The organism is Williamsia sp. DF01-3 (assembly GCF_023051145.1).
Lineage (GTDB): Bacteria > Actinomycetota > Actinomycetes > Mycobacteriales > Mycobacteriaceae > Williamsia.
In genome coordinates this window covers 4,537,985-4,595,655 of the sequence record NZ_JALKFS010000005.1, presented here as the reverse complement: position 1 = coordinate 4,595,655, position 57,671 = coordinate 4,537,985, and the positions used below count along the sequence as shown (strand labels likewise).

Below are 57,671 nucleotides of genomic sequence, written 5' to 3'. Positions count from 1 at the left end.
CCGCCCATCATCGACACGGCGCTGAATACTTCGGGCCGTAACGCGATCGCGGGCATTTCGTCGTCCGGCACTTCGGTGCTGAACCTCGCCATCGAACATCCGGAGCTCTATCAGGCCGTCGGTTCCTACAGCGGCTGTGCCACCACGGCGAGCCGACTGGGCCAGCTGTACATCCGCATCACTGTGGAGGCCCGCGGCGGCGGTGACCCGGTGAACATGTGGGGCCCGTACGACGGCCCAGGGTGGCGTGCCAACGACCCGATCCTCAACGCTGAGGGTCTGCGTGGGCATTCGCTCTACATCTCGAATGCGACGGGTATTCCGGGACCGTACGAAAGCCTGGCATATGTGAACGACCCGACAAAGCTCGCCGATCAGGTGGTCATCGGTGGCGGAATCGAAGCCGCAACCGGGATCTGCACGGCGTTGCTAGCCGACCGCCTCAATACGCTCCGGATTCCCGCGACATTTGATGTTCCGCCGGTGGGCACCCATTCGTGGGGTTACTGGCAGGACCAGCTGCATCGTTCGTGGCCGCAGCTCGGCGGCGCGATCGGCGCCTGAGCGGGCTATATAACCACAAAAACACGCCCCCAGCATTGCTGGGGGCGTGTTTTTTATGACGGTGTGTCTAGCCCATCAAGCCGATGAAGAAGGCGATGATTTCCAAGAAGTCGATGTCCATTGTGGAGGTCATGTAGATCCCTTTCGTTGATGCGGCGGAGCTGACCGATGCCCTGAGGCCACTTCGTTACTCGAAGCTTTATTCTCGTCAACCTGGTTTCAACAGTTGCATTGTCGAGTCAGCTTTGTGTGTCGAATTGGCGGATCGATACAAAAGTCATCTGTTTGGAGGTCACCAAACTGGGGGCCGGATCGGCACAAATCGCCGAATATTAAAAGGACTGATTTGTCACCAACGCCGACGTATCCACAGCGCTCGGAGCGCGATGATGAGGCCTGCCAACGACAACAGGTCCGACTCGGTCAGCCCGTTTTGGTATGTGTACGACAGCAACACATGACCTTCAATTGGTCCGTTGAACAACACCCACAGGACCGAGACGAAGATCAAGACCACAGCGGCCGCACGGCTGGGGCGAGCCGAGCACCACGCGCCGGTGACAAAAAGGAGGTTCAGCAGCACCAGGCCGTAGAACAGAGCTGGTGGAATCATCAGACCAGTATGTGGTTGTCACCGCGCTCGGGTTCGCCCCAGAGCGGGTGACAATCACCACGCCCGTTTCAGTAGTAGAACGGGAACTCTTCCCACTCCGGTGAACGTTTCTCCAAGAACGCATCCCGGCCCTCGACGGCTTCGTCGGTCATATAGGCCAATCGGGTTGCTTCGCCGGCGAACACCTGTTGGCCCATCAGACCATCGTCCGTCAGATTGAACGCGAATTTGAGCATCCGTTGAGCCGTAGGCGATTTCCCGTTGATGGTCTTGGCCCATTCGATCGCGGTGCTTTCCAACTCAGCGTGATCGGCGACTTCGTTGACCGCCCCCATGCGCTGCATGGCTTCTGCGTCGTAGGCGCGACCCAGGAAGAAGATCTCTCGAGCGTTTTTCTGTCCGACCTGTTTCGCAAGGTATGCGCTGCCGTACCCGGCGTCAAACGAACCCACGTCGGCGTCGGTCTGTTTGAAGCGGGCGTGTTCGCGCGACGCCAGGGTGAGGTCGCACACCACATGCAGCGAGTGACCGCCGCCGGCCGCCCACCCGTTGACAACGGCGATCACCACCTTGGGCATGGTGCGGATCAGTCGCTGCACTTCCAGGATGTGCAGGCGACCGCCCTCAGCCTTGACCCGGGCGGAATCGACAGTGTCAGCGGTGTCCCCACCGGCGTACTGGTAGCCGGACCGTCCGCGGATTCGCTGATCGCCGCCGCTGCAGAAGGCCCAGCCGCCGTCTTTTTCGCTGGGGCCGTTGCCCGTCAGCAGGATGACTCCCACATCTGGGCTGCGCCGGGCGTGATCGAGGGCACGGTAGAGCTCGTCCACCGTGTGTGGGCGAAAAGCGTTGCGCACCTCAGGACGATCAAACGCGATCCGGACAATGCCGTGGACCCGGCCTTCACCGGCATGCCGGTGATAGGTGATGTCGGTCAGATCGTCGAAACCGTCGACGACGCGCCACTGCGTTGGATCGAAAGGCTGATCAGATGGTGTGCTCATGGTGATCGAGCCTACGTCCTGAGATGTGCGCGATCGATGGACGGGGAGGTGCCCGCCGCATGACTCGCTCGGCGCGACTACCCAGGCTGATACATGGTCGCTATGAGAAGAACCGCCGCGATAAGTATGACCAGAATGATGCCGACGGCTAGTTGAATCCGCTGTCGGCGTTTATAGATTCCCCGAGATCCCATCGCGATAGCGTAGACGGTCACAGAAAAGACTGAGTGTTTCTGTTTAGGAATGCATTTCCCTTAATTCACGATTATCTAGACGCGATCGAAGGGCTCGCGGGGGATATAAGAACTGCACATTTCGAAATGCAGATTGCGTGCAGTTTGCGGTCAGCGCTTTCAGCGCGGGGCTTCCGTTGTCGTCGGTGATGCCGGCTGCGTCGTGGCGACTGGTACAGCCGGCTCTACATAAGGTGTCTTGACCCAGGCGCCGGATTCTCTGCTGATGGTCCAAGTGCCGGTCGGTCCGGTAACACGCAGATCGTCCGCACCGGCCAGCCATTGAAGGCTGTCGCTTGCCGTCGCGGTGGTGCGGTATGCCTCGGTGCCACCTGCATCGCGGATGACGACCACCACCGGACCTGAGGCGGTCTGTGTCAACGTAGCGGAGTAGTTACCAGAGGGGGATGTTGTCGCCGGTGAGATCGGTTGATCCGCTGCACTCGTCGGTTGCGTGGTCGTCGACGCCGGAGGCTGGTCTGGCGCGGTGGTCATGCCTTGAGTGGGTGACGCGCTTGGCGCGGTGCTGGTTGGTGTGGTGGAGGCTGCGGCGCTCGAGGTGCTCGAGACTGCTGTCGATGTGGGTGCGCTGAGCCGGGCGGCAGGCGCGGGGGCCACGCAAGCCACGCCGTTCGCGGAACTCGCAGTGATTTGCTGCGTGACGAACTCCGTCGACTGTGTGGGCGCGAATTCCCTGGTTTTCGTTCGAATCTCGACGTTGGCTGCAGTGCCGGTCAGAATTCCTGGTGTGAGATTCGAGAAGGAGATTGCACTCGTAATTGCTTGCCCTGCGGGGGTAGTCAACGCCGGGTCGACATCAACTGTGTACGCAATGTTGCGCGTGGTCGGGTCTCGGACAATCAACCGGTAGTTGTAGCCGGAGAGGTGGGGCCACGAGACGGACGCTGTCTTCTGAGTTGTATTCGTGGCGCAGGTGACTGAGGCGGGCGGGGGGATATAGGCGGTGGAGTTTCCTGACACTTCACCGATTCCGCTGCACGTGAGGTTGTTGTGCAGCAGCGTCGTCGAATCTTGATAAACGCGATGGCCGCGCCAATCCGGCGAGACCGCGCCTCCGGGGAGCATCGTGTGGATCTCCGCATTGTATTCCCAGGGAACAGCGCGAACGGGAAATCCGGTCGCCCCGAATGTGGTCGACACTGTTGCGCCGGCTGCGGTGGTGGATGTGGGGCTGACGTCGATGGTGCGCCAGATGTTTCCCTCGAGGTCGCGAAGAAGAATGCGGTACTGGTACGGGGGACCGATGTGTTTCCAGTTGAGGGTGACCACCCGCGCCGAACCCGGGCCGCTGGTGGAGCAGGTGACGTAGCTCAGGACTGTCACCTGGCTGTCGATTCGAGGAACAAACGAGCTGCTGGATGCAAAAGAACCGGTCCGCGCTGTGGCCGGGTCGGTGTACGCCGCAGCCGTGTTCGCGATGTTGCCGAAGGACGCCAACAGTACTGCTGTTAGTCCAATAGCAAGAATCGGTGGCGCCAGTGCGGCGGCGTGTCTGCCCCTGTGGGCAGAAGAGGTCTCGCTCTGACTTCCAGACCGCTTGCGTCCGTGTGGAAATACTGTGATCCACAGGAGTCCTGCAACCGTCAGCCCGCCCAGGATCTTGGCGGCAGGCGTGTCCAGCCAGGCGGCTGCGTAGCCGAGACCATCGACATGGAACACGACTCGCTCAGCGGACGAGATGACGTAGGGCTGACTGTCTGGCACGCGGTTGGCGTCACCCTTCAGGGTCAACGCCGCGGCGTCCGAGGCCGTCGAATCCACAGAGACCACCCGGTGGGTCACCCGGATGCCTTGCTCGTTGATCACGCTGATGACGTCGTCGGCCTTGATGTTCCCTGCGGGAACGTGTTTCGCTATGGCCAGCGCGCCGGTGGGGATGGCAGGTTCCATCGAACCGGACCGAATGATCAACGGCTTGATTCCGAACAACATTGCTGCAGTCGCCATCAAGATGCACGTCAGGCCTGCGATTGCCGCTGCCGTCAGCGCGACCTCGCGCAGACGGTGCGACTTCGTTTGTGTTGCAGCGACGTCGCCACTTGCGTGGCTCATGTCGACGTCGCGCTGAAGGTCATGGTGATGGCGGGTTGGGTCTGATTTTGCACGCTGAGGGGAGCTTCAGAGACAAGCGCCACGATGACGCACAACGATTGGCTGCTGGGCTTGTCGGGAGTACCACCTGCCGCCCCCAGAGGTTGCGGTGTCGTGACAATGGGAACAGAGATGCCGGTGCGCAATACGGCGCTGCCGAGCTGGGTCCCTGGGCAAGAGCCGGTGGCCAAACCGTTGGACGTGCCGTTCGTCGGGGTGGCGCCGGGGTGAACAGTCATCCGGAGATAGTTTGCGAGTGTGGGACTTCCTGTCGCGGTGCTGGCAGCTGCGGTATAGGTGACAGGCAGCGTCGACAGAGAGTTTTGCACTTGCAGTGTTGCCGCTCTGCTTTCGCCTGGGCGCATTCCAGCCATCGAAAAGGTGGTCCCGGTGAATGTGTAGTCCTCGACGCCATTGACGCGGAGGTCCACAACACCGGTCTTGAAATCGCCCGATGTTGCGACCGCCGAATCGCTCCACAGAGCCATTGTCCCGACTGTGCCCAAACCCAGCACTATTCCGAGTGCGAGGATCGCGCGGATTCGCACACCCAGCGACCCTGTTAGCGACTTTTGTATCCGCGTTCGATCAATACGGCGAAGCATGGCTCGGGGCCCCTCTGAGTTCTTCCTGCTCGCGCCGAGCGCGGCGGCTGTCACGAAATCCACCGACAGCCATCACAAGCGCGTAAGAAAAGAGTCCGGCGACCACGGCGCCGATCACCCAGGCGCGGTGCTGCCCGGTAAGCCAATTGTTCACGTATCCGAGGTAGGGGATGCTATACCACACCTTGCCGCGAACCTGTTCCGCGATAACAGGTTTGGCGTCAGGCGCATCGTTTGCGTCACCTTGCGTGGTGTAGCTGCGCTCACCCATCGCGTTCTGTGAGGCCGCGACGATTCGGTGTGTCACCACCGTTGTCTCGCCAGTTTTCAGCTGGTACGTGATTGCGTCGCCAACCCGCAGTTGGTCTTCCTCTGCGGGTTTGACAACGATGAGCGTGCCCGGCGGGTAGGTGGGTTCCATCGATCCTGTCAGGACGGTGAACCGCTCGGCACCAGCGACTGCCGGTACCAGAATCACCACCGTCCCAACCGCAAGCACGGCCAAGAGCAAAGCCCAGCTCAACGCGGTGCGTATGAACCAAACGGGCCCGGTGTGCTCGTCAGTCGAGGGTGTGTCCGTCATGGTTGTTGATCCGCCCGGAAAGTGAGTGCAACGGTTGTGGTCTTGTTCTGCGGTGCACCATTGCCTACGGTAGCGCGCAGGCACCAGACCTCCGACGAATTGGCCAGGATCGTTCGGGCGGTGGACGGGGCGGGGAAAGCGTTCCACGGCCCCGCCACGACCCCCGATGGATTGCCGGTTGTCGGGCAGCCACTGACGGAACTCACGATCGATGCCGAGAAAGTCAGGGGAACGTCCGCGGATGACGTGATCACCGACTGCAGCCGGTAGGCGACTCGGGTGTCGCCGACGACTGAGATGGTGAGTGGACGCTGCACCACCGAACCCGGGCTGAGGTTGATGCCGCCGAAATCCGTCCACGAGTAGTCCTTTGACTGACCCGCCAGAATCCTCAGCTGCCCCGAGGTCAGAGTTGCATTGCCACCCTGAGCCTGATCACGCCAGGACGCCCTGGTTTGTTGTGTCGACAACAGCACCAGCGCGGTGATCGCCGCAGCGGCAGCTGCCCACAACCAACGCTTTCTCACGTATCAGGGAGTGACGGCTGGATTGTCGTTCTGCTCCAGGGTGAGAGTGGTGGCGGCCAGGTTGACTGACTGATTCTGCGCGATCAGATCCTGGGTCGCAGGATCGAACGTCATGGTCACGGTGACAACGATGGACTGTGTGGTGGTGGTGGTGGGAGCGATCTGCACAGCGCCGCCGACCGACGGCAGCGCCTCGCCGTTCACCGTCGCAGTCACTACTGGGTCCAGCGCATCGCGCAGAGCGGTGTCGCCCGTAACCTCGCCGACGTTGGCTGTGAGGGTGGCCGTCAGGTTGTCGCCGGTTGCGTTGATGTTGGTGGCGCAGTTGTACGAAACGGAATCGCCCGGTACTACGCGAAAGTTCGTGATGTTGATGATCTCGTTGTTGTTCTCGTCAGTCCAGGTGCCGCCGCCAGCGCAATCGCTGAGTGAAAGCTGGCCCGATCGGATTGTTCCGCCGGGGGCTGAGCCACTGTCGTTCCAGTAGGCCAGACTGCCCGCACCGCCAAGTAGGAGGATTGCGCCTGCGCCGGCGGCCGCTGCAGCTTTGGTTTGCTTTTTCACTCGGACTCGTTTCGTTTCGGTTTGTTGATTGACAGTTGCTACCCATATCTTCCGCGCACTCAAACTTGTTACATCTTGATTAAATCACCTTAGTAACGGACATGGGGAGCGTTCTCGGAGGTGCGTGACCTGGGTGGCCGTGTTCTGATGGCGCGATTCGATTCCCGCGTTCGCGATCCATGTGCCGGCAATATATGCGCGGTGGAGCGTTGCGCCCGAGCGACCCGGTCATCGTCGTAAGGTGACGAAAACTTGCTCCACCCGTGGCTATAGTGTCGAAGCCATGACTCAGGACAGCCCGCTCGAACGATCTGCCGCGAAGTTCGAAAGCGCCCAGGCGGATGAAGTGCACCACGAGGGTGGATTCCGGCCGACATTCGACATCGACCTCACACGCGGCGGTCCGCGGTACGGCGAGTTCATCGAAGAGGTCCGCACCTTCATGGACCGGGTGAAGGCGGCCTGCCCCAGCGAAGAACTCACTACCGAGGTGATCGACGCACTGCAGGTTTTGAACAAGAAGCTCGATGAGGTCGCGATTGATGAGTGGCGTGCACCGTCCGGCGGGCGGATCGATCTGCCGGCGCGAGGCAACATCACACTGCCTCCGTATGAACTGGACGAGGCGAGTGCCGAAAACGTCAGCGCACGTATGACATTCCGCCGCTACCATCTCGGCGGCAACAACGCTGCCCACGGTGGTCAGGTGGCGGTGGCGTTCGACGACTTGATGGGTATGGCCGGTGCACTCGGTTCGGGTGGTGTCACCAGGACCGCATATCTGACTGTCAACTACCGCGCGATCACCCCGCTCAACACCGAGCTCGCGATCCGGTCGTGGGTAGACCGGATTGAAGGACGCAAGGTGTTCATCAAGGCCACTCTGCACAACGGGGACGTGCTGTGCGCCGAAGCCGATGGGCTGTTCATCAAGCTCAAACCGGGCCAACCCTGATCGCTCGCCGCGCCTGTCGGGTGTGCGGCGGCCAGCAACGCGATGTGCGCTGGTGCCCTGGACTGCCAATACTAGGATATGCAACTATGTGAGACGCCCGACAGTCGATCAATGGAGAGTCATGTCAGACGAGAGCAGCGTCCTTGTTCGTACCGAGGGTCGGATCGGCCGCATCACCCTGAACCGGCCGAAGGCGATCAATGCGCTGACGCACGAGATGGTGACCGCCATCCACGCGGCGCTGCAAGCGTGGGCCGATGACGACGCGGTCGAGGCCGTGTTGCTCGATGGCGCCGGCGAACGTGGACTGTGTGCCGGCGGAGATATTGTCGCCATCCACCGAGATGCTTCGGCTGCAACCACTTTGGACGATGCAGTCAACACCCCCTCTGGGCACTTCTGGCGAGACGAGTACATCCTCAACGCGTACATCTCCCACTGTCCAAAGCCGTACGTAGCCCTGATGGACGGGATCGTGATGGGCGGGGGAGTAGGGGTGTCTGCCCACGCAAACACCCGCATTGTCACCGACCGGACGAGGATGGCGATGCCCGAGGTGGGGATCGGATTCTCCCCGGACGTGGGTGGCACCTACCTCCTTGCGCGTGCGCCGGGCGAGCTGGGCACCTACCTGGCCCTGACTGCGGCACAGATCGGGGGCGCCGATGCCATCGCCATCGGATTTGCGGACCATTTCCTGCCGTCAGAGAGCATCGAGAAGTTCGTGTCCGCTCTCACGTCGAAGCCTGTTGATGACGCGATCGCCGGATTCTGTGTTGCTCCTCCCGAATCCGATCTGCTCACCAAGCGTCACTGGATCGACGATGCCTTTGCGGCCGACACCGGCGTCGGCATCGTCGAACGCCTGCGCGGACACGACGAAACCGATGCTCACGACACTGCGAACGTGGTGGGAGCCAAATCGCCCACGTCGGTGGAGGTGACCATGCGGTCGTTACGACAGATATCGGCCGATACGACGCTCGAAGAAGCTCTGGAGAGCGAATTCCGGGTGTCAATCCACTTCCTGACCCATCCCGACCTCGCGGAGGGTATTCGGGCCCAGGTGATCGACAAGGACCGCTCGCCGAAGTGGTCGCCGCGGGGACTGACCGAGGTGGATCCCGCGGTGGTTGCCGACTTCTTCGCCCCAGTGCCCAACGATCTTGTACTGACGAATGGAGCGTTCTGATGAGTAGCTTTGAGACCATCACCACCGAGCAGCGGGGCCGAGTCGGCATCATCACGCTCAACCGGCCAAAAGCGCTCAACGCGTTGAACTCTCAGCTGATGACCGAGGTGGTTGGAGCCGCGCAGGCGTATGACGCCGACGCGTCTGTGGGTGCCATCGTGATCGCAGGCTCCGAACGTGCCTTTGCTGCGGGCGCTGACATCAAAGAGATGGCCGACAAGTCGTACGTCGACATGCTCTCCGAAGACTTCTTCAGCGCATGGGGACACCTCACCGAGGTCCGCACTCCAGTGGTTGCGGCGGTGGCCGGATTTGCCCTCGGTGGCGGATGTGAGCTGGCCATGATGTGCGACATCATCATCGCCGCAGAGAACGCCGTATTCGGTCAGCCTGAGATCAACTTGGGCGTGATCCCGGGAATCGGTGGTTCACAACGACTTACGCGCGCAATTGGCAAGGCCAAGGCCATGGACATGGTGTTGACCGGCCGGCGCATGAAGGTCGACGAAGCCGAGCGTGCCGGCCTCGTCTCGAGGGTGGTGCCCACCGAGTCGTACCTGGAGGATGCGATCGAGGTGGCGAACACCATCGCAGAGTTGTCGCTGCCGATCACCATATTGGCTAAGCAGGCAGTGAACCGGTCGCAGGAAGTGGGCCTGACCGAAGGCGTTCTGTTCGAACGGCGTGTCTTCCACTCCACATTTGCGACCGAAGATCAATCAGAGGGCATGGCTGCGTTCGTGGAGAAGCGTGAGGCGCGGTTCACGAACAAGTAGGACCTCGGCGGCATCTGCGTAGGTCATGTTCCTTCGTCTGGAGCGCTGTCAGATAGTCAGAGCCGGTCGGCGCCTGTGCATCGCAGACCGAAGCGCCTAGTCAGACCATTTCAGGGCTCGTCGCCCGCCGCCGGGGATCGACGGACGCACGTGGACGCACGAGAAACCGCCCAGGTTGCGCTCGGTTTACACTCGGCCGCCACCTTCGCGCGAGCCAACACTAACTTCGCCGGGCTGCGGGGTCTAGGTAGCCGTTCTGGCATAACTAGCGCCCGTCTGCAGTTACCGAATGTTACGGGCATGTTAATTCTTGACCTTGACGATCACCCGGAATTGTCTGAGACCGCTGTCACAAAGCTGTGCCGCCGATTTGCGGCCCCTAAGACGCTCGGGCCCGACGTATGACATCCGGTGACAGGGCGCGGTTCCGGCCGGTCCATTGGAAGTGGCTGTTATGTGGTGGCCGACATCGTGTTTCGTGAATCTCGACGGATCGCCAGGGGGGCCCGGCCGACTGGACCGGCGGATATAGACGGCGGGTCCGTTTATCGCAATTTTCGAACGATAGATCATTCTTCGTTTCTGGGAGGAAGAAAACTGAGCTCAGCCACGTGGTCCTGACACTGTCATCACCGGGCGAGCAACGACTATGTGCAGTAACGTCCGTACTACGCAATGCAGGCGCGACGGATGTAATTGACGCGAAAACACTGCGGCGTCGTCCGTGATTTAGAAGCCGTTAACAACTCACTGCTGAGATCAGCGGTGTTTTTGGCGATGCATAGGGAGGGATAGTGTCCAGACGTCAGGGGTCAGTCTCGGCCGTCGTCTGGCCTGGCGACGCGCGCGATCTACCTCGATCGCCCCAGGTCAAACCCCGTACTGACAGCTGGGCAAGTCGTTATGTCACCCGGGTCAGGTGGACAGACGCGCTGATCGTGACGGTGGCAGTCCTTCTTGCACAGCAGATTCGGTTCGGAGTTCCCGAAGATATATCGCGGGCGGCTTCGATGACCACGTTTATTGTGACACCGTGTCTAATAGTTGCCTGGGTATTGACTCTTCGAGCAACCCAAAGTAGCGATCGTCGCATCGTTGGTGATGGGCCGAATGAATACAGCCGCGTCTTGAACGCATGCTTCATTGTCTTCGGTCTGTTGGCGATTGTGGACCTCGCGTTTCGGCTAAATCTTGCCCGCGGCTTTATCGCGATCGCGCTGCCATTGGGTACCTTGGGCCTTCTCGTGTCGCGATGGGCGTGGCGCAAATCCCTGCACCGCAGCCGTCTCCGCCGGCGAAATCTGAGTCAAGTGCTGGTCGTCGGTGGCCCCAGCTCAGCCGTTCCGCTGATCGAGCACCTGGACAAGAACCCCGGCCTGGGCTTCGAGGTTGTCGGGCTTTGCGTTCCGCCAGGTAGTGAGCATCGTCCGGTCACAGTTAACGGCCACGACGTACAGATATATGGATCTTTCAGCGAAGCGCGTGACGCGGTCGCGCTGTGCGGGGCAACCACCGTGGCGGTGACGTCTGCGGAGGCCTTAGGACATTCTGCGATGCGCGAACTGTCGTGGGATCTCGAGGGCATGAATGTCGACATGTTGGTGTCTCCTGGGGTGACCGACGTAGCCGGACCCCGCATGATGGTGCGGCCGGTGGCTGGCTTGCCGCTTCTGCACATCGACAAGCCGCGGTATGACGGCGCCAACCGGTTCCTCAAGGCAGCGTTCGACCGCCTGGGTGCCGTAGTCCTTCTGTTGGTGCTTGCTCCAGTGCTGGTCGCTTGCGCCATAGCAGTGAAGATCAATTCCAGCGGGCCAATCTTCTACCGCGCTGAACGTATCGGCGTGGGCAATGTGCCCTTCGACATGTGGAAGTTCCGCACCATGGTCGACGGGGCGGACAAGCAGAAGGCTGCGCTCGCTCAGAAGAACGAGGGTGCCGGCGTACTCTTCAAACTCCGCGATGACCCCCGTGTGACAACAGTCGGGAAGAAGCTGCGCCGCTACAGCCTCGATGAGCTTCCCCAGCTGTTCAACGTGGTGGGCGGCTCGATGAGCCTCGTGGGGCCGCGGCCGCCGCTGCGCGATGAGGTCGAGCAATACAGCGGCTTGGTGACCCGGCGAATGCTGGTTCGACCGGGGATCACAGGGTTGTGGCAAGTCTCAGGCCGATCTGACCTGTCGTGGGAAGAGTCTGTGCGACTCGACCTTTCGTACGTCGAGAACTGGTCGATCATGCAGGACGCGATGATCTTGTGGCGGACCGTGCGTGCAGTGGTACGAAGCGACGGCGCGTATTGAGGATGAAGGTTCTCTTTGTTTGCACCGGAAACATCTGTCGCTCGCCAATCGCGGAGCGGGTCCTACGACACCTCGGCGAGGCAGAGGGGGTCGATTTGGATGTGTCGAGCGCTGGCACGCGAGCTATAAACGGGCTGGAGATGCACCCGGAAAGCGTGCGGGTGCTTCGTTCGAAGGGCCTCGACTATCACGGCTTTCGTTCGCGAATGCTGACGCCTGAGCTTGCAGCTCAATCGGACGTCGTCCTCGGAATGACGCGCGAACACCGCGCAGTCGCTCGGCAACTCGCACCCGCAAGATGGAAACGTATGTACGCCCTACGCGAGATCGCGGATATCGGCACCGATGGCCGCGTCGGCAAGGTGACACACGAGCGCCGGATAGCCGGACCAACGGACTCGACACTCGACATCGAAGACCCGATGGGCAAGCCTGGCGCTGTGTTCGACCAGGTAGGAGAACTCATCCAGCAATCCATGTACGGCGTCATCGAGTGGATTACTCGACGTCAAGCAGAGCCGTCGATTATGTCGGGCACGGAGGAGCGGCAATGAGGATAACTGTTTTAGGAACGGGCTATCTCGGCGCAACACACGCCGCGTGCATGGCCGACTTGGGCCATCACGTCCTCGGAGTGGATGTCGACCCGTCGAAAATTGCGAAACTTCAGGCAGGTGAGGTCCCCTTCTATGAACCGGGCCTCGAGGACGTACTCAAACGCAACCTCAAGGCAGGTCGCCTGGCTTTCACGGATTCATACGAGGAGGCGGCAGAGTTCGCTGACGTCCACTTTCTGGCTGTCGGTACGCCTCAGCGAAAAGGTGAGTTCGCAGCTGATGTGAGCTACGTCGACGGCGTAGTAGAGCGTTTGGCCCCTCTGATCCGATCAGATGCGACTATTTTCGGTAAGTCGACAGTGCCCGTGGGAACCGCCGAGCGCCTTGCAGACCTGGCCAATTCTGCTTGTACCGGCGACGTCAGCATCGAAGTAGCTTGGAATCCCGAATTCCTGCGCGAGGGCCACGCAGTTGAGGACACGCTACGGCCAGACCGGCTGGTAGTCGGCATCGGCAGTGATACGAGCCGGGCAGAAGCCCTCGCACGAGAAATCTATGCAGATGCGCTGGCGAACGGCACGCCGCTGGTGATCACCGACCTCGCGACAGCGGAACTAGTAAAAGTGTCTGCGAACGCATTTCTGGCAACAAAAATATCGTTCATCAATGCAATTTCAGAAGTGTGTGAAGCAGCCGGCGCAGATGTTACGGAATTGGCTGACGCCATCGGTTACGACGAGCGGATCGGGCGAAAATTCCTCAACGCGGGAATAGGTTTCGGTGGAGGGTGCCTACCAAAAGACATAAGGGCATTCATGGCGCGCGCAGGAGAGCTAGGCGCTGACCAGGCACTGACATTCTTGCGCGAAGTTGACAACATCAATATGCGTCGACGAACCCGCATGGTCGAGTTGACCAAAGAGGTTTGCGGAGGAGTGCTATTAGGAGCACGAGTCGCGGTCTTGGGCGCCGCGTTCAAGCCGGAGTCAGACGACGTGCGGGATTCTCCCGCACTCAACGTAGCTGGCCAGATCCACCTTCAAGGCGCTGCAGTGAGTGTCTTCGATCCCAAGGCGATGGAAAACTCGCAACGGCTTTTCCCCACGTTGACCTACGCAGAGTCCGTCGAGGAAGCGTGCAACGGGGCAGACGTGGTTCTCGTACTGACCGAGTGGGAGCAATTCAGGGCCATGAGGCCCCGGGACTTACAGGCTCACGTTAGGAAAAAGAGGTTGATAGATGGCCGGAACTGCCTGGATAAGAACCTATGGCTTGCCGAAGGGTGGACCTACCGGGGCCTAGGGATTCGCAGCGAATCCGTCAAGTAACGAGAGCAAAGATGATGACGCTCGGGCTGAGTATGAGAAACAGGTTGCGGCCGCGAGACCAGCGGTTGGGATGCGCTCCAACTGCGAGTCGAGATGGCCGGTTCGTTCTTTTTCTGGCGGTAATACCGTGGTACAGGCAGGAATGTGTTGACCTACTGAAAGACCGGCTCGGAACCGACCTATCTATATACGGGTCAGCGTATGGGTTAGACGGAACCGTACGCACAGGTATTCATAGCGAGAGCTATCGCAAAGTGCGTCGGTACGGAGTGCTCCGCGACCGGGTACTCATACAAGCAATCCCAATCGAGGCAATTCGGGCAGACGCTTGCATTGTTGATCTGAACCCACGAAGCATGTCAGCTTGGGTCGTCTTGCTGGCAAGGCGGATCGTGGGCAAAAGAGTTCTAGTGTGGGGGCACCTCCATCCTCGTGAAGGTAAAGACTCCAAAACAGCGACAGTTCGGCGCGCAATGCGCAGGATGGCGCACGGGTCCGTGCTATATGGGTACGACAGCGTGCCGGATGCTTTAGCAGAGGTTCCGAAGCAACCAGTTTGGGTCGCCGCCAACGCGATATATCGAGCTGGGGATATGACGGTCGCTCGAAATGCTCTAAGTGGTCGTTCGTTCGTTTACGTCGGGCGACTCGAGGCGGCCAAAGAGGTTGGGCAGCTCGTACCGGCCTTTCACGAGTCAGAACTGTGGAAGCACGGAATTACACTCGACATAATCGGCAGTGGCAGCGAGCGAGGGACGATCGAGGATCAGGTAGAGGAACTCGGATTGACTCCCCACGTCAAACTCCATGGCCAGATCAACAGTCAAGAAGAGCTCCGGACGCTGTACTCGAAGGCCATTTGCTCCCTGTCGCCTGGGTACGTCGGTCTCAGCGCCACTCAAAGTTTGGGATTTGGGGTGCCGATGATCTACGCGGAAATTGCGCCACACGCACCTGAGATCGAACTTCGCAGGTTGGGACATATGCGCGGCTACAGCCCGTCCTCCGCCTCTGCCCTGGCAACTGCGATGCGCACCGCCTACTCCGAATATGGCGGACCCGATGTTGATCACGAGGAGATTGCTCGTTCGACCAGGAGGTTCTACTCGGCCGAAATTATGGCCGATGGAATTATCTCTTCCCTGACTGACGTGCCGATTCACTATTCCGCTGGCGGATGGCCAGAAGGGGCTGCAAAATGAGTAGTAAGTCTAGGTCGAGGTTGCCTTTGGGATTGCGCAATTCTCTCGCAGGTGTGCTAAACCGCCTGGCGATAGGTGGGAATAATGTGGAAGTGGGAGAGGGTTTCCGAGCGGGCCGGGGCGCGATAATCAGTGCCCCCCATAAACTGACCTTCGGCGATTCTGTGAGTGTGGGTCCCCGTTCGGTAATTCAGGTCGACGGGACTATTGGCGACTATGCGATGATCGGCATGGATGTTCATGTCGTGGGTAGAGAAGACCACGCAATCGACGAGGTCGGTACACCTATGCTCTTCTCAACCTGGGCGGGTGATCGCGAACCGCTGCCGTCGGACGCGGTCACAATAGGTGTCGACGTCTGGATTGGCGCTTCAGCTCTGGTGCTCAGCGGTGTGAAAATCGGAGACGGCGCAGTCATCGGCGCCGGGGCCGTCGTAACCAAAGACGTACCCAGCTTTTCGATCGTAGTGGGAGTGCCTGCGCGGGTGGTCGGGCAACGATTCGAGACAGATAGCGAAAGAGAGCAACATCTCGATCTTGTGTCTCGTCGTAAAGAGACGGATCGAGCCAAAAGCAACCCGAACGGATCCCAGCATGGTTGATGTTTCGTTGATATCGATCAACTATCAACCGGAGCCCACGGGAATCGCCCCGTATGTTACCGGCTTGGCCGCGGGTCTCAGGGCCCGTGGACTGACCGTTCAAGTTACAACAGGATACCCTCATTACCCCGCGTGGCGACGTGACCCAGAGTTTTCTGGATTTTCATCATGCGCCGTGGAAGACGATTCTGACGATCACCGTGTACGGCATTACATTCCGAAGAATCCCAATACGCCAAAAAGGCTTCTGATGGAGGCGACGTTTGCAATTCGGGCTTTGGGGCACCGGCATACAGCTGGGAAAGATGCAACTGTCATCTGTACTAGTCCGACGCTCATAAGCGCATTCGCGGCGGTTCTGAGGAAGAAAATAACTCGTCGCAACGGGGCAGTCATCGTGTGGGTCCAAGACTTCTATGGGCTCGGAGCAGCCGAAACGGGCCAGGCCGGTGGGTCTTCTCTCGTAAGGCTTGTGGAGGTACTCGAAGGATGGACGCTCCGAAACGCTGACGCGGTCGTCGCAATTCATAGTTCCTTCAAGAGTCACATCGTGACGCATTTCGGCCTGCCAGACGACAGCGTCACGATTATCAAGAACTGGACGCATATCGACGTCTCGACTGAAGGTTCACCGAGTGCGGACGCCACGGGCACCTTCGGCGATTGGCCCTTCGTTGTCCTGCATGCCGGAAACATGGGTCGCAAACAGGGCCTTGAGAACGTCCTGGACACGGCCGAACTGGCTGCACAGCGTGAGTCCACCAAAGACATATTATTTGTACTTTTAGGTGACGGGAATCAACGTCCTCTCTTGGAACGCCGAGCAGAGGGAATGCGGAACGTAAAATTCGTCGATCCGTTGGGTGACAAAGAATTCTCGAACGCAATAATGTCAGCAGATGTTCTGCTCGTAAATGAATCCGGAAGTGTCAAAGGTATGGCGGTTCCGTCAAAATTGACGTCATATTTTGCCGCCGGTAGACCGGTAGTTGCTTCCGCGCACCCAGAAAGCGGATCGGCTCATGAGCTCGCCGCCGCGGGGGCCGGTATACGAGTCGACCCCGAGCGTCCGGAAGAATTGCTTGACGCCGTTTCGCAGTTGCGCATGGACGCAGATCGCGCCCAGATGTTCGGTCAAAAGGGCGTTAGATACGTGGAAAGCGCACTTACCGAGTCAGCCGCTATCGGCAAGTTCTTTGACTTGTGTGTCGCACATCAACAGAATGCAAGCCCCGCCGGCCATCGATCGAGAGTCAGCTCATGACCAATCCGCAACTATCTCTTGAGGCCTTCACCGGAGCCGGATACGAAAAAGGTAGAGGTCGGCTGTGGCAGGTGCTTTGGCTAGCAGTCAGAAGCATCTTCCAGAAATGGTGGATGCCGGCGACTCTTCGTGTGCGCATACTCAGGGCATTCGGTGCCGAGATCGGCACCGGAGTTTTGATCAGGCACGACGTTACGATTCATTGGCCGTGGAAGCTGGCAATCGGTGACAACTCGTGGATTGGCGAAGGTGCTTGGATCTTGAATCTGGAGCCAGTGGTCATCGGCAGGAATTGCTGTATCTCGCAAAGTGTATTCTTGTGCACCGGCAGCCACGATCGAAACTCTCCTTCGTTCGAGTTCGACAATGCTCCGATCACCATAGAAGATGGTGCGTGGGTGGCAGCGCGTGCGACCGTGCTGCGGGGAGTCACAGTAGGGCGCCATGCGGTGGTGGGGGCTTGTGCTCTCGTATCGCGCGACATCTCTGATGGACTCGTAGTACGCGCGTCAGCTTCATCGGAAATGCGGACCACTTGATACAAACAATCGCGCTATTCAATTGCCTTCTAGGGCTGCTGCTGGTTGCTATTTCGACACGCGGCCGTGTCGGCTATCTCATCTCGCCATTCTCCGTATCTACGCTGATTCTTGTCGCCATCTTCGGAATCAGGCCGCTGCTGGTCGTCGGCGAACCAAATCATTTGTTCTACGGGCGCGATGTCTCCGAAGGGTATTGGACGTCGGTCGTTGTGGGAGCGCTGGCGATCTCGGCGTTGGGCGTTGGCTACTGGTTGTGGCCGTCACGCCGCAGCTCCAACGACAGTTTTCAAGAACACCCTCCTGCCTATCTAGGCGGGGCGAAGTTATCGAGTGGTCACGGAATGATGTCTGCCGTTAGCCGCGTGAGCATTGGCGCTTTGGCGACCGTGTGTATCGGTTTGGTTCTAGCTTGGACTCTGCTGATGGTGGCGCTTGGCGGAGGAGGAACTGGCGTTCTATCAACGATGGCAGGCGGCCGATCTGGTGAATCATCACTGGCAATTGAGAATCTGCCGATCATAGTGTACTCGCTACCAGCTGCAGCGGCTTATACTGCAGCGTTCTGGAGAATAGTAGTCGAGCGGAGTATTGGTTCGCTCGATCGTTCCAGTAAACTTGTATTCTGGGGGATAGTACTGCTGTCACTTGGTCCTCCTGCTTTGCTCGGCAATCGTAGATTTATCCTGCCTTGTGTCATAGCGGCAGTCATTGCTGCGAACTTCCCGGCCAAGCGATGGAACGCCCGTATAACTCCACTCAAAGTATTTGCGTCCCTTGCGGTCGTCACAATCCTGGCTTCAATTCCGTACGTACGCAGTGCTGGCTCGAGGCAATCAGGTGACAACCTGATTGACGCACTGGTGTCATATGTTCAGGCTGAAGGATTTACGGGAGTGTTTACTAACTTCTTCCGTTCCTACGACACCGAGATGTTCGACTACATCGCCCTGGTATCACCGGGACTTGGTTCCACCATTCCGTATGGGTGGGGCCGCGGTACCTTCGTGGATGTAGCGGTCTCTGCGTTGCCCGCGCAAGCTGTTGACACACCTGCCTGGTCCAACCAGATTTTGATTGATACTTTCGGCCAGACGTGTGCTGCCGGTGTATGTCCAGTGCCGAGTTATGCGGGCACCGCGTTTTTCGATTTTGGGTTTGTTGGCGTGGCGCTACTAAGTATCATTTGCGGCGTTCTCTTTCGCGCTTTCGAGAACTCTTTTCATCGCAGTGGCGGCGTGGCGCTGTTGGCGCTACTCATTGCTGGTTCGTTCCCGGCGACCGCGATCCGTGGCAACTACCCGTCACAGATGTGGATTGCGTTCAATATTTTCGTGCTGACAGCGATGTCATTGATAATTCTTCGGATACTCGCTAAACCCGATGCCGCGGGTGTGCATCACGTTCGTGGCCGAAAAACGCCTGTTGGCACGCTCAGCGACACGCGGCTACCGAAATGACGACACAGGAAAGGCCGGCGCACGGCACACCGGTAGACGAGGTGGGTCGTCGGCGACGGGTGCTCCGTCGCCGCAGGCGATTCGAAGGTGCGAAGCACCGGGCGCAAGACAACAACGTGAATGTGTTGGGCCAAGCGGGTTTCGTTGCGGGTGGCCGTCTTTGCGGCGCTTTGCTGCAGGCCGCGAGCCTGGCTGTGCTTGCGCGTCAGATCGGTCCGCCAGAATTCGGTGAGTTCGCCGTATGGTACGGCGCTGCAGTGGTGCTACAAGCGGTATTGAACTTTGGGCTGACTCCGCTGCTCGTGCGGATGAGGGCCGCAGGCGATCGCGAACCAGATGTCGCGGCGATACTACGGTTCTGCAGACGTGGCAGTGTCCTAGCCGGCCTAGTTGGATTGTTGGCTTGTCTCACGTTGGTCGCTGCTGCGGGTCTGCCCGCGTACGTGGTCTTGCTTGCGGGATGGGTTGTTGTCGACAATCTCGTCGAAACTTACCTAGCAATCCCCCTGGCAGACGGACGAGCTTGGGAGAACGCGTCTTCATTGATCTTTCGGCGGGCAATCCTGTTCGCGGTCTTGATATCGGGGGTGAGCCTCGGGCTCGACCCATCTGCATTTTATGGCGTTGGCCTTCTGCTTGGGTCGCTGGCGTCGCTACTGTTGGTAGCGCGTTCGCTCAAGCGAGGACCGCAGACGGCTGCGTCGGCCATGGGTGTCCGATCAATCGCCGCGGAGGCGAAGTACTTCTGGACGAACTCGGTGGTAACACAGGCTCGCAACCTGGACGTAGTCGTTGTCTCACTAGTTGCCACAGGCGGTGCGACCGTCGGATACTTCGCTGCGGCGAGCAGGCTGACCAGTCCGCTCCGTATAGTCCCGACGTCTTTCGCGGCCGTGTTGATGCCCGCAGCCGTTCGTGCACTGCGTTCCGGGCAATACAAGAGTGCCGTCCGCGCAACTGTTGCGGTATGCGCCGTTAGTTCTCTCGGATTTCTGTGCGTCGGTTTGGCCGTGCCCTATGTCCTTCCCCGTCTGTTGGGGGGCGACTACGAGGGCGCTGTGGGTGTGGTGCAGATTGTTTGCCTCGGCCTGGTCTTTGCGGCGATCGCGTCGCAATTGAATGCGGTTTTACAAGCCTTCGGCCACGTCCGGTTGGTATCGAACATCTCTTTGTCCACAACCGTCACCTGTTTGGTGCTTGTTGCTGTGCTGGTTCCGCCCTTTGGTGCGGCAGGTGGAGGGTGGGGTCTCACCGCCAGCTATGTATTGCAATCCGTTGTTCTGGTTCTCTTTACGTGGCGATCAATTAGGAGGGGCTCCTGATGCGGTCGGCTTTCATGAGTATTTCCGCGGCGGAAGGCAACTTGGGAGATATCGCGATCCGCCGAGAGGTCATTGATCAAATGAGGCAAATTGGACTTAGGCCGGTGATATACAGCGGCAGTATGGGCCGCGACTACGTCGACGCATTTGACTTTCTTCCTGGAGAGATAGTAACTCGTTCAGGTCCGGTGTTCATCCGCAAATTACTCACTGAAATCGCGTCGGTCCGCAGACCTGTAGTGGTGATGGCGCCCGGTCCCGTTCAAGTCGGGGTATCTCTTCAATCTGCCCTGAAACATATGTTCCTTTTTGTCCTGCTGCTATTGGTCCGCGTAATGGGAGGAAAGGTGGTGATTGTCGGCCGGTCGGTCGATGTAAAGCGCTCCTTTGCGCTACCAATCGAGCGCCTGTTGGCGGCGGCATCCAATTTGTACGTAGCCCGCGACTCACGTACGCGGGCGATTCTTGGAGCACGAACCCTTGTCTTCCCTGACTATGCTCTGAGGCAATACAGTCGATTCCCGGATTCTGCTGCAACGAGCTTCGGTCAACGGTCGCTCATGGTGGTGTCGTTAAGGCACGATAGGATTTTGGACGATGACATTAGTGTGCTGACCGCTTTGAAAACGCGTGCCGCCCAGTGTGGCTACAGGATAGTTTTCACTGCTCAGGTACGTGAGGACTCAGCGGCTAACCGACGGCTCGCGAAGTCGCTTTCGGTCGACTTCGTTGACTGGCCGGAACGTAGACCGCATTCCGATCAGGAAGCGAAAGTCCTCGAGCTGTACTCAGAAGCCACGGTTGTTGTCAGCGATCGACTACACGCTCTCCTGTTCGCTGTACGGGCTGGAGCTGTGCCAGTCATTCAATACCGGCCGGGCTTTACGAAGCTATCGGACGCTCTCGCGCACTTGTTTGATGTACAACACATTCAGACCCCAGAAGACGTAAGCAAGTTGCGGATTGACGCGACCGAGTCGATGCACGTCGCTACGCGCGCGACTGAGGCGTCGCGCCAACACCAGTTACTGGACGCGTTACTACGCGAAACGATAGGAGCTTCGTAATGAAGACTTTTGAAGGATGCTGCAATGAAGGGATCCGTTCTGATGGCTAGTGGTAAAAGAGCACTCATCACGGGGGTCACTGGTCAGGACGGGTCATACTTGGCTGAACTCCTACTTACGAAGGGCTACGAGGTACACGGTTTAATTCGCAGGTCGTCTTCGTTCAATACCTCGCGCATCGACCACCTGTACGTTGACCCGCATGAGCCTTCTGCGAGGCTGTTCTTGCACTACGGTGATCTGAGCGACGGCGCCAGGCTGGTGACTCTGTTGGCGCAAATCGAGCCAGACGAAGTTTACAATCTAGCCGCACAATCTCATGTTCGAGTCAGCTTCGATGAACCGGAGCACACGGGCGACACCACGGGGATTGGTTCCATCCGGTTGCTAGAAGCCGTTCGTCTAGCCGGGCTACAGTGCCGGTTCTACCAAGCATCGAGTTCGGAGATGTTTGGGGCATCGCCACCGCCCCAGGATGAAAATACGCTCTTCTATCCGAGGTCGCCGTACGGTGCTGCGAAGGTCTACTCGTACTGGGTGACACGCAATTATCGCGAGGCGTACGGGATCTTCGCCGTGAACGGAATCCTCTTCAATCACGAATCTCCCAGACGCGGTGAGACTTTCGTAACCAGAAAGATCACTCGGGCAGTCGCCCGAATCAAGGCCGGTAAGGAACGGTTCATCTACATGGGGAATCTGGATGCAGTCCGCGACTGGGGTTACGCCCCCGAATACGTCGAGGGTATGTGGCGGATGCTTCAGGCGGATGAGCCTGACGACTATGTTTTGGCCACTGGTGGCAACTACACCGTTCGCGACTTCTTGCAGACGGCGTTCGAGCACGCGGGCCTGGACTGGCAAGAGCACGTCCGATTCGATGAGCGATACCTTCGACCAACTGAAGTTGATGCTCTGATCGGCGACGCCAGTAAGGCCGAGGCGGAACTGGGTTGGAAGGCTACCGTGCACACCCCTGAGTTGGCTCGCATCATGGTTGACGCAGACATTCGTGCGTTCGAATGTGAAGGGCGGCCATGGATCGATACCCCGTCGGTGCCATCTTGGAAGGGTATTGACAATGAGCGGTAGCTTCAGGCCTGCGCCACTCGATCGCAACTCGAAAATCTACATCGCCGGCCATCGAGGTCTTGTGGGTTCTGCTCTGTGGCGTCATTTCACCAATAAGGGGTTCGTCAACCTGATTGGTCGCACCAGCGCTGAATTAGATCTCAAAGACCGCAGTGCGGTCACAGACTTCTTCGAGCAGGAGAGCCCGGACGTTGTGTTGCTTGCCGCCGCAAAGGTGGGTGGGATCTACGCGAACAGTACGTATCCGGTGGACTTCATCAGTGAGAACCTGCAGATTCAGGTGAACGTGCTCGATGCTGCTGTGATGCGTCGGGTAAACCGGTTATTGTTCTTGGGTTCAACCTGTATCTATCCGAAGTTCGCACCTCAGCCGATCAAAGAGGAAGCACTGCTCACGGGTCTTCTCGAACCGACCAATGATGCTTATGCGATTGCAAAGATTGCCGGCATCTTACAGGTGCAGGCAGTTCGCCGGCAATATGGTCTGCCGTGGATATCCGCGATGCCCACAAATCTCTACGGACCAGGTGACAACTTCTCAACAACGGGTTCCCACGTGTTGCCGGCGATGATTCGGAGATACGACGACGCGAAAAGACGCGGTGACCCTTTTGTCACGAACTGGGGCTCGGGCACTCCTCGACGAGAGTTCCTTCACGTCGATGACATGGCTTCAGCGTGTTTGCACCTTCTTGAGCGATACGACGGTCCGCAGCAAGTCAACGTCGGCACCGGAGAAGATCAGACCATTAGCGAGATCGCGTCAACTGTGGCGGAAGTCGTTGGTTATGAGGGTGAAACGCGCTGGGACACAGAGAAGCCGGACGGTACGCCCCGCAAACTGATCGATATCAGCACGCTACTCAGCAGCGGGTGGGCGCCCCAAATTTCACTCCGTGACGGACTGTCCGACACGGTCGCGTGGTACCGAAGCAACCTCGACTCGCTGCGCACCTAGTAGCAAAAAACAACAAGTTCAATCGGCAAGATATGAGCGTCTAGTGCATAATTTAAAACGAAAGCAACTTCGACACGAGCAATCGCATGCGTAGAACTCTGCTCGAGCGTGCGTGTCAGGTAGCGGGGTGTGTGTCGGCGCTAATAGCACTGTCTGGACTGACGCCCTGGCAGCAATCGACAAATCATGTCAGCGCGCGGAATTCTAGGAGACCTAGTCTATGAAAGAGACACCTCAACACCTGCCGGAACTGGGAAGGGACTCGCTGCGTTCAGCTGTGGGTGTGGTTAAACGCGGGTGGATAGTAATCTTGACGCTTGCCTTGCTCTGTGGCGCGGTGGCGCTGGTCTACAGCATGTTGCAGAAGCCCGTTTACAAGTCGACGGCGACGCTGTATGTCACTTCCGGCAATGAGGCGAGTGCCCAGACCGCCTACCAAGGCTCGTTGGCGTCTCAGCAGCGCGTGATGTCCTATGTGAAACTCGTTGACTCCGACGGCGTTGTGGCCCCTGTTATCGGGACCGGCGGAGTGCCGCTGTCACTTGGCGAAGCGAGGGCAGCTCTCAGCGCATCTACGACGCCTGAGACAGTCCTTCTCAACATTTCTGCCCAGAACACTGACAAATCGACTGCGGCCGACCTCGCGAATGCGGTGGCTGAGTCGATGACCACCTATGTTGAGCGGCTCGAAACACCCGCCGGCGGGCGGGTCCCGCTCGCAAAGCTGACGGTGATCACCCCCGCCTCCGAGAGCGATAGCCCGATCTCGCCGAAAACAGAACGGAACACCGCTCTAGGGCTCGTCATCGGGTTGCTCGCCGGCCTTGCGGTTGTGTTCGGGCGAGATCGTTACAACAACAAAGTGCGTAACGAGGAAGAGCTTGCAGAAGTGACGGACGCGCCAGTTCTCGCTGCTGTGCCCTCAGATGAATTGCTGAAGAAGCAAGGTCTGATCAACTTCGGCTCAGGTGCCACGCTTGCTGCTGAGGCCTATCGCAAGCTTCGGACCAATCTGTCGTTCACCAGTGTCGACAATCCGTCGAGGCGCATTGTCGTCACGAGCGCGCTGGCAGCGGAAGGGAAGACAACCACTGCGATGAACTTGGCCGCTGCCCTCGCCGAGACCGGTAAGCGTGTGGTTCTGGTCGACGCAGATCTTCGGCGTCCGCAGGTGTACCACCGCACAGGCGGCATGGGCGATATCGGCCTGACGAACTACCTCAAGGGCGACGGTTCCATGGCCGACTTGCTGCAGCCGAGTGAGGTTAGCGGACTGCAGATCCTCGCGAGTGGTCCTCAGCCTCCGAATCCAGCCGAGCTACTCGGTTCGAAAAAGGCCGGCCAGGGCATTGAGAACCTGTCGGCAATGTTCGACTACGTCATCATCGACTCGCCACCGCTTCTTCCCGTTACCGACGCAGCAGTGTTGGCTCAGTGGGCAGACGGCGTTGTCCTGGTTGCACGGGCGAACCAATCCCGTATCCCCGACGTCGCGGCTTGCATCGAACAGCTCGAAGCCGTGCAAGCCAAGCTGATCGGTGTCGTTCTCACCGATGTCCCGACTCGCGGTGGCGCGTACAAGTACGGCTACTACTACAGCTCCACCGACGTGATGAAGAAGCCCGGATTCTTCAGTCGATTCGGCAAGAAGGCTCCGAAGCATCAAGACATCGAGGCGGTTCTCGAGTCAGCGCCTTCACATAGGTGATTCGACGCCTCGATGACCGTGAGGAGGGGCCTTCTGTGGGGCAGGTGCTGCGGCAGCCACTGACGCGCGCACAGCGCGCCCTGTGGGCTGCGCAGCAGGCAACTCCTCTGTGTCCCATCAACATTGCGCTGTGTATCGAAATCACAGGCAACCTGGACGCCGAGCTGCTGCGGGCGGTCACGCTCGGAGTGGCACGGCAAACCGGGATAGCGTTCACCCACTTCGAACAGACCGAGCGTGGCATCGAGCAGGTCATCGACCGTGGCCTCAGCGACCACATCACGATGAAAGACCTGCGTACCGAACCCGATCCGGACGCGGCCGGCCACCAGTGGATGCGCGACGACTACACGCGCCCACTCGACGTCTTCCACGACAGACTGATGGCGTCGGCAATACTGCGCGTGGCAGACGACCGGTGGCTGTACTACATGCGCGGCCACCACCTGACGTTCGACGGGGCAGGCGCATTCCGTTCGCTGCAACTCATCGTCGCCGCCTACAACGAACGCTCGGAGGACGGTTCCCTCAACCTCCCACCGGAATCGGACCTGTCCGGGTTGGCGCAAACCGATGTCGACTATCGCGAATCGCCGCGGTTCGAGAAAGACCGGGCGTACTGGGCCGAGCAACTGGACGGCATCGGACCGCCGATCAGTCTTGCGCACCGCACCGGACAACCCGATCCATCACCACGTCGTCACTCCGCACTGCTTCCACCCGACACCGCGGCATTGCTCGCCCAGGCTGAGACGGAACTCCGCACAACGATGCCGGTCCTCATCGCCGTGGCGGTGTCTGGCTATCTCGCTGGGATCTCCGGGCAGGACGACGTAAGTCTCAGCCTGCCCGTTGCCGCGCGCACAACTGCGTTGCTGCGCAAGACCTTCAGCACGGTGTCCAACGTCGTCCCCGTTCGCACGGGTATCGGAAGCCGCACCACCATACGTGCGGCGATCACCTCCACCCAGGCAGCGATGATGGGTGCGTTGCGGCACCAACGCTTCCGGTTCGAGGACATGGCCCAGGCCATGCCACGCGACTCCGCAGTGCTGCCCAACCGGCAGTTCACCGGGCCGCTACTGAACCTCATGCTCACCGTCGACAAGATCAATTTCGGCGACGTGGCCGGATCCCTACACGTGTTGTCCACCAGCGCGGTCGATGACCTCGCCGTCAACCTCTACCGCACCGGAAATCCCTCAGCGCCCAGCGAACTGCGGTTCGACTTGGAGGCCAACCCGAATCGCTACTCCTCAGAAGAATTGGAAGGCCACCACCGTCGGCTGCTCCGATTCATCCGCGAGGTTGCGACTACCGCCATCGACGACCCCGCAAGATCTTTCGCGGACATCGCGCTGGAGTCAGATGACGATTTATCGCGCCTGACAATCACTTCGACGCCGGCGGTTGTCGGCCAGAAACTACCTGAACTGCTCGATGCTGCAGCGGCTCGGTACGGCGATCGCCCCGCGCTCCACGCGGGTTGGGCGCACTGGACCTACCGGGTGCTGGCCGAACGATCACGCAGGCTCGCAAACCGTCTGAAAGATGCTGGCGCCATCCCGGGTACAACCGTCGCGATCGCAACCGGCCGTGGACTCGACCAGGTGCTGGCCTTCTGGGCGGTGGCCCGCACCGGTGCCACTGTGCTGCAGATCGACCCGGCGCACCCGGCCTCCCGTATCGACAGGCAACTGGCTCAATCGAACCCGGTGAGAATCCTGACGTCGCGCGGGGGAGCCACACCGGGCGACACAGCCCAGTGGTGGGACCTGAGCGACGTCGACCTCACAGACACCCCAGACACTCCGATCGAGCTCGAGCGCCCATTGACGCTCGACGACATCGCCTACGTCGTCTACACATCTGGCTCCACCGGCGCACCGAAGGGCGTCGAGGTCACCCACCGGGGGCTCGCTGCTCTGATGGCGCATCAGCGAGCGCTCGGAATTGACGAGAACGCGCGGGTGTCCGGACTCGCTTCTCCGGCATTCGACGCGTCGATCTTCGAGATGCTGCTGGCCGCATCGGGTGGCGCCGCACTCTGTCCGGCACCGTCGAACGTGGTCGGTGGCCAGGAACTGGCCGAGTTCCTCACCGCCGCATCGATCACACATTCGGTGATCACGCCGAGCGTTCTTGCCACGGTCGACCCAGTGGGGCTCCCCGCCGACGTCTGCTCCACCCTCATGCTCGCCGGAGAGGCGTGCCCACCAGACCTCGTCCGACGGTGGTGGAGCGACCGGACGGTCCTGAACCTCTACGGTCCCGCAGAAGCAACCATCATGGCGACGGCGAGCGCACCATTGCGTCCCCTCGACGAACCGCCGGCAATCGGGACCGCGATCACCGACGCGACCTGCTACGTCCTCGACAACCAGCTGAGGCCCGTCCCGTCCGACGTGATCGGCGATCTCTACCTCGCAGGCCCGGGTCTCGCATCGGGGTACGCGGGCCAATCTGATGTCACCGCAACCGCTTTCGTCGCCAACCCCTGGGGAGTTGCCGGGCAGCGGATGTACCGCACCGGCGACCGCGTCCGACGGGACTCGACCTCAGGCCGGCTGCACTACGCGGGACGCAGCGACGACCAGGTGCAGATCCGGGGCGTCAGGATCGAACCGGGTGAAATCGCGATGGCTGCCGAGACGCATCCCGACGTGCACCAGGCGGTAGCCGTGGTCGTCGGTTCGGGTGACACCGAGGCGCTGGCGTTATACGTCTCCTCGCACCTAGACGATCGCCGTCTCGCCACCCGCATCCGCAAGCACCTGAGTAGGCGTCTGCCGACGTCGATGTGGCCGGCCCACGTTGTCGTGATGAGAGCGCTGCCGGTGACGCCCTCCGGCAAACTCGACCGAGAAGCGTTGCCCCACCCTTCGACTGCCAACCAGCGTCCCCACCGGGCTGCACAGACCCCGGCCGAGCAACTCGTTGCACAAGTGGTTTCGCAAACTGTCGGCATAGACGAACCGTCCATGTACGACGACCTGCTCGCACTGGGCGGCTCGTCGCTCGACGCCACCCGGATCTCGGCGCGCATCGGTGCGTCGACAGGAAACGCGATCGGCGTTCGCGAAGTTCTCGAGGCCGGCGACCTTGCCGAATTGGCGCTGTTGGTGGAGCAATTCACGAAGTCGGTTTCGCCCGCTGACGCACATCGACCACGTCCGCCACGGCCACCCGCATCGTCGGGACAGATTTCGATGGTCCTGGCTGACCGCCTCGACCCGGGTTCCACCGCGAACCACCTCGAAGCCGATGTCGAGTTGAAAGGGGCGCTGCATCGCGATGCGCTGATGGCTGCCATCGCAGACGTCATAGACCGTCACGAAGCGCTGCGCACCATCATCCGCCTCGAGCCCGACGGCACTGCCTGGCAGGACGTCGTCACCGTTCGAGAAGCTCTCGCCGACAACGGTTTCAAGACTGACGACGCCACGAGCGATGTGAGCGTCTCTGAGCAACTGATCGACACCACGTCACGGCCGCCGCTGCTGCTGGAGCTCTCTCGCATCAGCGCTGACCACCACCGTTTGACTGTCCGCTCCCACCACGCTGCGGTGGACGGGTGGTCACTGGGTGTCCTCGTCGATGATCTGGCAACGGCTTATCAATCGCGTGTCGACGGCCACGCTCCGTCGTGGGCACCGGTCACGCAGTACATCGATGCCACTGCCGCGGCCAGCGGTGACGAAACCAGGAGCGCGGCAGAGCAATTGGAACGGTGGAAACGCCGGCTGGGTGACCTACCGACTCGTCCTGAGTTGCCGATCGACCGGCCGGCCGTGCGGGATCGGCATGTTCCGGCACCTGCTGCGGTGGAGAGACGAACGCTCGGCACGCAGATCACCGCAGCGCTGCGCGATGCTGCCACCGAGCGGGGGATCAGCACCTTCGCCTGGCTCCACGCCACGCTTGCGGTGACGTTGGCGCGGTTCACCGGCTCCAACGACTTGGTGGTGGTGGTACCGCAGGCAGGTCGGAGTCGACCGGAACTCGACACCGCCGTCGGGATGTACGTGAACCCCGTGGCGATACGTTCCACCCTCGGCCCCACGACATCGTTCGAGCAGGTTCTGGAGCAGTCCGCCGACGGTTTGGCGTTCGCGCTCGGTAACGCCGACGTCCCGTTCGCCGATGTGGCCGCCGCGGTCGAACCGCAGCGCGACATCACCACGGCGCCGCTGTCCGACGTGTTGCTCACGTATCAAAACCAGCCGGTCGGCCGATGGGACGTCGACGGCCTCCAGATCGAGTTCCATCCTAAGGACCCCCGGCACGCCCGTATTCCGCTGCAGTGGATCGTGGACGACACCGCGGATGGCCTCCGGGTGGAGTTGACCTACCGCAGTGATCTTTTCAGTGGCGCCATCGCGGCGGCGATGTGCCACTCGTACGTCACCGCGCTTGCCCAATCACTCGCACGTCCCCAGTCGACCAGCGGGGAACTGGTTCCGGGGAGCATCACTCGCTCGAAGCGCCAATTCCTCGTAGCCACGCGTCGCTCGTCCAGCAGGTACGCGCCGCAGCGGATCGAGATCCGCTCGCTCCGGCATTGGTTTTCGGCGATCAGGTCGTGAACTACGACGAGTTGATCAGGCGTGCCGAGCAGCTGGCAGCCGGGCTCCGAACGGCCGGGGTCCGTCGCGGCGACCTGGTCGGCATCGCGCTACCGCGTCACCCAGATGCGCTCGTCGCCCAGCTGGCTGCCATGTTCGCCGGCGCTGCCTATGTGCCGATCGATCCGGAGTATCCGCAGCAGCGCATCGCGGCGATCATCGAGGACGCCAAACCGGCGACAGTGCTGGTTGATTCGCGAACCCGGTGCAGTGTTCCCGCCGACGCGAACATTTTCGACGTAGACCAAGACCGGGCAGCCGTTGACCACAACGTCGTTGCTCCCATAGTGGATGTCGCCGGCGACGACCTCGCCTACGTCATCTTCACCTCAGGATCCACCGGCCGTCCCAAAGGTGTGGCCGTCACCCACGCGAACGTGGCTGCCTTGCTCGACGCCGCCCGAACCAGCTACGACTTCGGCCCCGGCGACGTGTTCAGCTGTACGCACTCCACTGCGTTCGACGTCTCTGTATTCGAGATCTTCGCCGCATGGACAACCGGAGCCCGCGTTGTTCTGGCCGACCAGGAAACCGTGCGCGACCCCCAAGCGCTGTGGCCCTTCCTGCGCACACACGGGGTGACCATCCTGTCGCAGACGCCCTCGGCGTTCTATCCGCTTGCTGCAGTGGCAGTTCGAGACACCGACCCAGGTGCCCTTCGAGCTGTCGTCTTCGCCGGTGAGGCGTTGCACCCGTCCCGCCTGATGAGCTGGCACAGCGCATTCGGCCGCGACGTGCTGCTGTCCAACATGTACGGCATCACCGAGACCACGGTGCACCTGACAATCGGAGAGACCGACCCCACAGACCATCGATCATTGATTGGCGACCCGCTTCGTGGCACCACACTTCTGATTCTCGACCGCTGGCTGCAGCCGGTTCCGGTCGGAGTATGGGGCGAGTTGTACGCGTGCGGACCCCAGATCACTCGCGGTTACGTGGGGCGGCCCGGTTTGACTGCCGAACGGTTCGTCGCCTGCTCGGCACAGTCGGGTGGCGGAAGGATGTACCGCAGCGGTGACATCGTGCGACGCACCGTGGACGGCAAGCTCGAATACCGGGGTCGGTCGGATCGTCAGGTGCAGGTGCGTGGATTCCGCGTCGAGCCAGGCGATGTCGTCAACGCGCTCCAGACCTTGCCCGCCGTGGCCGAAGCGGAAGTGGTCATCCGCAACAGTGATACCGCGGTCGGCAGCGACATCGTCGGCTATGTTCGTCTTCGAACTGACCTCGCCGGCCAGGCGCCGAGCGAGAGTGAACTGCGTGACGCGGCGCTCACCGTCCTACCGGGATACCTCGTCCCATCGCGGATTGTCGTGGTGGACACCTGGCCGCTGAACGCCTCGGGGAAGAGGGATCTCCGCGCGCTGCCAACCCCCGATACGCGAGGTGCGGTCGCCGCCGAGGGCAATGCGGTGCTGCCTGTGGCAGAGGTGATCGCCGAGGTCCTGGGAGTGCCGCCGACCAGTCTGAGCCCGGAGGCCGGCCTCTTCGACGTCGGTGCGAACTCGTTGTCGGCCATGCATATCGCGCTCTTGCTGACCGAACGCACTGGCCGCGATGTCAGTGTGCGGATGGTGGCCGAGGCGCCGTCCATCGCAGACCTGCAAGTGTCCGTCGACGCAGCACGTCCGCGCGCTACACCCGCCGCCGAGGAGTCGCACGGGTCTGCCGCACCGCCCGCCACCGCTCAGCAGCGGGCGCTGTGGGCACTGAGCCGGATCGATGAAGGTAGCGCCGTCTACCACCTGCCCGCCGTCCTCGATCTGCCATCCGAGGCATCGCCGCGCACCGTCATCGACGCGTTGACCGATGTGGTTGCGCGACACGAAGTCCTGCGCACGGTGCTGGCCGACAACGATGGGTTCCCGCAGCCAGGTCTGGTGCCGCTCGATCAGGTTCGCACTCGACTTGCTGCCCTGGCTCACCCCCGCCCACTGCCAGAATCGCACGCGGCTGCCAACGTTCATGCCGAGGCGCTACGGCCGTTCGACCTCGCAACCGAATTGCCATGGCGCGCGGAACTGTTCGCGGCAGGCGGTGGCGGAAGTCTTCGGCTGTTGCTGGTCGCGCACCACGTGGCCGTCGACGGATGGTCGATGACCGTACTCGCCGAGGACTTCGCGACCGCTTTGCGGGCTCGCCTGGCAGGGGCTGCGCCGGAATGGCCGGCGCCGGCGGCCCAGTACCGTGATCACGCCTGGCGCATGGCCAAGGAGCTGGGTACGCCCCCACGCTCCACCGACCATCGGAGTCGGCATCTCGAGCATTGGTCGCACGTGCTCGACGGTGCCCCGATCCATCTGCAACTACCGTTCGAGTCGAAGACCGCAACCGTGCCTCCCGGTCCAGAACCCGCCGACTACCTGGACGTCCCGGTGCCGGCGGAGATTCGGGACGCGTTGCAGCGCATTGCTGCCGCGGAGAGTGCAAGCGTCTTCCACGTGTTGCACGCCGCCCTGGCCGCGACGATTGGTCTGTTCACCGGGACCGACGACATCGTGATCGGGACCCCCACGGCCGGGCGTACCCGGGAGATGATGACCGCGGTCGGCATGTTCGTCCAGACCGTGGTGCTACGTAGCCGAGTGGACCCGGGAATGACTGTCCGCGAGTCCATTTCACAGAGTCGCGAAGTGGTCACACAAGCTCTCGCGCACTCGGAGGTCTCGTTCGAAGAGGTCAAAGAACGCCTGGCGCCACCGCGAACCCTCGATTCGGACGCCTATCTCGACGTCATGGTCGCCTACCAGCCGGCGCCGGTCTCCGACAGCGACATCTCGTTGACGCCGATACGCGTCGGCCAGGCGCGAGTTCCACTCGAGTTCACCATCACCGACCACGGTGATGGCAACCCGATGCATCTCACGCTGAGTTACGGCCTGTGGCATGTGCGGCCCGCGATGGCAGCGCAGTTCGCTGACACTTTTCTCCAGACAGTGCAGGCCCTTTCCGAGACGGTGGAGCCGGGCGTCACCACGATGCATACGCTGACCCGCCCCACCGACCATCACATGCCCGTAGCATCACCGCGGCCATTGGTCGATGGTGCACACCAGTACGCCGATGTGGTGGAACGCATCATCGATCAAGCCCGCCAGGCGCCCGAATCGATTGCGCTGGTCGATGTCACAGGCAACCTCACCTATTCCGGTCTCATCACCCAGGCGGCTGCCATAGCGCATGAACTGAGGTCGCGTGGTGTGCAGCGCGGCGACCTCGTCGCCGTGATCGCCGACCGGCGGGCCGACACGGTGTCAGCCATGCTCGGCATCCTGATTGTCGGCGGGGGCTACGTACCCGTCGATCCGACGTACCCGGCCGAGCGGGTCAGGACCATCATCGCCGATGCCAGGCCGACAGCAATCATCGGTGCCGGCGGGGTACTGGATCAGGTCGACGCGGAGATGCCGGCCGTTCTCGACCTCGCAACGCTGGACTGGGCGGCACGTCGAAGCTTTGATGAGATAGACCGCGTCACAGCCACACCCGGTGATACCGCGTACGTGATCTACACATCTGGATCCACTGGGAAGCCCAAAGGCGTGATGGTCACCCGGTCGAACATGGCCACACTCCTGAGCACCGCCCAATCAGAGATCGGGGCGAGTGCCGACGACGTGTGGACCTGGTTCCACTCGGGCGCCTTCGACTTCTCTGTATGGGAGATCTTCGGTGCGTTGACTTCTGGCGGCAGACTGGTGGTGGTGGATCACGACACCGCTCGGGATCCCCATCACCTGGTGGGTCTGCTGGCACGCCACGAAGTCACCATCCTGAATCAGACACCGACGGCCTTCTCGCGACTCGTGCAGCTACCGGGCGACGACCTGCCTGAGTCATTGCGCCTGGTGTTGTTCGGTGGCGAAGCGCTTGACCCCAAGGCGTTGTCGCACTGGCATTCTCGGCATCCCGAGGTGCGCTTGGTCAACATGTACGGCATCACCGAGACCACGGTGCACCTGTCCGTCACGGACGTCGACACCTCCGATTCGCGCAGTCTCATCGGAGTGGCGCTGCCGAGCGCGGGCCTCGTGGTACTCGACCGATACCTCCGACCGCAGCCGATCGGTGCCACCGGAGAGCTGTATGCCACCGGGCCCCAGATCACCGCCGGCTACCTCGGCCGGCCAGACCTCACCGCCACCCGATTTGTTCCCTCACCGTGCGGGCCGCCCGGAAGCCGGATGTACCGAACCGGCGATCTGGCCCGGTGGGTCGACGGCGGTCGACTCGAATACCTCGGTCGCGGCGATCAGCAACTGAAGATTCGCGGGCACCGCATCGAACCGGGCGAGATCGCGGCAGTGCTGCGGGCCCAGCCCGGAGTCAGCGACGCCAAAGTGCTGCTGCGCGAGACCGATCGCCAGGGCGACGAGATGTTGATCGGATACGTCATCGCTGACGAGGCGATGCCGAGTCCGGACCCCACGTCGCTGCGGTCGGCCTGCGCCGCCGCCTTGCCGGCGCATCTGGTTCCCGCCCAAGTCCAGGTCGTCGCCGACTGGCCGCTCACATCCACCGGGAAACTCGACGCCGCAAGACTCCCGGCAATCTCCGCGCCGGTCGCATCACGGGCACTCGAGGGATCCGAGGTTGTGGTCGCCGCGGCAGTCGCCGATGTGCTCGGGTTGTCAGCCGACGAACTGGGCCCCGACACCAACTTCTTCGAACAGGGCGGCAATTCGCTGTCGGCGGCGCGACTCGCCTCGCACGTCGCAGCGCTCACAGGCGCTGACCTGGCCGTGCGATCGGTGTTCGATTGCCCCACCGTCGGATTGCTCGCGGAGTACATCGACAGCGGCGTCGACGTTTCCGGCCGCAACCGACTCCCGATGACCGCGCCGGCCGCGCATCCACGTCCATCACGACTGGAGCTCACGCCGCAGCAGCAGGCACTGTGGCTCCACTGGCAGGTGGACCCGGCACGTACCGATTACAACCTGAGCGCGCTCATCCCCGGCGGAGACATGCCCGTCAATGAGTTGTCCTCGCTCATGGAAACACTCGTTGACCGCCACGAGAGCTTGCGCACGAGCTTCCCCGCCGATGCCGGCGGCCCGTATCAAGAACTCCGGGACAGCGGCACGGTCGATATCGACGTGACCGGTCATGTGGTCGCCGATCCCGAATCTGCGCTCGAGATGCTCAACGGCCCGTTCGATCTGACCAGCGAACTCCCGTGGCGAGTAGCGTTGTTCGAATCGCCGACGCACGGTAGGCAACTCGCGGTGGTTGTCCACCACATCGCGGTGGACGGGGAGTCGGTCCGAGTCCTGCACAAGGAGCTCGCAGCGTTGACAGGCGGCGAGTCCCTACCCGATGGTGCGCTCGACTACGGGGACTACACGGCTTGGTCCTCCGACGTTCTGAGCCACAACGGCGAGATACTGCAACGGTTCTGGGAGCGCGTGTTCGCCGAACCAGTGGCCCGACCAGCACTACCCGGCCTGCGCCCGCCGGCCCACGAATCTCGACCGGGCCCGACGATCGAAGTCCAGCTCGACCCTGAGCAGCACCAGCGGCTTCGTGAGCAGGCGGCGGCACACAACACTTCGACGTTCATGACCGTGCATGCTGCATTGGCCGTCCTGCTGGCACGCCTGGGCGATGACCCCGATGTGATCATCGGAACCGTTGTCTCCGGACGGGACGCGACAGAGTTCGCGGATACCGTCGGGATGCTGGCTCGAACCGTGCTGCTGCGCAACAACATCGACATCAACAGGCCGTTCTCGGCGACCCTGCGCGAGGTCACACGGACAGATCTGGACAGCTTCGCGCACTCTGCATACCCCGCCGATCTGGTCGCCGGGCTCGCCGATCCAGATCATCGACGGGGCTCGCGACCGGTGGTCGACGTCTTCCTCGCCGACCTGGGTAGCGCGGTCACCGACGGGGCACTCACGGACGGGCCCCACCGAGACCCCGGCGGAGACCGCGCCCTGCAACTGCCGTCGCGGTTCGGCCTCGACCTGATGATGGAGGAACGTGGCGGTGCCCTCGTCGTGCGGCTCGCCTTCGACTCAGCGCGCATCGACCAGCCCGACGCCAAATTGTTCCTCACCCGACTGATCGCCTTGCTGCAAGACGTGGTCACCGACCCGGCGCGACCGCCTGCAGACCACCTAGGCGCAGCGCCCGGCGATCTCGATGTTGTACCCGCCTTCGACGTGTGGGAACCATTGCCGGATCTGCTACGCCGAGGGACGGTCTCGAGCCCGGCGGCGGTGGCGGTCGAGGACGGCCCGTGGATGCTGACCTACCGCGATCTCGACGTGGTGAGCACCCAGGTCGCACGAACGCTGATCGGCAGAGGCATCGGTCCGGGAGACGTGGTGGCGATCTGCGCGCACAGATCCGCGTGGTCGATCATCGCGACGTGGGCAACAGCCAAGACCGGCGCCGCGTTTGTCACCCTCGGTGTCGATGACCCGGATACCCGTCGGCGTCGCATGGTGGACCAATCCGGAGCAGTGGCAGGTCTCTACGCACCCGGCGATGGTCCCGACGTCCCCGGGGTCGACTGGCTGTCACTCGCCGACATCATCGCGGGCACGCCTGCCGATCATGCCCGCTTCACATCTGGCTTTGCCGCCGATGAGCGGACTCGACCCATCCGCCCGGATGATGTTGCGTACGTGATCTTCACGTCGGGATCAACCGGCGAACCCAAGGGCGTCAGCGTCACCCAGCAGGGGATCGCTCCGCTGGTGAACGCAGTGATCGAGCACGTGGGTCTGACCGCGACCGGCCGAGTGCTGCACAACTACTCCACGTCGTTTGATGCCCACCTCGTCGAGTTGCTGCCTGCGTTCACAGTGGGCGCCACGGTGGTCGTGTGCCCACCGACCGTGATCGGCGGACGGGAACTGACGGCGTTGCTCAACGACGCCGCGATCACCCACTTCTTCTCCACACCCGCCGTGATGGCAACGGTCGAACCTGCGATGGTCGACACGGTGCAGGTGGTTGCCACCGGCGGGGAATCGCTGCCGAATGCAATTGCGCAGCAGTGGGTGTCAGGGCGCAGAGTTGTCAACTTCTACGGTCCCACCGAGGCCACCATCGTGGCGACGGCGAATCCGGCAGTGGAACCGCGGGGACCGATTCCCATCGGCAGAGCCACGGGGCCGGCAGCCACCTACGTACTCGACCGCAGACTTCGTCCGGTGCCGCAGGGCGTGATCGGCGAGTTGTACCTGGCCGGAACCGGGTTGGCCCGCGGTTACACCCGAGCCGCCGGAATGACCGCGGGACGCTTCGTGGCAGACCCGTTCGGAGACCCCGGTACGCGCATGTATCGTACCGGTGACCTGGTGCACCGCACGGCATCCGGTGATCTGGTGGTCCACGGTCGCGCCGATGAGCAAATCAAGGTGCGTGGCATCCGGCTCGAACCGGCCGAGATCGACGCGGCACTGACGTCGCTGCGGGGTGTCGAGCGGGCTGCGACCGGTGTGTACCACCAAGGGCCAGAACCTGTTCTGGCGTCCTGGATCATCGCCGACCCCGATCAGCCATGCGATCCGGACCGAGTTCGAGATCAGCTGCGGAGCATTCTGCCGCCGACCCACATACCCACCCACATCACCGTTGTCGACCATTTCCCGGTGACTCCGAGTGGGAAACTGGACCGGCGGTCACTTCCCGCGCCGGCGCCGACACACCACCAGACCGAAGCTCCACGCACCGACACCGAGATCGCGGTGGCGGAGGGCTGGGCAACCGTCCTCGGACTGCCTCTGGAAAGAGTCGGTCGACACAGCGAGTTCTTCGACAGCGGAGGCACGTCCCTGTCCGCCAGCCGAATTGTCGGCCGGTTACGGCACCAGACCCATCGCGACGTCACCGTCCGCCACATACTCGACGCACGCACGTTGGCCGCCCTCGCGGCCGTCATCGATGGACTGCCTTCCTCCGTGCTGGGTGACGTGGCGCCGCGATCCTTGCCGGTACCGGCCGAGCTGGAGTTGGCGTATCCGCAGCAGCGGTTGTGGGTTCTCAACCGGATCGATCCGCTGTCGACGGCGTATCTGGTGCCCTTGGTATTGAGACTGGGTGGAGAAGTCGACGTCGATCGACTGTCAGATGCCATCGTCGAGGTGCAACGCCGACACGCCACCCTCCGCACGGTGTACCCGCAGACGCCGCGTGGACCACGGCAACAGATCGGTGGACTCGACTCGGCGAAGGCCCCCGCCGTCACCCGGGTGGATCACAACGACGTCAGCAGCCCGATCGCTGAACTGCTCACCGCCCCGTTTGATCTGAGCTCCGAACCCGGCTTCCGCAGCGCGGTGGTGGTCACCGGATCCGACACCTGGCTGGTGCTGGCGATGCATCACGTGGCCACCGATGGGTGGTCGATGCGGACCATCCTCGCCGATCTGGTCGGTGCCTATGCCGGAAGCCGCGCTCCGGCAGCAGAACTGACGTACTCCGACTTCACCCAGTGGCAGGCCCAGCGCCTAGGAGACCCGTCTGACCCCGGCAGCCGATACGCCCAGCAGCTCGCTTTCTGGCGGCAAACCCTCGCGGGTGTCGATGCGCCTTACCGCGTTCCAGGTCTCGTCGACAACGCGTCGGCCATCGGCGGCGCCGTCCACGCCACGCTCGGGCCTGATGCGCTCGAAGCGCTGAACGACCTCGGGCATGCCGAGTCCGCCACGCTCTTCCACCTCGCGCACGTCGCCTTGACCGCTGTACTGGCGCAGCACGGATTCACCCGCGACCTCGTCATCGGCACACCTGTACTGGGCCGAGACGACCCGGCCTGGGAGCGGGTGGTGGGAATGTTCGTGAACACCATCGCGCTTCGCACGCCGGTCGACGTGAGCCGCCCGATCCGGGCCGAGTTGCGAACCGTGCGCGACGCAGACCTGGCCGCCCAATCGAATGCCGATGTGCCGTACGACGCCGTGGTTCGGGCGGTGACTTCGGTGCGCGACGCCGGCAGTCGGGACGCCGGCAGGGATCCACTCATCTCGGTACTCCTCGTGCACCAGGAGGCTCTCGGTGAGGTGTCGTCCGACCACGTCGACCTGCCGGGCGTCGACATCGAGATCGTCTCGGACGCATCCGAATACGTCGCGGCGAAGTTCGACCTCGAGATGGTGCTCGCGTCGGCACCCGACGGCGGGCTCGCGCTGACGTTGGTGCACGGTGCCGCCGTTCCCGAACGCGTCGCTGAGGCACTGCTTGAGGACTATTTGGAACTGTTGCACGCCATGGTCTCGGCTCCGGACCGCCCGTTCCCGTCACTGAGTCGCCGCTTCGAACCCGCTGCGGCAGGTATGGCAGCGTTGACCTCCGAGCCGACGCTACTTCCGCCCACCTTCATCGAACAACCGTCGGAGCTCGAACCCGTCGTGGCTGCAGCCTTTTCCGAAGTCCTGGGCCTCGGCATCCACGAAGTGGGCCGCGACAACAGCTTCTTCGACCTCGGCGGCAGTTCACTGTCGGCCACTCAGGTGGTGGCCACCATCGCCGACGAGACCGGGACGGCGGTTCCGGTGCGGCACCTGTTCACCGCCCCGTCGGTGGCCGCGCTGGCCGCGCTGCTCAGTAGCTCCGGCGAACGTGCCGCCGCAGCACTGCCTCCATTGACGGGACCGGGTGCACCGCCAGATCTCGGGCCGGTGCCGTTGTCGCCGACGCAGCAGCGACTGTGGCTGGTACAGCGCATGATTCCCGAGCGGCCGCTGTATGCCGTCCCCGTTGTCGTCGCGGTCCCCGCAGGAGCGACCCACGACGATGTGGTCGACGCCTGGCAGCAGGTTGTCGGTCGGCATGCGCCCCTGCGAACGATCTATCCCGACAACGGCGGCGCCCCCGAACAGCGTGTTATTGATCAACCGGCCGATGTCGTCGATCTGGGGGAGCGCGACCTCGCGGAAGTCATCGGGGACCTTCTCGCCGAGCCCTTTGACCTCGAACGGGCCGTCCCGGTTCGTAGCGCAGTCGTAGGAACCAACGGGCACCGGTTCGCGGTGGTGGTTGCCCACCACATCGCGATGGACGGGCAGTCGGTACCCGTGCTGCGCCGCGATCTCGAAAGTGCGCTGGCCGGTAGCGAATTGCCGCCGCTACCGGTGTCATACCCCCAGGTGGCGCGCTGGCAGCACGTGGCGAACAACCTCATGCGCAGCGAGATGCTCGACTTCTGGGCCCAAGCGCTGCGCGGGTACCCGGGAGTCCTCGAACTCCCCGACTGCGGACCGCGCGACGCGCAGCGATCGCTGAGTACGTCGACCGTGGCAGTCCCGGTGCCGACGAGCACCGTGGATGCGGTGAGCCGCACGGCACAACGACTCGGTGTCAGTGACTTCCACGTGTATCACGCTGCTCTCGCGCTGACGTTGTCGATCGCGTGCGGCACCGACGATGTCGCCGTGGGCACCCCGGTGTCGCTCCGGCGCCACGCCGAGACGACCGACATGGTGGGAATGTTTGTGTCCACCGTCGCCTTGCGAACCGTGCTGCGGCCGGGGCTGACCACCGATGACCTCATCCATCTGGTCCGCGACACCGACCTGGCCGCCATGGACAACGCGCTGCTCCCGTTCGATGAGGTGGTGGCCCAACAGGATCCGATCCGTGAGATGGGCCGGCACCCCGTCGTGCAGGTGACCCTCTCGGTGAACGACGAGCCGGGCGGGCACGTGGCCGACGAACTGAGCCCCGACTCGGAGTTCGACCTGCAGCTCACGGTCGGGCGGGGAACAGCGCTGTTCACCCACGCCAACTCGCTGTACGACAAGCGCGCCATCGAAACCCTCGCCTTGCGTTGGCAGCTCGCCTTGAGGCTCGTGGTTTCCGAGCACTCGGTCTCGCTGGAGACGGCCGACCTGCGCACCGAGGAAGAGCGATCGGAGAGGTCATCGCTCACCTCGGTCGGGGCGCCGATGACCCTCACGCAGATGCTCGAGCGGTCGGTTCGGGAACGCCCGGTTGCGGTCGCCGTGGACGACGGCGAAACCGCGCTGACGTACACACAATTGGATCAATGGTCGTCGGTGCTGGCATCCGAACTCGTCTCGGCAGGAGTCCGACCGGGTGATCGGGTGGCAATGATGTTGCCCCGCAGTCTGGAATCGGTCGCCGTGTTCTGGGCCATCGCCCGTATCGCCGCCGTGTACGTACCCATCGACCCCCGGTACCCGGCCGAACGGATCGATCGGATGATCGCGACAAGTGGGGCGCAGGTCGCCGTTGCCCAGCCGTCGGCGCGACGCCACTGTCCTGTGCAGCTGTCGGTACCCGAGCCACCGACCACTGAACCAGAACTCGGCCGGCCGACACGGGGGTGGATTCACGCGGCGCCCGAGGCTGCTGCCTATCTACTGTTCACGTCGGGCACCACAGGGCTTCCCAACGGAGTTGTCGTCTCACACCTGGGCCTGCGGAACCTGTTGGAACCCAGGGTCTTCGTCTCCCAGCCCGGTGCGCGCGTGGCGCACGTCGCCAGCCCGAGCTTCGACGCGTCCATTCTGGAAATGGTGTGGGCGTTCGGATCGGGAAACACACTGGCAGTTGTACCCGCTGACGACGTCACCGGCCGGACACTCACCGACCACCTCCGGACGCTCGCAGTGACCCAAACCTTCCTCACCCCATCGGTTCTCTCGACCGTCGACGAGTCCGCGTTGCCTGATCTGCGCACGGTGTTCGTGGGCGGGGAGACGTGCCCGCCCGAACTCGTCCGCCGCTGGAGTCGCGGCCGGATGATGGTGAACCTCTACGGTCCCACCGAGACAACGGTTTTGGGTACGTCACATTCACCGATGCGTCCGGAAAGTGCGGCCACCATCGGTGCCGCGGTACCGGGGTTGCAGGCCAAGGTGCTTGACGGTCACCTGCGACCGACACCCGACGGGGCAGTCGGCGAGCTGTACTTCACCGGCCCGGCCCTGGCAATGGGCTACCAGGGCAACACGCCCTTGACGGCATGCCGTTTCGTGGCAACAGCCGACGGTGGGCGGATGTACCGCACCGGCGACCTCGTCCGCCGCCATCAGAGTGGTGACCTTGAGTATCTGGGCCGTGCTGACCGACAGGTCAAGATACGTGGTCAGCGGATCGAGCCGGCCGAAGTGGATGCAGCATTGACCGCGGCCGGAGTGCGTACGGCGATGACGTTACTGCGGAACGGCCCGACAGGTCCGGTGCTGGTGTCGTACGTGGTGGGCAGCCCGGAGGATGCGTCGTCGACATCCGGCCTCCTCGATCTCCTGGTGGAGCGTCTGCCACACCATCTGGTCCCAGCCGCCATCGTTCCCGTCGCCGAATTGCCCCGCACCCCTGTCGGGAAGCTGGACACCGCCGCGTTGCCGGAGCCGACCTGGACGGTGTCGGGTGGTGCGCCGCGTACGCTCACCGAAACCGCGGTGGTCGAGGTGTTCCGCGAAGTACTGGGCAACAACGACATCGGGATATACGACGACTTCTTCACGGTGGGAGGCAACTCGCTGCTGCTCACCGCCGCTGCCGCCGCACTGACCCGACGACTCGAGCGTCCCGTCCCTGTCGCAGTTCTGTTTGCACACACCACGCCGGTGGCACTCGCCGGCGCCCTCGACAAATACGAGGATCTCGCCGCAGAACTCGGGTCGGTGGTGCAGTTGTCTCCCGCACACCGGGCGGGCACCCCGCTGTGGTGTATCCATCCTGTCAGCGGGCTGGTGAACGACTACCGTCCACTCGGTCGTGACCTGGCCACTCCTGTGTTCGGACTGCAGATGCCCGGTTTGGACGACGTCTCCGCGCCGCATCTCACCACCATCGAAGCGATCGCGGCTGCTCATGTGGACACCCTCAAACGTAGGCAGCCCAACGGACCCTACCGACTCCTCGGCTGGTCACTCGGAGCCGTTCTCGCACACGAGATGACCAAACAACTCACCGCGGCAGGTGATTCGGTGGATCTACTAGTACTGCTCGATCCGCGCATGGAGCCCGATATGCAGCCCGCGGCGGGAATGGACGAGACCCTGGAGCGGTCGTTGCGGGCCATCGACGCAGCCCGATTCGAGCAGTACCGGATCCGGTGCGAGGAGGCGATTGCCGCAGCGGCCGCCTACGAACCGGATGTCGCGGCGCCGCGGTCGACGATCATCGTTGCAGCGCAGGACAATCCGCATCCCGATCACTGGCGGTCGTTGATCGACGGGCGGGTGACCGTGGAGAACATCGCGGTCGCCCACCACGCAATGGGCACCGAAGACGCCATGTCCGTCGTCGCACAACTGACGAACGCAGCAATCAGCGACCTCGACGACAACCACGAGAACATCAGGAGCACACCTTGACCCACGCGGTGACCGACCAGCCCGAACCGAGACGCCGGCCGCGCCGGCTGCGGTGGTGGATCCTGGCGGTGCTGGGCGTGCTGGTGGTGCTCGTCGTGGTGGGCCTGTATCTCGCGTACCTGGCGTTCAGTGCCAAGGGCTCGCTCGAATCAGCTCGTGGTCACGCGTCGTCGGCGCAGCGGGCGTTCCTCGCCGGTGACACCGACAAGGCGGTTCGCGAGGCCAATGCCGCAGTGGTCCAGGCCGAGGCCGCCAACGGGGACACCCACAACCCGGTCTGGTCTGCGGTCGCGGTGCTGCCGTGGCTGGGTGATCCGTTGCAGTCGGTACGAGACCTGACCGAGTCCGTCGAGGGCCTGTCCACGGACGTTCTGGTGCCCACGGCCGAACTGGCCGATGTCATCAACCCGAACAGTCTGCGCACCGAAGACAACACCATCAACACCGTCGCCCTCGCCCAGGCACAGCCCGAACTCGGCAAAATCGCTACGCGGGCCGAGGAACTCGAGGCGGACGTCGCCGCAACCGACGGCAGCTGGCTCGGCGTCGTCTCCGATGCGCAAGCCGAACTCCACGATCAGCTCACCGAATCGGCTCGCTTCATTCGCGGCACCGACACCGCGGCACAGCTGTTGCCACCCATGCTCGGCGCGGGCGGCGAACGCAACTACTTCTTCGGTTTCCAGACACCGGCGGAGTCGCGGGCGACGGGCGGACTTCTCGGTGCGTACGGAGTGGTGAGCGCCGAGAACGGCCGGGTGAACGTGGACAATCTGGGCGCCAACAACACCATTCGGCCGCCGGCAGACCCCGTCGATCTCGGCGAGGAGTTCGACTTCAACTACGGCTACAACCGCCCCTACACTGACGTCCGCAACAGCAACATCAGTGCGCATTTCCCGTATGCGGCTCAGATCTGGATGTCGATGTGGGAGCAGCAGTCCGGGACCCGACTCGACGGGGCGGTCGCAATGGATCCGGTTGCGTTGAGCTACCTGCTCAAGGCCACCGGTCCGGTCAAGCTGGCCAGCGGTGAAACCATCACCGGCGACAACGTCACCGAGATCACGTTGTCCACGTCGTACAAGCAATTCGGTGGCGACAACCCTGCGCGCAAGGCCTACCTGCAAGAGATTGCCCGCAAGGCCGTGTCATCGCTGACAGCGCTGCGCGGTAACACCGGAAAGGTGCTCGAGGCGCTGGGTCGTGGGGTGCACGAACGACGGATCATGGTGTACAGCGCCGATGAAGGCGAACAGAAGCTCCTGGCCGCAGCAGGGTTGACGCATGAAGTCGCTGAAACCGATGCGCCCTATGCCGAAGTGGTGGTCGGCAACCTCGCGGGCAACAAGATCGACTACTTCCTGAAGCGGTCGATCACCTATCGCGCGGACAAGTGTGACGGGGATCGGCGCAAAGCAGTGGTGGAGGTCGAACTGACCAACACCGTCGAGGACATGAGTCTGCCTCCCTACGTGATCGGCAGTCTCGGCAACCCACAGCTGCAGCTGCCCAACGGAACGAACTTCGCGTCGGTCACCCTTTATGCCACGTCCGGCGCGAACCTCGAATCTGTGACGGTGGACGGAGATCCGATGCTGTACTCGTCGGGAACCGAGCGGGGCCACCCCTTTGTCACGGGCCAGGTGAAGATCCCCGCCGGCAATACGGTGGTCCTCAAGTACGAGCTCGACGAGCCTGCCTCGTCGGGTACACCGCAGGTACCGGTACAGCCGCTCGTCGACGAGCCCCAGATCACGGTCGACGTACCGGCGTGCAAGGAGTGAAAGACAACAACCTCGCCGCTTCGCCCGATCGATCAGGTCCGCACGGCGACAACGCGATCGAGATCCGCGATCTGCAGATGCGTTACCGGGGTGTGCATGCGCTGAAGTCGATCGACCTCGACGTTCCCGCAGGGACCGTGATGGGTGTTCTCGGACCCAACGGTGCCGGTAAGACAACCACCGTCCGCATCATCGGAACACTGCTGCGTCCGACGGCAGGCAGCGTGCGCATCAACGGGATCGACGCGCTGACGAATCCACACGAGGTACGGAGTCTGATCGGGCTCTCGGGACAGTTCGCCGCAGTCGACGACAACCTCACGGGCATCGAGAATCTGACGATGGTGGCCCGCCTGTCCGGGCTGGGCCGACGGGCATCGAAGGCCAGAACCCACGAGTTGCTCGAGCAGTTCGGAATCGCCGAGGCCGGAAAACGTCGAGTGGGAACGTATTCCGGTGGGATGCGTCGACGAATCGACCTGGCAGGCGCCATCATCATCCGACCGCCTGTGTTGTTGCTGGACGAGCCGACAGCGAGCCTGGATCCGATCAGCCGTGCCGAATTGTGGTCGGAGGTGCGGACTCTGGTCAGTGAGGGGACAACGGTGCTCCTGACCACCCAGTACCTCGAGGAGGCCGACCAACTCGCCGACGCGGTCACCGTGATCGTCGGTGGGGAAGTGGTCGCCCGCGGCACCCCCGGAGAACTCAAGGCAACCGTGGGAACGGCGCAGGTCCGACTGCAGTTGGCCGATCCCGCTGATGCCGTCCGGGCGGTCGGCATCGTCGCCCAGCTCCCGGGTATGTCCGAGGTCGGTGCCGATGGGCCCGCCGTGACGTTCTCCACGGTGGAACCCAGCAGGCACCTGGCACGTGCGGTGGCGGACCTCGCTCAGGCCGGCGTCGAGATCGTCGACGCGACAACAAGCGCACCGACCCTCGACGATGTCTTCCTCGCTCTGGCGCGGAGCTCGAAGTGAGCCGTCCCGTCACCGCACCTCGCGGTCGCACCATCGCCACATTCTTGGTGGATTGCGAGGTACTCGCAATCCGCAACCTGCGCACCATCTCGCGCAACTGGCAGATGCTGCTGGGTGTTGTCCTGCAGCCGCTGATGTTTGTCCTGCTGTTCTCGTACGTGTTCGGTGAGGCCCTCGGCGGTGACCGTTATCGCGAGTTCCTCATCGGCGGGATCATGACGCAGACGGTTGCTTTCAATGCCGGCTTCACCGCGCTCGGACTGGCCACCGACATCAAGACCGGGATGATCGACCGATTCCGGGCATTGCCGATGTCACGCGTGGCCATTGTGGTCGGCCGCACGGTCTCCGACCTCACGGTCAACATCGTCGGGCTCATCGTCATGTCGCTGGCAGGACTGGCCATCGGATGGCGAATCGACACCGGTTTTCTCGATGCCCTCGCCGGCTACGCGATCGCGCTGCTGTTCGGATTCGCCATGTCCTGGATGGGGGCGGTGGGCGGTTTGGTCGCCGGGTCGGCAGAAGCCGCGCAGAGTCTGCTGCTCACCATCCTGTTCCCGCTGACGTTCATCTCGTCGGCGTTCATCCCATCGACCACACTGCCCGGGCCTTTGCGGATGATCGCCAACTGGAATCCTGTGACGTCGGTGGCGGGAAGTCTGCGCGAGTGCTTCGGCAATCCGGTGTCGGTCAATCCGCTGTTGCCCGAGCCGGTGACCTGGGCGTCCGAGAATCCGCAGTGGTATTCGATCCTCGCTTCCGCGGTGATCTTGCTGATCGCCGTCCCACTCGCCGCTACCGTATTGAGACGTGTCTGAGCCGCAAGGTTGACCATTATTTACGCGTTTTCTCAGCCTTTGTCTTCACACTGATTGAATGATCGCATTCTGGATAACCCTCGCCGTGCTGGCGTGGATGATCGTCGCAGTGGTGCTTGCGTTCATATTCGGCGGCGCCGTCCGACTCCGTGAACAGCGAGCGGATGTCCACGCTTCCCGATCACACAGCACCTACTCGCACCCCTGGGCGTCCTGACGGCAGGTCGTTTCGGGCGTGCTGTCGGCACATCGGGCGCCGCGATGACCCTCTGGCTTGCGCCCGCAAATTCCGCCGGTCCGCGGTTCCGGCAGATTTGACGAGACCAATGCTGTGACAGCAACTTTGGGCAGGTGTCAAAGAAAGTTCGATCGTTTCAGAGGGCTCCAGCTTCCCGATATGTGGGACGACGGCCTTTGCTATCGTGGATTACCCCCGCACTAGGTGTGATTTTAATCACACGGACGCCGTCTGGCCGGTGAGGTATTCCCCGACCGGGTCGGAAAATGAGTGAAGCAGGTTACTGCGGGGTAGGGATCGAGCCCAAACCGGGCACTTCCCGATCCGATCTGAACGTTAAGATCATCTTTGCTATTCGTAATGTCCCAGGTCGCCGCCTTGCGTAGCCACCGAATGAACCGCATGCTCGTTCCTGTTGCATAGCAGGCGCTCACTACAGCGTGGAGGCGGGATGTTCGAGGCCAAGAGAAATGACGGCGAGTCAACCGCCGTTGATTTCACCTCGGTTGTGGACTCGCTGGGCACCGGCGTCCTGGTCATTTCCGCAAATGGCGAATTGCAAGCTGCGAATGCAAGCGCGAGGCGGATATTCGAACTCGATATCCGCAGCGACGGAAGCCCTGGAAACGCAAACGATCATTTCCCCCTCGTCGACGCCGATGGCCGCGAGCTCGCGCCCGAAGATCACCCGGACAAAATCGTTGCGCGCACGGGGCGTGCAGTAGCCGGCATGGTCGTCGGCTTCGACCGCACCGATGGTCAGCGGGTGTGGGTCACGTGCAACGTGGGCCTGGTGAACCCGGCGGACCCGGCCAACTCGGCAATCGCTGCCTCGTTCACTGATGTCACCGCACAGCACGTGGGCCGTGCGATGCTCCAGTACGCCGCCGACCACGACATGATGACCGAGCTGCCGAACCGTGCCTGCGTGATGCGCCGACTGAACGACGTGGTCGCGAACTCCCAGCGGTGCGAACCAGCCGAGTCGACGGTCGTGATGTTCATCGATCTCGACAGCCTCAAACAGGTGAACGATTCGCTGGGTCACGGTGGCGGCGACGTTGCTCTGGTGACTGCGGCAAACCGCCTGCGCGGCATCCTGAACGAATACGGCATCGTCGGACGATTTGGTGGTGACGAGTTCGTCGCAGTGCTGTCGGGTGTCTCGGGTGACGACAAGGTCGCTGCGTTGTCCGACCGGGTTCACGACGCGTTGGTCGAGCCTGTGATCATTCAGGGCCGTCTGCTCCGCATCCGGGCCAGCGTAGGCATCGTCGAAGTGAATCCGGGCGATCAACGCACGGCTGAGGAGATCATCGGTGCAGCCGATACCGCGATGTATCAGGCGAAGTCTGCGGGTGGCGGACACAGCGTCGTCTTCGGCAGCAACCCTGCGCCCCGCCGGTTGACACGAGCGCGCTGACTCGCGCCGCTTTCAGGTCTCGATCAAGACCCAGTACCGCCGACAACGGCGCGCAGGGTCAGGATGATGATCTTGATGTCGAGCCATACCGACCAGTTCTCGATGTAGAAGTTGTCGTAGATCGCGCGGTCATCGATGCTGGTGTCGCCGCGCAGCCCGTGAATCGCCGCCCATCCGGTGAGGCCGACGTTCACGCGATGGCGGTCGCGGTACGACGGAACAGAATCCTTGAATTGGTCTACGAAATGCGGTCTTTCGGGCCGCGGTCCCACCAACGACATGTCGCCACGAACCACATTCCACAGCTGCGGCAGTTCATCGATCGAGGTCTTACGGATCAGTTTGCCGACCAGATTGACCCGGCTGACTTTGTTCGGGTTCCAGTCCTTGTCTGATTCCGATGACGCGATCGGACGCATCGAGCGGAACTTGTAGAGAGTGAACTCCTCACCGTTCCTGCCGACTCGCACCTGGCTGAAGATGATTGGCGAACTGACATCGGACAGCTTCACCGCAAGCGCTGTTACGGCCAGCAGTGGTGACAACACGAGCAGCGCGCCGGCGGCACTGGCGAAGTCGAACAGACGCTTGCAGTGCCAATACCAGGTGCGATAGATGTGCCGGCGAACCCTGATGAGAGGAACGGTGTGGATTCTGTCCATGTCGGAGGTCAGGTGAACAAACTCGAAAAGCCGCGGAACGATGAAGATCTCGCAATCGAGGCCGTCGCATTCGCGAAGCGGCGACACCAACGTGGAATCCGGAACGTTGCGGAAGGCCACGATGACGGTGTCGATCTGCTCGGTTTCGACGATGTGTCGCAAAGGTCGGCCCGAGATGACCGGAACCTGGAGGTGGTCGGTACCGAACATGGGATCGGTGTCGACGACGACGATGGGTTCCAGGCCCAATTCGGGGAACTCCGCGATGCTCTCCACCAGTTCTGCGGCGACCACCCCGCCTCCGACGATGGCTGTTCGGCTTCGTGAGTGTGGAGATCGTCTGCGTCGTCTCCGCCGGATCGCGTAGTAGACAAGGCGAACGACAAAAAGGATCGCGAACACGTAGACCGACAGCAGCAGTGCGCGCTGTATCTGGGCATCGAACTCGAACGCGACGGTCACCACGAAGGCCGCGATGATGCTGATGGCTGCCAACCGTGGCATGACATTGAGTGCAGACAGGGTGATCTGGGAACGATAGTTCCCCGAGATCTCGATCATCACCGCGATGAGAGCGGCTCCGGCAAGAGCCGCAGCGACCGATTCGGAAAACGCGATGAGACCGGCTGCGACGGTGATGAAGTCGAGAACCAACAAGAGTACGTCGGTACGGCGGCGACTGAAGAAGTACTTGCGGCGAGATGGCGCCGGCTTACCTGTCTGACTCTTGGACGCGTCCAAGCGTGACGAAATCAAAGGCAGCATCGTGCGTCTCTTAGCCTCGGTGTGCTCAGACCCAGTCGCGACCTGTTGTCGCCCCGGGAGTAATGGAAGCCAGCGTATCCGTTGGTGTCATCCACTGCTGAGCCCACGTGAGCTTTTCGGAATCGATGCCCTCCGCGTTACAGAGTGGGGCTGTGCAGGGCGGCCGCCTGGCCGTTTCCCGCTGAGCGGCCACGCGTCATCGCTTTGGCACGCGAGAGCCCTCGCCAGAACATCCGAACGGGCCTGGGAACCGGGGACCTCAGAACGGCGTATTTTCGTACGAACTCGGGCACGTGCCACGTGGTCCACGAACCCGCGGGGAACAGGACCGCGTCGCCGGGACGCAAGGTGAACACGGAGCCGTCGGCATTGGTGACAACGACTTCGCCCTCGAGTATGTGCACCAGCTCGTCGCACGTGAAGTTCCAGCGAAAGGTCCCGGCGGTGCAACTCCACATGGCCATGGTGACGGTGCCGTCCGAACTCGTTGCCCATTCCCGCGATTTCGCAATGGGCGCCCCGTCGAGAATCCAATCGGGATCGACCGGCGAAAGAGCCAGCTCGAACTCATCGACTGAAGGGCAGCGAACGGTTTTCAAGCGCTTCTCCTAGCGGCGGGCACGGTACTGTGCGCGCTGAGATTAACATCTCTTTACCCGTGCTGCTGCTCGAATGCATCGTTGTCCGTGACCATCGCGACCACCACCGCCATTGCGTGACAATCGGTATGCGACAGGGATACCGAGACCGATGACCAGTGCTGGGCCCGAGCCTCGGTGGCGATAGAACCGTGCAGGACTACACGAGGAGGGCCGGCCGGGTCGTTGACGACCTCGATTTCACGCAGAGGCGTCGCGATGTCCGGCAGCGCCAGGGCCTTGACGATCGCCTCCTTGGCGGCAAAGCGTGCGGCAAGTCGTTGTCGCTGCTGCGTACCGGCGCAGTAGGCGAGTTCCCGATCCGTGAACACCCTGGCGAGAAACCGGTCGCCGAACGACGCCACGGATTCGTCGATGTCGTGGAGGCTGACCAGATCGCATCCGGTGCGGCAGTTCGAGGGGAGGTCCATCAGAGCACTGGGGTCCATCAGATCACTTTGTCGACCAGTTCACGCATGGACCGGCGAAAAGCGGCCCGGGAGAACGTTTGTGCGTGCGTGGAAATCGCGCGATGGTCGTACCCGGAGGGATTGAAGGACGCGAGGGTCGCGGCTAATCCGGCGACGAGCTCGTGATCGTCTGCATTGCGGACCAATTGGCCGCTGAGGCCGGGAATGACCGTGTCCAGCGCGCCACCTTCGTCGACCGCGATGACAGGTGTTCCGCAGCCCATGGCCTCCACGGGAACGATTCCGAAGTCCTCGACGCCGGGCATGATCAGCGCCCGGGCACTTCGTTGCAACCGCAGCATCGTCTCATCGCTGACGCGCCCGAGGAAGGTGGTCTCAGGCCCAGCAATCCGCCGGCATTCTTCGGCGAGTCGACCGGTTCCGGCGACGACGAGCTTCACTCCCGCGGCTTTCGCTGCGAGGATCGCGATCTCCGGCCGCTTGTAGGGAACCAGCCTGCCTGCCAACAGAAAGAAGTTCTCTCGCTCGACGGAGCTGTCCATCGAGTAGCGAACGGTGTCGACGGGGGGATGCACGACCACAGAATCGCGATTCCACCACCGCTTGATGCGTGCAGAGACCTCGGTGCTGTTCGCGACCACCGTGGTGATCTGCGGCGCCGCGCTGGATTCAGACCTGCGGGCGACGGCGGCGAGTACCGACAAGGCGGATTTGCCGGCAATGCCCGAGGCCTCACCGGCACGCATTGCCGGGTCCCATGCCCACCGCGCCGGGGAGTGCACGTACGCGATGCTCGGAATCCCTCCAGCACTGTGGACGGCAGACAACGCCATTGCGTGGTGCGAGATGATGAGGGCCTGGGCATCACCGAAGTCTGTGTGCCGCAGCACGGTGGGCACGAACGGTAACAACGGGGCGTAGCTCCTGCGGCCTGCAGCCCTGTAGACCCCGTCCAGTGGACTGGTACGCACCCTGCCCTGCAGGATCGGGGCCACCGCCGCCGGATCCGCAAAGGGTACGTGCAGCGTCGCGTCCGGCCACTCGGTGGCCAATTGCTCCACGACATGTTCGGAGCCGGCGACCTCGGTCAGCCTCTCGTGCACCAGTGCAATACGCGGTTCGTCACGCATGCGACACCGTGATCGTGGTGGTGGTTGTGGCGTCGATGGACGACACCCGGCCCGCAGGGACGTCACTTCCGGTGCCCTCGATTGCGACCCGATAGGGCAGGCCGGCAGCGAGGTGGAAGTAGTTGTCGGCCGGACGCCATCCCGGTGTGTCGATCTCGACCCACCTCAGCGCGGCGTCCGATGTCACGTCGAGTCCCCACCTGCCGTCAGGTCCCTGTGATGCAGTGGCGCGCAGGGTGCATCGCACCGGCGCCTGATGGGGTTGGAGCACAAGAACATCCCGTCGATGTAGGTCGGCGCCGTCGGTGATCTCCACCTGCACGGCCTGGGCCATCGCTGGGCCGAACTTGTAGGCATGTGTGAGGTCTCGGAACACACCGGTGAGGTCGGGGTCGCCGAGCGTCGAGCCTGAGTGGGCGGGCACCTCGATCGTGACAGCGCCTTCGGCGACGATCTGGCCGGCCGCATTGGTCGCTGTCAGCGACGCACGCCCGGTGATGGGGGAGGGGGCGTCGTTGGCGACGTCGATGCGCAGACCGCTCAGTCCGGCATCGGACACCATCACCGCGATCGGCTGCCATGACCTGGCGAGAGCGAGTAGGGGAAGTTTGGCATCCCCGTCCACGTCGATCAGACCCCAACCTGCGCCCGCGGCAAGGTCTTTCGCAGCGAGTACCAGGCCTCCACCACAACCCGAATCCCGGCGTCTCCAGTATCTGAAGCACTCGGTCATCGCGGCCGCGACAGCGACGCGCCCCATTTGCAGGTACCGGTCGGGATCGACACGTCGGAGCTGCAGCGGGTCGACGCAAAAGATCTCGCGGACGTAGTGATCTCGAACATCCTCGAAGTCCCAGGACGCGTTTTTGTCGCGGGGAACTCCCGACTTCCAGCTCGGATGATGCCCCGCGACGGCTGACGACCCGAAGTGGCGTTCTATGGCACCTGCCGACGGAGGGATCGAGAAAGCCAGTGTCTCCGCCGCGAATTGGACTCCGGCGGTGCGGACGTCGTCCACCGGCCGCATGTATCCGCCGACACCGAACCAATGCGCCACACCAGTATCCGGTCGAATCGCCAATTGGCCGGACCCTGGGGGTGCTGCAGGGCTCGATGGTACGTAGGGAACCTGACGCGACCCTGCGATCGCCGCGAGATGGGTGTCGATCAGATCCAAGTGCCGGGAATCCGCCGGCAAGCCGAGCATCTCTGGTTGCTGCACGGTTTCGCTACCGCCGCTGACCACCGCGAGCGCGGGATTGCCGCTTACCGCTCCCAGTGTCGACGCGAGCTCCCGGACGATGATCGACGTCAGCTCCTCAGGAGGGTCGAACGTCGCCAGCATCGCGTCCTGCCACACCAGGATGCCGAATTCGGCGCACGCCGCGAAGAACTCTTCCTGTTCGTACACCGTTCCGCCGGGGATGCGCACCATGTTTGCCCCCGCAGATGCGAGTTCCGCCAGCACGTTGCGGATCGAGGACGCTTCGGCTTGGAATGCCACGGGCTCAGGCGGTGTCCATATAGCGCCGCGGCAGAAGATCTCGATTCCGTTGTAAGACAGGGTGAAACCGTCACCGAACGACGATGAGGACCGAACCGAACCAAAGCCGACCCGTCGCGTGGTGGTCTCCGTGCCCACCATCACGGTGACGTCGTACAGGGGTTGGTCACCGTAGCCACGTGGCCACCACAGATCGGGTTCATCTACGGTCAGGTGTCCCTCGAAGGTTCCATCGGCGGCAACCATGAACTCGTCGGAGTCGAAAACCGCGCCGTCCCGGTCGATGCGGACTTCCACGGTGACTCCGCCCGCCGGATCGCCGTCGACTCCGATGCACCGCCCCGAGATCTGTACCCGGCCATCGGCCGCGTCGCAATGGATGTCGAGAGTTTCGACCGCAATCTCACCAACTACGTGCACAGGGCGCCAGACCCCGACCGGTGCCGGTGCGCCCGAATACGCCGAAGAGCGACCCATCAGTGTGGTTCGTGCCCAGCGCATACCTTGCTGGGCAACGAGATTCGAGCGCCAGCGGCCGCGGGGCCGCCGCTTCTTGAGCCATCGTGCCAGTGAACCGAAGCGGATGGCGATCTCGTGTTCACCCCCGGCACGGGTAGATCGACGGGTAGGAACATGGATTCCACTTCGGCAACGGGTTGGCCATCGACGAAAATGGTCGCCGGGAACGTCAGCCCCGCAAAATGGATTCGAAGCGGTCGAGTCGCGTTGACAGACGCGAACATCCACCAATCGGCATCGTCGATGTCCGTGCCGTGGGGTGCCAGGAGGGCATCCCATCCGGCCTGCCGAGCGACCACTCCGAGCGTGCCGTTGGGTATGGATGTCCCATGCCTCGATTGCGGAATCGCTGCAGGGTCATCGAACTCGTCCGCTGCTGTTGCGACCATCCGACAGTCGGTGAGCACCCTTACTCCACCGCGTCCGAAACGAGGTCCAGTGCCTTCGCCCACGACTCCGACATCTCGGCCATCGCGGCGTCGACGTCGACCTTCCTGCCGCGAGCCGCCCTCGCCAGTTTGAACTGAACAGCTTTGGCGCCCTGGGCAACCTGGAGAAAGGGCTCAGCTGCCACTGCCGCTGCGGGCGCCGGTCCCGAGCCGAGGAGTGTCGCGAGATCGGCCGCGAGTTCGGCGGATGCCCCGCATTGCCGCAACGTCGCGAATGCCCACTGGTGAAACGTCTCGAGTCCGCGTTCGGGGAGCCACGTGACCGCATCACGGATCGAATCGGCAAGCCGCGCCATGGGATCGCCGGAGGCGCGACGCGAGAGATGCTCGCGGACGACGGTCAGGAGCGCATCGGGCTGCACCCTGCCGGGAAAGTAGCGGATCTGCTCGACGTAGGGCGGCAGCAGAGCTTCGGGCTGGTCACCCAAGCCGAAGATTCCGACGAAGTCGTCCCCGTCGAGCTCGAACAGGCCGGCGTTGTGGAAATAGACCATCGACTGCGCATCACGATCTACGCGAGCAGGAACGATGGTGGTCTTGACGTGACTGCTGCGGTAGTCGGTGCCCGCGGTGTCCGGGAGCCACCAGCTGTCCACTTCGACTGTGTGCAAGAGGTTTCGTGCGGGGCCACTCTCGACGGTGTCGAGAATCGGTCGCCATACAGTGTCCTCGGTGACCTCGAGCCCGTACAGAACGCGTAGGTCGGACTGTTCCATCTTCAGAAACGTCCACTGCTCGCCATCGTGATCAGCGGAAAGTGCTGAGGCGAAAGAAGCAACCGGGTCGTGGCCCAGGGCGTGCAACGTCTCGATCCACAAATCGACGTAGCAATTGGTCTCACGCCAGATCCGGGTTTCCGTCGAATGGCTGAAATGCGGTTGATAGGAACGCGGGTCGAGCGCGGATATCGAGTGCAGATCAGCGTTCGGGATGGAACTCACACTGATTCACCGGACAGTCGGGAAACAACGGCCTCGATGTTGTCCACGGACGAAAACGTCGCCTTCTTCAAATCCTCGTCGGGAAACTCGATGTCGAACTCGTCCTCGAGTGCGAGCATCACGTTCACACTCGCGTGGGACGTCAGGCCGAGCTCATAGAGGTCGGCTGAGGATTCGACGGAAGTCGGATCCGTTGCCATTTTGCCGTGGGAAGCAAGTATTTCGCGGATCCGGGATTGCATACGAGAGCGTCCTTACGTCTGGCGGATGGAGTCTGGCGACTGTCATGTGTGATGACAAGCGAGCGGCCTGTGGTCAGGGTTACTCTTTCGGGTGAATCCATGCGACCCCGCTCAACAGTTTCACGTTAGTGTAGTGTGCCACGGGAACCCCGGCTAACGAACACTTGCGCAAGCCGACTTAGGACGAATCCGTGACGACCACCTCCGCCCCAATCGTTTCCGATAGTGCGCGCCCTGATGCATCGGCCGCAGTTGCCGCCGCTGCAGCCGCCGCTGACGACGTCGACCGGAACTCCCGGTTTCCTTCCGAAGCCGTGGATGCGATGCGTTCGGCCGGGCTGCTGTCCTGCTCACTTCCGGACAATCTCGGCGGCAAGTCCGCCTCGATCACCGAGCTGGCAGCCATCGCCCGTGCTCTGGGATCGGCATGTAGTTCAGCCGGAATGGTTTTCGCGATGCATCACACCCAAGCGCTCAGTCTGCGCTGGCACGGGTCCGGCGGAGACCTCGGCGATTTGACACGCAAAATTGCGAATGAAGAATCCTTGTTGGCTTCTGCCACCACCGAGATCTCGACCGGCGGTGATGTCCGGACGTCTAGTTGCGCGGTGGTCGCCGACGGTGACCACATCATTCTCGAAAAGAATGCACCGGTCATCTCCTACGGCCAGTACGCGGACTACATCTGCACGACTGCGCGACGTTCACCGGACAGTGCGCCCACCGACCAGGTGCTGGTGGTGTGCCCCCAATCGGATACCGAGCTCGAGAAAGTCGGGACCTGGGATGTCCTCGGGTTTCGGGGCACCTGTAGTCCTGGGTTTCTGTTGCGTACCCGCACCGCGGCCACCAACGTGGTTCCTGCTGAATACGCGACGATCTCCGCGCACACCATGTTGCCCACCTCCCATACCCTGTGGGCTTCGGTGTGGCTCGGTATCGCCGACGCAGCCATTGCAAAGGCTCGCAAACAAGTTCGTGCCGCTGCCCGCAAGGCAGGCAATTCCACGCCGCCTCAGGCCGCCAAACTTGCCGACCTCATGGTCATTCATCAGAGGTTCGCATCGTCTGTCACACAAGAAGTGGCCCGGTACGAGACCTTCCTGGCAACAGGGGAGCCCGAGCCAACTGTCGGATTCACATTCGCGCTGAACAACCTGAAGCTCGATTCGTCCGTTGCCGTGGTCGACGTGGTCGCAGGTGCACTGGCGCTATGCGGGATCAGCGGCTACCGCGAAGATCACCCGGCGTCGATGGGCCGGCTGCTCAGAGACTCGTTCGGTCCGCAGCTGATGGTCTCCAACGATCGAATACGGGCCAACAATGCGCACCTGGTGCTGGCTCAGAGAGGTATCTGAGATGAGCGCGTCGCCGCAGTCCCTGACGGCAGATTCGGTGGGCGAGGGGTCAGACCTCGACCGTGAGCGCGCAGCATTTCGGGACGCGCTCGTATCGGCCGGCCTGCTCATACCGACCGGCATCGACGGGCTCTATGGCCGGGGCGCCGATTTCGAGCAGATCATCGACGCTGTCGATCGACTGGTACTCAAAGCAGGAGCCGCCGCGCACGGCAACCGCCCCGTGAAAATGCGTTTTCCACCGGTCTTTCCGAGAACAGCATTCGAAAAGACCGACTACATTGCGTCATTTCCCAACCTCACCGGCGCGATTTCCACATTCGACGGCGACAACAAAGCCCATCGGGCACTGCTTGCCGACCGCGAGGCCGGAATCGACTGGGACCACCACCTTGCATCGGCGGGAACGATGCTGGTGTCGGCCGCATGTCACCCCAGCTATGCCACGCTCACCGGAACCCTGCCCGCCGACGAGGTTCTCCTCGACGTGTATGGCTACTGCTTTCGGCACGAACCCGCCATAGACCCAGCGCGGATGCAGGCTTTCCGTATGCACGAGTTCGTCCGCGTCGGTTCAGCACAAAGTGCACGCGATCATCGGGACCTATGGATCGACCGCGGGCTCCAAGTTCTCGCCGACCTGGGTCTGACGGCGCACGCCGAGGCAGCCAACGACCCGTTCTTCGGACGCGTCGGCAAGATGCTCGCCGCCAATCAGCGC

General features: G+C 62.2%; 40 protein-coding genes (2 of these 40 running past the window's edge). 26 read left to right on the top strand and 14 right to left on the bottom strand.

The window, feature by feature from the left end:
• Window positions 1-564 carry the 3' portion of an alpha/beta hydrolase family protein gene (locus MVA47_RS23580; RefSeq protein WP_247211043.1) on the top strand. It extends 396 nt beyond the left edge of the window, so 564 of the gene's 960 nt are visible here — the last part of the coding sequence; the start codon falls outside the window, past its left edge; the stop codon is at window positions 562-564.
• Window positions 565-913: 349 nt separating this feature from the next.
• Here the strand turns inward: MVA47_RS23580 and MVA47_RS23575 are convergent, their stop codons facing one another.
• The 7 genes from MVA47_RS23575 to MVA47_RS23545 form a co-directional block, all read right to left on the bottom strand.
• Entirely contained in the window at window positions 914-1,177 is a 264-nt protein-coding gene (locus tag MVA47_RS23575) for a hypothetical protein (protein WP_247210094.1), read from the bottom strand.
• Between the two features lie 68 nt (window positions 1,178-1,245).
• Window positions 1,246-2,181 (bottom strand): 1,4-dihydroxy-2-naphthoyl-CoA synthase, encoded by a 936-nt coding sequence (locus tag MVA47_RS23570; protein WP_247210093.1) that lies wholly within the window; start codon window positions 2,179-2,181, stop codon window positions 1,246-1,248.
• 353 nt (window positions 2,182-2,534) lie between these two features.
• Window positions 2,535-4,487 carry a hypothetical protein gene (locus tag MVA47_RS23565; protein WP_247210092.1) on the bottom strand — a complete coding sequence of 651 codons (1,953 nt, stop codon included), beginning with the start codon at window positions 4,485-4,487 and terminating at the stop codon, window positions 2,535-2,537.
• Entirely contained in the window at window positions 4,484-5,074 is a 591-nt protein-coding gene (locus tag MVA47_RS23560) for a SipW-dependent-type signal peptide-containing protein (protein ID WP_374474298.1), read from the bottom strand. The genes MVA47_RS23565 and MVA47_RS23560 overlap by 4 nt, the downstream gene beginning before the upstream one ends.
• A 40-nt stretch (window positions 5,075-5,114) precedes the next feature.
• A complete protein-coding gene (locus tag MVA47_RS23555; RefSeq protein WP_247210090.1) occupies window positions 5,115-5,714 on the bottom strand; it encodes a signal peptidase I in 600 nt (199 codons plus the stop codon).
• Window positions 5,711-6,241: a hypothetical protein gene (locus MVA47_RS23550; RefSeq protein ID WP_247210089.1), complete on the bottom strand. Its 531-nt coding sequence runs from the start codon at window positions 6,239-6,241 to the stop codon at window positions 5,711-5,713. Before MVA47_RS23550 ends, MVA47_RS23555 begins: the two co-directional genes overlap by 4 nt.
• A gap of 3 nt (window positions 6,242-6,244) precedes the next feature.
• Window positions 6,245-6,868 (bottom strand): alternate-type signal peptide domain-containing protein, encoded by a 624-nt coding sequence (locus MVA47_RS23545; protein ID WP_247210088.1) that lies wholly within the window; start codon window positions 6,866-6,868, stop codon window positions 6,245-6,247.
• A 220-nt stretch (window positions 6,869-7,088) separates the two neighbouring features.
• Between MVA47_RS23545 and MVA47_RS23540 the strand changes: the two genes are divergently transcribed.
• From MVA47_RS23540 to MVA47_RS23430, 23 genes are all read left to right on the top strand, one after another.
• The gene (locus MVA47_RS23540) at window positions 7,089-7,760 is read left to right on the top strand and encodes a PaaI family thioesterase (protein WP_116917867.1); all 672 of its coding nucleotides are present in this window, start codon (window positions 7,089-7,091) and stop codon (window positions 7,758-7,760) included.
• A gap of 121 nt (window positions 7,761-7,881) precedes the next feature.
• Entirely contained in the window at window positions 7,882-8,952 is a 1,071-nt protein-coding gene (locus MVA47_RS23535) for an enoyl-CoA hydratase/isomerase family protein (RefSeq protein WP_247210087.1), read from the top strand.
• Window positions 8,952-9,728, top strand: a complete 777-nt coding sequence (locus tag MVA47_RS23530) for an enoyl-CoA hydratase (RefSeq protein WP_247210086.1) — start codon at window positions 8,952-8,954, stop codon at window positions 9,726-9,728. Before MVA47_RS23535 ends, MVA47_RS23530 begins: the two co-directional genes overlap by 1 nt.
• A 932-nt stretch (window positions 9,729-10,660) precedes the next feature.
• Window positions 10,661-12,028 carry a sugar transferase gene (locus MVA47_RS23525; protein ID WP_247211041.1) on the top strand — a complete coding sequence of 456 codons (1,368 nt, stop codon included), beginning with the start codon at window positions 10,661-10,663 and terminating at the stop codon, window positions 12,026-12,028.
• Between the two features lie 2 nt (window positions 12,029-12,030).
• Entirely contained in the window at window positions 12,031-12,582 is a 552-nt protein-coding gene (locus tag MVA47_RS23520) for a hypothetical protein (RefSeq protein WP_247211039.1), read from the top strand.
• Complete coding sequence (locus tag MVA47_RS23515) at window positions 12,579-13,913, top strand: UDP-glucose/GDP-mannose dehydrogenase family protein (RefSeq protein WP_247210085.1); 1,335 nt, start codon at window positions 12,579-12,581, stop codon at window positions 13,911-13,913. The genes MVA47_RS23520 and MVA47_RS23515 overlap by 4 nt, the downstream gene beginning before the upstream one ends.
• A gap of 593 nt (window positions 13,914-14,506) precedes the next feature.
• The gene (locus tag MVA47_RS23510; RefSeq protein ID WP_247210084.1) at window positions 14,507-15,115 is read left to right on the top strand and encodes a glycosyltransferase; all 609 of its coding nucleotides are present in this window, start codon (window positions 14,507-14,509) and stop codon (window positions 15,113-15,115) included.
• Between the two features lie 92 nt (window positions 15,116-15,207).
• Window positions 15,208-15,717 carry a CatB-related O-acetyltransferase gene (locus MVA47_RS27115; protein ID WP_308280594.1) on the top strand — a complete coding sequence of 170 codons (510 nt, stop codon included), beginning with the start codon at window positions 15,208-15,210 and terminating at the stop codon, window positions 15,715-15,717.
• Window positions 15,710-16,981 (top strand): glycosyltransferase family 4 protein, encoded by a 1,272-nt coding sequence (locus MVA47_RS26830; protein ID WP_281504867.1) that lies wholly within the window; start codon window positions 15,710-15,712, stop codon window positions 16,979-16,981. The genes MVA47_RS27115 and MVA47_RS26830 overlap by 8 nt, the downstream gene beginning before the upstream one ends.
• Window positions 16,978-17,520, top strand: a complete 543-nt coding sequence (locus MVA47_RS23495; RefSeq protein WP_247210082.1) for a DapH/DapD/GlmU-related protein — start codon at window positions 16,978-16,980, stop codon at window positions 17,518-17,520. The genes MVA47_RS26830 and MVA47_RS23495 overlap by 4 nt, the downstream gene beginning before the upstream one ends.
• Entirely contained in the window at window positions 17,517-18,980 is a 1,464-nt protein-coding gene (gene wzy / locus MVA47_RS23490) for an O-antigen polysaccharide polymerase Wzy (protein WP_247210081.1), read from the top strand. Before MVA47_RS23495 ends, wzy begins: the two co-directional genes overlap by 4 nt.
• 116 nt (window positions 18,981-19,096) lie before the next feature.
• Window positions 19,097-20,302, top strand: a complete 1,206-nt coding sequence (locus MVA47_RS23485) for a lipopolysaccharide biosynthesis protein (RefSeq protein WP_247210080.1) — start codon at window positions 19,097-19,099, stop codon at window positions 20,300-20,302.
• Window positions 20,303-20,316: 14 nt separating this feature from the next.
• Window positions 20,317-21,369: a polysaccharide pyruvyl transferase family protein gene (locus MVA47_RS23480; RefSeq protein ID WP_247210079.1), complete on the top strand. Its 1,053-nt coding sequence runs from the start codon at window positions 20,317-20,319 to the stop codon at window positions 21,367-21,369.
• Between the two features lie 24 nt (window positions 21,370-21,393).
• Window positions 21,394-22,461, top strand: coding sequence for a GDP-mannose 4,6-dehydratase (gmd, locus tag MVA47_RS23475; RefSeq protein WP_247210078.1), 1,068 nt, complete (start codon window positions 21,394-21,396; stop codon window positions 22,459-22,461).
• Window positions 22,451-23,419 carry a GDP-L-fucose synthase gene (locus tag MVA47_RS23470; protein ID WP_247210077.1) on the top strand — a complete coding sequence of 323 codons (969 nt, stop codon included), beginning with the start codon at window positions 22,451-22,453 and terminating at the stop codon, window positions 23,417-23,419. The genes gmd and MVA47_RS23470 overlap by 11 nt, the downstream gene beginning before the upstream one ends.
• Before the next feature lie 220 nt (window positions 23,420-23,639).
• The gene (locus MVA47_RS23465; RefSeq protein WP_247210076.1) at window positions 23,640-25,127 is read left to right on the top strand and encodes a polysaccharide biosynthesis tyrosine autokinase; all 1,488 of its coding nucleotides are present in this window, start codon (window positions 23,640-23,642) and stop codon (window positions 25,125-25,127) included.
• Window positions 25,128-25,162: 35 nt separating this feature from the next.
• Window positions 25,163-29,713, top strand: coding sequence for a non-ribosomal peptide synthetase (locus MVA47_RS23460; RefSeq protein ID WP_247210075.1), 4,551 nt, complete (start codon window positions 25,163-25,165; stop codon window positions 29,711-29,713).
• Window positions 29,689-43,062 carry a non-ribosomal peptide synthetase gene (locus MVA47_RS23455; protein ID WP_247210074.1) on the top strand — a complete coding sequence of 4,458 codons (13,374 nt, stop codon included), beginning with the start codon at window positions 29,689-29,691 and terminating at the stop codon, window positions 43,060-43,062. Before MVA47_RS23460 ends, MVA47_RS23455 begins: the two co-directional genes overlap by 25 nt.
• Window positions 43,059-44,849 (top strand): DUF4012 domain-containing protein, encoded by a 1,791-nt coding sequence (locus tag MVA47_RS23450; protein ID WP_247210073.1) that lies wholly within the window; start codon window positions 43,059-43,061, stop codon window positions 44,847-44,849. The genes MVA47_RS23455 and MVA47_RS23450 overlap by 4 nt, the downstream gene beginning before the upstream one ends.
• Window positions 44,846-45,829: an ATP-binding cassette domain-containing protein gene (locus MVA47_RS23445; RefSeq protein ID WP_247210072.1), complete on the top strand. Its 984-nt coding sequence runs from the start codon at window positions 44,846-44,848 to the stop codon at window positions 45,827-45,829. The genes MVA47_RS23450 and MVA47_RS23445 overlap by 4 nt, the downstream gene beginning before the upstream one ends.
• Entirely contained in the window at window positions 45,826-46,650 is an 825-nt protein-coding gene (locus tag MVA47_RS23440) for an ABC transporter permease (RefSeq protein ID WP_247210071.1), read from the top strand. Before MVA47_RS23445 ends, MVA47_RS23440 begins: the two co-directional genes overlap by 4 nt.
• A gap of 58 nt (window positions 46,651-46,708) precedes the next feature.
• Window positions 46,709-46,867: a hypothetical protein gene (locus MVA47_RS23435; RefSeq protein ID WP_247210070.1), complete on the top strand. Its 159-nt coding sequence runs from the start codon at window positions 46,709-46,711 to the stop codon at window positions 46,865-46,867.
• Between the two features lie 472 nt (window positions 46,868-47,339).
• Complete coding sequence (locus MVA47_RS23430) at window positions 47,340-48,311, top strand: GGDEF domain-containing protein (protein ID WP_247210069.1); 972 nt, start codon at window positions 47,340-47,342, stop codon at window positions 48,309-48,311.
• A gap of 23 nt (window positions 48,312-48,334) precedes the next feature.
• Here MVA47_RS23430 and MVA47_RS23425 read toward each other — a convergent pair whose 3' ends face one another.
• From MVA47_RS23425 to MVA47_RS23395, 7 genes are all read right to left on the bottom strand, one after another.
• Window positions 48,335-49,729: a sugar transferase gene (locus tag MVA47_RS23425; RefSeq protein ID WP_247210068.1), complete on the bottom strand. Its 1,395-nt coding sequence runs from the start codon at window positions 49,727-49,729 to the stop codon at window positions 48,335-48,337.
• A 146-nt stretch (window positions 49,730-49,875) separates the two neighbouring features.
• Window positions 49,876-50,337 carry a cupin domain-containing protein gene (locus MVA47_RS23420; protein ID WP_247210067.1) on the bottom strand — a complete coding sequence of 154 codons (462 nt, stop codon included), beginning with the start codon at window positions 50,335-50,337 and terminating at the stop codon, window positions 49,876-49,878.
• Between the two features lie 53 nt (window positions 50,338-50,390).
• Window positions 50,391-50,825 carry a holo-ACP synthase gene (gene acpS / locus MVA47_RS23415; RefSeq protein ID WP_247210066.1) on the bottom strand — a complete coding sequence of 145 codons (435 nt, stop codon included), beginning with the start codon at window positions 50,823-50,825 and terminating at the stop codon, window positions 50,391-50,393.
• The gene (locus tag MVA47_RS23410) at window positions 50,825-51,937 is read right to left on the bottom strand and encodes a glycosyltransferase (protein ID WP_247210065.1); all 1,113 of its coding nucleotides are present in this window, start codon (window positions 51,935-51,937) and stop codon (window positions 50,825-50,827) included. The genes acpS and MVA47_RS23410 overlap by 1 nt, the downstream gene beginning before the upstream one ends.
• The gene (locus MVA47_RS23405) at window positions 51,930-53,861 is read right to left on the bottom strand and encodes a glycosyl hydrolase (RefSeq protein WP_247210064.1); all 1,932 of its coding nucleotides are present in this window, start codon (window positions 53,859-53,861) and stop codon (window positions 51,930-51,932) included. Before MVA47_RS23405 ends, MVA47_RS23410 begins: the two co-directional genes overlap by 8 nt.
• Before the next feature lie 508 nt (window positions 53,862-54,369).
• On the bottom strand, window positions 54,370-55,350 hold the full coding sequence (locus MVA47_RS23400; RefSeq protein WP_247210063.1) for a DUF1839 family protein: 981 nt from the start codon (window positions 55,348-55,350) through the stop codon (window positions 54,370-54,372).
• On the bottom strand, window positions 55,347-55,592 hold the full coding sequence (locus MVA47_RS23395) for an acyl carrier protein (RefSeq protein ID WP_281504865.1): 246 nt from the start codon (window positions 55,590-55,592) through the stop codon (window positions 55,347-55,349). Before MVA47_RS23395 ends, MVA47_RS23400 begins: the two co-directional genes overlap by 4 nt.
• 191 nt (window positions 55,593-55,783) lie before the next feature.
• Here MVA47_RS23395 and MVA47_RS23390 point away from each other — a divergent pair, with 191 nt between their 5' ends.
• Both MVA47_RS23390 and MVA47_RS23385 read left to right on the top strand, forming a co-directional pair.
• Window positions 55,784-56,950: an acyl-CoA dehydrogenase family protein gene (locus MVA47_RS23390; protein ID WP_247210061.1), complete on the top strand. Its 1,167-nt coding sequence runs from the start codon at window positions 55,784-55,786 to the stop codon at window positions 56,948-56,950.
• 1 nt (window position 56,951) lies between these two features.
• Window positions 56,952-57,671, top strand: partial view of an amino acid--[acyl-carrier-protein] ligase gene (locus tag MVA47_RS23385; RefSeq protein ID WP_247210060.1) — the 5' portion only. 252 nt of this gene lie beyond the right edge of the window; the window shows 720 of its 972 coding nt (coding positions 1-720); the start codon lies at window positions 56,952-56,954; its stop codon lies off the right edge, out of view.

Excerpts from the sequence above, each read along its gene's own strand:
- MVA47_RS23510 (WP_247210084.1), top strand. The coding sequence starts at position 14,507 with ATGACGGTCGCTCGAAATGCTCTAAGTGGTCGTTCGTTCGTTTACGTC.
- MVA47_RS23575 (WP_247210094.1), bottom strand. The coding sequence starts at position 1,177 with ATGATTCCACCAGCTCTGTTCTACGGCCTGGTGCTGCTGAACCTCCTT.
- MVA47_RS23430 (WP_247210069.1), top strand. The coding sequence starts at position 47,340 with ATGTTCGAGGCCAAGAGAAATGACGGCGAGTCAACCGCCGTTGATTTC.
- MVA47_RS23565 (WP_247210092.1), bottom strand. The coding sequence starts at position 4,487 with ATGAGCCACGCAAGTGGCGACGTCGCTGCAACACAAACGAAGTCGCAC.
- MVA47_RS23395 (WP_281504865.1), bottom strand. The coding sequence starts at position 55,592 with ATGCAATCCCGGATCCGCGAAATACTTGCTTCCCACGGCAAAATGGCA.
- MVA47_RS23465 (WP_247210076.1), top strand. The coding sequence starts at position 23,640 with ATGAAAGAGACACCTCAACACCTGCCGGAACTGGGAAGGGACTCGCTG.
- MVA47_RS23495 (WP_247210082.1), top strand. The coding sequence starts at position 16,978 with ATGACCAATCCGCAACTATCTCTTGAGGCCTTCACCGGAGCCGGATAC.
- MVA47_RS26830 (WP_281504867.1), top strand. The coding sequence starts at position 15,710 with ATGGTTGATGTTTCGTTGATATCGATCAACTATCAACCGGAGCCCACG.
- MVA47_RS23515 (WP_247210085.1), top strand. The coding sequence starts at position 12,579 with ATGAGGATAACTGTTTTAGGAACGGGCTATCTCGGCGCAACACACGCC.
- MVA47_RS23570 (WP_247210093.1), bottom strand. The coding sequence starts at position 2,181 with ATGAGCACACCATCTGATCAGCCTTTCGATCCAACGCAGTGGCGCGTC.
- MVA47_RS23520 (WP_247211039.1), top strand. The coding sequence starts at position 12,031 with ATGAAGGTTCTCTTTGTTTGCACCGGAAACATCTGTCGCTCGCCAATC.
- gmd (WP_247210078.1), top strand. The coding sequence starts at position 21,394 with ATGAAGGGATCCGTTCTGATGGCTAGTGGTAAAAGAGCACTCATCACG.
- acpS (WP_247210066.1), bottom strand. The coding sequence starts at position 50,825 with ATGGACCCCAGTGCTCTGATGGACCTCCCCTCGAACTGCCGCACCGGA.
- MVA47_RS23480 (WP_247210079.1), top strand. The coding sequence starts at position 20,317 with ATGAGTATTTCCGCGGCGGAAGGCAACTTGGGAGATATCGCGATCCGC.
- MVA47_RS23555 (WP_247210090.1), bottom strand. The coding sequence starts at position 5,714 with ATGACGGACACACCCTCGACTGACGAGCACACCGGGCCCGTTTGGTTC.
- MVA47_RS23470 (WP_247210077.1), top strand. The coding sequence starts at position 22,451 with ATGAGCGGTAGCTTCAGGCCTGCGCCACTCGATCGCAACTCGAAAATC.
- MVA47_RS23540 (WP_116917867.1), top strand. The coding sequence starts at position 7,089 with ATGACTCAGGACAGCCCGCTCGAACGATCTGCCGCGAAGTTCGAAAGC.
- MVA47_RS23530 (WP_247210086.1), top strand. The coding sequence starts at position 8,952 with ATGAGTAGCTTTGAGACCATCACCACCGAGCAGCGGGGCCGAGTCGGC.
- MVA47_RS23410 (WP_247210065.1), bottom strand. The coding sequence starts at position 51,937 with ATGCGTGACGAACCGCGTATTGCACTGGTGCACGAGAGGCTGACCGAG.
- MVA47_RS23535 (WP_247210087.1), top strand. The coding sequence starts at position 7,882 with ATGTCAGACGAGAGCAGCGTCCTTGTTCGTACCGAGGGTCGGATCGGC.
- MVA47_RS23435 (WP_247210070.1), top strand. The coding sequence starts at position 46,709 with ATGATCGCATTCTGGATAACCCTCGCCGTGCTGGCGTGGATGATCGTC.